The sequence below is a fragment of the Citrobacter sp. ANG330 genome (assembly GCF_047467925.1).
Taxonomy (GTDB): Bacteria; Pseudomonadota; Gammaproteobacteria; order Enterobacterales; family Enterobacteriaceae; genus Citrobacter_A; species Citrobacter_A amalonaticus_G.
Genome location: NZ_JASJUI010000006.1, coordinates 115,344 through 173,014, shown reverse-complemented (window position 1 = coordinate 173,014; position 57,671 = coordinate 115,344). Strand labels below are relative to the sequence as shown.

52 protein-coding genes and 1 other RNA gene (1 of these 53 only partly in view) are annotated in these 57,671 nt (G+C 53.0%); 20 read left to right on the top strand and 33 right to left on the bottom strand.

What is annotated here, in order from left to right; all coding sequences use genetic code 11:
* Window positions 1-196 precede the first annotated feature (196 nt).
* Genes nagA through kbaZ form a run of 6 tightly spaced genes read right to left on the bottom strand, consistent with a single transcriptional unit; the run spans window position 197 to window position 5,224 of the window.
* Window positions 197-1,330 (bottom strand): N-acetylglucosamine-6-phosphate deacetylase, encoded by a 1,134-nt coding sequence (gene nagA / locus QNN88_RS15030; protein WP_414240926.1) that lies wholly within the window; start codon window positions 1,328-1,330, stop codon window positions 197-199.
* A complete protein-coding gene (gene agaF / locus QNN88_RS15025) occupies window positions 1,327-1,761 on the bottom strand; it encodes a PTS galactosamine/N-acetylgalactosamine transporter subunit IIA (protein ID WP_414240925.1) in 435 nt (144 codons plus the stop codon). Before agaF ends, nagA begins: the two co-directional genes overlap by 4 nt.
* A 16-nt stretch (window positions 1,762-1,777) precedes the next feature.
* Window positions 1,778-2,656, bottom strand: coding sequence for a PTS N-acetylgalactosamine transporter subunit IID (agaE, locus tag QNN88_RS15020; protein ID WP_414240924.1), 879 nt, complete (start codon window positions 2,654-2,656; stop codon window positions 1,778-1,780).
* Complete coding sequence (agaW, locus tag QNN88_RS15015) at window positions 2,646-3,425, bottom strand: PTS N-acetylgalactosamine transporter subunit IIC (RefSeq protein ID WP_061076209.1); 780 nt, start codon at window positions 3,423-3,425, stop codon at window positions 2,646-2,648. The genes agaE and agaW overlap by 11 nt, the downstream gene beginning before the upstream one ends.
* A 10-nt stretch (window positions 3,426-3,435) precedes the next feature.
* Window positions 3,436-3,909 carry a PTS N-acetylgalactosamine transporter subunit IIB gene (gene agaV, locus QNN88_RS15010; RefSeq protein WP_414240923.1) on the bottom strand — a complete coding sequence of 158 codons (474 nt, stop codon included), beginning with the start codon at window positions 3,907-3,909 and terminating at the stop codon, window positions 3,436-3,438.
* A gap of 19 nt (window positions 3,910-3,928) precedes the next feature.
* Window positions 3,929-5,224 (bottom strand): tagatose-bisphosphate aldolase subunit KbaZ, encoded by a 1,296-nt coding sequence (gene kbaZ / locus QNN88_RS15005; RefSeq protein ID WP_414240922.1) that lies wholly within the window; start codon window positions 5,222-5,224, stop codon window positions 3,929-3,931.
* 251 nt (window positions 5,225-5,475) lie between these two features.
* Between kbaZ and QNN88_RS15000 the strand changes: the two genes are divergently transcribed.
* Both QNN88_RS15000 and agaR read left to right on the top strand, forming a co-directional pair.
* Window positions 5,476-6,291 carry a DeoR family transcriptional regulator gene (locus QNN88_RS15000; RefSeq protein WP_414240921.1) on the top strand — a complete coding sequence of 272 codons (816 nt, stop codon included), beginning with the start codon at window positions 5,476-5,478 and terminating at the stop codon, window positions 6,289-6,291.
* A gap of 310 nt (window positions 6,292-6,601) precedes the next feature.
* Window positions 6,602-7,372 carry a transcriptional repressor AgaR gene (agaR, locus tag QNN88_RS14995; protein WP_042998253.1) on the top strand — a complete coding sequence of 257 codons (771 nt, stop codon included), beginning with the start codon at window positions 6,602-6,604 and terminating at the stop codon, window positions 7,370-7,372.
* Window positions 7,373-7,411: 39 nt separating this feature from the next.
* Here agaR and QNN88_RS14990 read toward each other — a convergent pair whose 3' ends face one another.
* From QNN88_RS14990 to garD, 7 genes are all read right to left on the bottom strand, one after another.
* Window positions 7,412-8,332 (bottom strand): ROK family protein, encoded by a 921-nt coding sequence (locus QNN88_RS14990; protein WP_414240920.1) that lies wholly within the window; start codon window positions 8,330-8,332, stop codon window positions 7,412-7,414.
* An 18-nt stretch (window positions 8,333-8,350) separates the two neighbouring features.
* Window positions 8,351-9,607: a Gfo/Idh/MocA family protein gene (locus QNN88_RS14985; RefSeq protein ID WP_414240919.1), complete on the bottom strand. Its 1,257-nt coding sequence runs from the start codon at window positions 9,605-9,607 to the stop codon at window positions 8,351-8,353.
* A 105-nt stretch (window positions 9,608-9,712) separates the two neighbouring features.
* Entirely contained in the window at window positions 9,713-10,825 is a 1,113-nt protein-coding gene (locus QNN88_RS14980; RefSeq protein ID WP_414240918.1) for an ABC transporter ATP-binding protein, read from the bottom strand.
* Window positions 10,826-10,836: 11 nt separating this feature from the next.
* Window positions 10,837-11,661 carry a carbohydrate ABC transporter permease gene (locus QNN88_RS14975; RefSeq protein WP_414240917.1) on the bottom strand — a complete coding sequence of 275 codons (825 nt, stop codon included), beginning with the start codon at window positions 11,659-11,661 and terminating at the stop codon, window positions 10,837-10,839.
* Window positions 11,662-11,671: 10 nt separating this feature from the next.
* Entirely contained in the window at window positions 11,672-12,616 is a 945-nt protein-coding gene (locus QNN88_RS14970; RefSeq protein WP_414240916.1) for a carbohydrate ABC transporter permease, read from the bottom strand.
* An 80-nt stretch (window positions 12,617-12,696) separates the two neighbouring features.
* Window positions 12,697-13,956: an ABC transporter substrate-binding protein gene (locus QNN88_RS14965; protein WP_414240915.1), complete on the bottom strand. Its 1,260-nt coding sequence runs from the start codon at window positions 13,954-13,956 to the stop codon at window positions 12,697-12,699.
* Window positions 13,957-14,312: 356 nt separating this feature from the next.
* Window positions 14,313-15,884 carry a galactarate dehydratase gene (gene garD, locus QNN88_RS14960; RefSeq protein WP_414240914.1) on the bottom strand — a complete coding sequence of 524 codons (1,572 nt, stop codon included), beginning with the start codon at window positions 15,882-15,884 and terminating at the stop codon, window positions 14,313-14,315.
* Window positions 15,885-16,265: 381 nt separating this feature from the next.
* On the opposite strand from garD, the gene garP reads away from it, so the two are divergent.
* The 13 genes from garP (at window position 16,266) to QNN88_RS14895 (ending at window position 33,503) form a co-directional block, all read left to right on the top strand.
* Complete coding sequence (gene garP / locus QNN88_RS14955) at window positions 16,266-17,600, top strand: galactarate/glucarate/glycerate transporter GarP (RefSeq protein ID WP_058587539.1); 1,335 nt, start codon at window positions 16,266-16,268, stop codon at window positions 17,598-17,600.
* 28 nt (window positions 17,601-17,628) lie between these two features.
* On the top strand, window positions 17,629-18,399 hold the full coding sequence (gene garL, locus QNN88_RS14950; RefSeq protein ID WP_414240913.1) for a 2-dehydro-3-deoxyglucarate aldolase: 771 nt from the start codon (window positions 17,629-17,631) through the stop codon (window positions 18,397-18,399).
* Window positions 18,400-18,428: 29 nt separating this feature from the next.
* Window positions 18,429-19,319 carry a 2-hydroxy-3-oxopropionate reductase gene (gene garR, locus QNN88_RS14945; protein WP_090050689.1) on the top strand — a complete coding sequence of 297 codons (891 nt, stop codon included), beginning with the start codon at window positions 18,429-18,431 and terminating at the stop codon, window positions 19,317-19,319.
* A gap of 106 nt (window positions 19,320-19,425) precedes the next feature.
* A complete protein-coding gene (garK, locus tag QNN88_RS14940; RefSeq protein ID WP_414240912.1) occupies window positions 19,426-20,571 on the top strand; it encodes a glycerate 2-kinase in 1,146 nt (381 codons plus the stop codon).
* A gap of 32 nt (window positions 20,572-20,603) precedes the next feature.
* An RNA gene (rnpB, locus tag QNN88_RS14935) (RNase P RNA component class A) lies at window positions 20,604-20,980 on the top strand.
* Window positions 20,981-21,869: 889 nt separating this feature from the next.
* Entirely contained in the window at window positions 21,870-22,808 is a 939-nt protein-coding gene (gene tdcA / locus QNN88_RS14930; protein WP_414241031.1) for a transcriptional regulator TdcA, read from the top strand.
* A 101-nt stretch (window positions 22,809-22,909) separates the two neighbouring features.
* Complete coding sequence (gene tdcB / locus QNN88_RS14925) at window positions 22,910-23,899, top strand: bifunctional threonine ammonia-lyase/L-serine ammonia-lyase TdcB (protein ID WP_414240911.1); 990 nt, start codon at window positions 22,910-22,912, stop codon at window positions 23,897-23,899.
* 34 nt (window positions 23,900-23,933) lie between these two features.
* Window positions 23,934-25,265, top strand: a complete 1,332-nt coding sequence (gene tdcC / locus QNN88_RS14920) for a threonine/serine transporter TdcC (protein WP_414240910.1) — start codon at window positions 23,934-23,936, stop codon at window positions 25,263-25,265.
* Window positions 25,266-25,296: 31 nt separating this feature from the next.
* On the top strand, window positions 25,297-26,505 hold the full coding sequence (tdcD, locus tag QNN88_RS14915) for a propionate kinase (RefSeq protein WP_414240909.1): 1,209 nt from the start codon (window positions 25,297-25,299) through the stop codon (window positions 26,503-26,505).
* A gap of 33 nt (window positions 26,506-26,538) precedes the next feature.
* Entirely contained in the window at window positions 26,539-28,833 is a 2,295-nt protein-coding gene (gene tdcE, locus QNN88_RS14910) for a 2-ketobutyrate formate-lyase/pyruvate formate-lyase (RefSeq protein WP_414240908.1), read from the top strand.
* A gap of 85 nt (window positions 28,834-28,918) precedes the next feature.
* Complete coding sequence (gene tdcG / locus QNN88_RS14905) at window positions 28,919-30,283, top strand: L-serine ammonia-lyase (RefSeq protein WP_414241030.1); 1,365 nt, start codon at window positions 28,919-28,921, stop codon at window positions 30,281-30,283.
* A gap of 553 nt (window positions 30,284-30,836) precedes the next feature.
* On the top strand, window positions 30,837-32,168 hold the full coding sequence (locus tag QNN88_RS14900; protein ID WP_414240907.1) for a hypothetical protein: 1,332 nt from the start codon (window positions 30,837-30,839) through the stop codon (window positions 32,166-32,168).
* 21 nt (window positions 32,169-32,189) lie between these two features.
* Complete coding sequence (locus QNN88_RS14895) at window positions 32,190-33,503, top strand: serine dehydratase subunit alpha family protein (protein WP_414240906.1); 1,314 nt, start codon at window positions 32,190-32,192, stop codon at window positions 33,501-33,503.
* A gap of 125 nt (window positions 33,504-33,628) precedes the next feature.
* Here QNN88_RS14895 and QNN88_RS14890 read toward each other — a convergent pair whose 3' ends face one another.
* Complete coding sequence (locus QNN88_RS14890) at window positions 33,629-33,790, bottom strand: hypothetical protein (RefSeq protein ID WP_414240905.1); 162 nt, start codon at window positions 33,788-33,790, stop codon at window positions 33,629-33,631.
* Between the two features lie 19 nt (window positions 33,791-33,809).
* Window positions 33,810-34,511, bottom strand: a complete 702-nt coding sequence (locus QNN88_RS14885) for a pirin family protein (RefSeq protein ID WP_414240904.1) — start codon at window positions 34,509-34,511, stop codon at window positions 33,810-33,812.
* 104 nt (window positions 34,512-34,615) lie between these two features.
* Here QNN88_RS14885 and yhaJ point away from each other — a divergent pair, with 104 nt between their 5' ends.
* Entirely contained in the window at window positions 34,616-35,512 is an 897-nt protein-coding gene (gene yhaJ, locus QNN88_RS14880) for a DNA-binding transcriptional regulator YhaJ (RefSeq protein ID WP_414240903.1), read from the top strand.
* 50 nt (window positions 35,513-35,562) lie between these two features.
* On the opposite strand, the gene QNN88_RS14875 is transcribed toward yhaJ, so the two are convergent.
* The 12 genes from QNN88_RS14875 to exuT all read right to left on the bottom strand — a co-directional run bounded on the left by QNN88_RS14875 (window position 35,563) and on the right by exuT (window position 43,563).
* Complete coding sequence (locus QNN88_RS14875; protein ID WP_414240902.1) at window positions 35,563-35,922, bottom strand: DUF805 domain-containing protein; 360 nt, start codon at window positions 35,920-35,922, stop codon at window positions 35,563-35,565.
* 224 nt (window positions 35,923-36,146) lie between these two features.
* Window positions 36,147-36,512, bottom strand: a complete 366-nt coding sequence (locus QNN88_RS14870; RefSeq protein ID WP_044255823.1) for a DUF805 domain-containing protein — start codon at window positions 36,510-36,512, stop codon at window positions 36,147-36,149.
* Window positions 36,513-36,635: 123 nt separating this feature from the next.
* A complete protein-coding gene (locus QNN88_RS14865) occupies window positions 36,636-37,625 on the bottom strand; it encodes a glutathione S-transferase family protein (RefSeq protein ID WP_414240901.1) in 990 nt (329 codons plus the stop codon).
* Between the two features lie 70 nt (window positions 37,626-37,695).
* Window positions 37,696-38,088: a DoxX family protein gene (locus QNN88_RS14860; protein WP_040073926.1), complete on the bottom strand. Its 393-nt coding sequence runs from the start codon at window positions 38,086-38,088 to the stop codon at window positions 37,696-37,698.
* Between the two features lie 326 nt (window positions 38,089-38,414).
* Window positions 38,415-38,708, bottom strand: a complete 294-nt coding sequence (locus tag QNN88_RS14855) for a YqjK-like family protein (RefSeq protein WP_414240900.1) — start codon at window positions 38,706-38,708, stop codon at window positions 38,415-38,417.
* Window positions 38,698-39,102: a phage holin family protein gene (locus QNN88_RS14850; protein ID WP_414241029.1), complete on the bottom strand. Its 405-nt coding sequence runs from the start codon at window positions 39,100-39,102 to the stop codon at window positions 38,698-38,700. The genes QNN88_RS14855 and QNN88_RS14850 overlap by 11 nt, the downstream gene beginning before the upstream one ends.
* Window positions 39,103-39,104: 2 nt before the next feature.
* Window positions 39,105-39,410, bottom strand: a complete 306-nt coding sequence (locus QNN88_RS14845; protein WP_042325238.1) for a DUF883 family protein — start codon at window positions 39,408-39,410, stop codon at window positions 39,105-39,107.
* A 33-nt stretch (window positions 39,411-39,443) separates the two neighbouring features.
* Entirely contained in the window at window positions 39,444-39,812 is a 369-nt protein-coding gene (locus tag QNN88_RS14840) for a DUF1090 domain-containing protein (RefSeq protein WP_414241028.1), read from the bottom strand.
* Between the two features lie 147 nt (window positions 39,813-39,959).
* Window positions 39,960-40,343 carry an EnvZ/OmpR regulon moderator MzrA gene (gene mzrA, locus QNN88_RS14835; protein WP_414240899.1) on the bottom strand — a complete coding sequence of 128 codons (384 nt, stop codon included), beginning with the start codon at window positions 40,341-40,343 and terminating at the stop codon, window positions 39,960-39,962.
* Window positions 40,344-40,346: 3 nt separating this feature from the next.
* The gene (yqjA, locus tag QNN88_RS14830; RefSeq protein ID WP_042325244.1) at window positions 40,347-41,009 is read right to left on the bottom strand and encodes a DedA family general envelope maintenance protein YqjA; all 663 of its coding nucleotides are present in this window, start codon (window positions 41,007-41,009) and stop codon (window positions 40,347-40,349) included.
* A 338-nt stretch (window positions 41,010-41,347) separates the two neighbouring features.
* A complete protein-coding gene (exuR, locus tag QNN88_RS14825; RefSeq protein ID WP_414240898.1) occupies window positions 41,348-42,124 on the bottom strand; it encodes a transcriptional regulator ExuR in 777 nt (258 codons plus the stop codon).
* A gap of 137 nt (window positions 42,125-42,261) precedes the next feature.
* On the bottom strand, window positions 42,262-43,563 hold the full coding sequence (exuT, locus tag QNN88_RS14820) for a hexuronate transporter ExuT (RefSeq protein ID WP_414240897.1): 1,302 nt from the start codon (window positions 43,561-43,563) through the stop codon (window positions 42,262-42,264).
* Window positions 43,564-44,034: 471 nt separating this feature from the next.
* Between exuT and uxaC the strand changes: the two genes are divergently transcribed.
* From uxaC to QNN88_RS14805, 3 genes are all read left to right on the top strand, one after another.
* Window positions 44,035-45,447 (top strand): glucuronate isomerase, encoded by a 1,413-nt coding sequence (gene uxaC, locus QNN88_RS14815; protein ID WP_414240896.1) that lies wholly within the window; start codon window positions 44,035-44,037, stop codon window positions 45,445-45,447.
* A gap of 14 nt (window positions 45,448-45,461) precedes the next feature.
* On the top strand, window positions 45,462-46,949 hold the full coding sequence (locus tag QNN88_RS14810; protein ID WP_414240895.1) for a UxaA family hydrolase: 1,488 nt from the start codon (window positions 45,462-45,464) through the stop codon (window positions 46,947-46,949).
* Window positions 46,950-47,047: 98 nt separating this feature from the next.
* Complete coding sequence (locus QNN88_RS14805) at window positions 47,048-47,602, top strand: YgjV family protein (RefSeq protein ID WP_414241027.1); 555 nt, start codon at window positions 47,048-47,050, stop codon at window positions 47,600-47,602.
* Window positions 47,603-47,618: 16 nt separating this feature from the next.
* Here QNN88_RS14805 and sstT read toward each other — a convergent pair whose 3' ends face one another.
* The 4 genes from sstT to QNN88_RS14785 all read right to left on the bottom strand — a co-directional run bounded on the left by sstT (window position 47,619) and on the right by QNN88_RS14785 (window position 51,925).
* Window positions 47,619-48,863, bottom strand: a complete 1,245-nt coding sequence (sstT, locus tag QNN88_RS14800; RefSeq protein WP_414240894.1) for a serine/threonine transporter SstT — start codon at window positions 48,861-48,863, stop codon at window positions 47,619-47,621.
* A gap of 253 nt (window positions 48,864-49,116) precedes the next feature.
* Window positions 49,117-50,082, bottom strand: a complete 966-nt coding sequence (locus QNN88_RS14795) for a TerC family protein (protein WP_414240893.1) — start codon at window positions 50,080-50,082, stop codon at window positions 49,117-49,119.
* A gap of 271 nt (window positions 50,083-50,353) precedes the next feature.
* On the bottom strand, window positions 50,354-51,352 hold the full coding sequence (locus tag QNN88_RS14790) for a Gfo/Idh/MocA family protein (RefSeq protein WP_414240892.1): 999 nt from the start codon (window positions 51,350-51,352) through the stop codon (window positions 50,354-50,356).
* Window positions 51,353-51,421: 69 nt separating this feature from the next.
* Window positions 51,422-51,925: a M48 family metallopeptidase gene (locus QNN88_RS14785; RefSeq protein WP_414240891.1), complete on the bottom strand. Its 504-nt coding sequence runs from the start codon at window positions 51,923-51,925 to the stop codon at window positions 51,422-51,424.
* A gap of 83 nt (window positions 51,926-52,008) precedes the next feature.
* On the opposite strand from QNN88_RS14785, the gene rlmG reads away from it, so the two are divergent.
* Complete coding sequence (gene rlmG / locus QNN88_RS14780; RefSeq protein ID WP_414240890.1) at window positions 52,009-53,145, top strand: 23S rRNA (guanine(1835)-N(2))-methyltransferase RlmG; 1,137 nt, start codon at window positions 52,009-52,011, stop codon at window positions 53,143-53,145.
* A gap of 149 nt (window positions 53,146-53,294) precedes the next feature.
* Here the strand turns inward: rlmG and QNN88_RS14775 are convergent, their stop codons facing one another.
* Window positions 53,295-55,313 carry an FAD-dependent oxidoreductase gene (locus tag QNN88_RS14775; RefSeq protein WP_414240889.1) on the bottom strand — a complete coding sequence of 673 codons (2,019 nt, stop codon included), beginning with the start codon at window positions 55,311-55,313 and terminating at the stop codon, window positions 53,295-53,297.
* A gap of 176 nt (window positions 55,314-55,489) precedes the next feature.
* A protein-coding gene (gene ygjK, locus QNN88_RS14770) for an alpha-glucosidase (RefSeq protein ID WP_414240888.1) crosses the window boundary here: on the bottom strand, window positions 55,490-57,671 show its 3' portion. 170 nt of this gene lie beyond the right edge of the window; only the last 2,182 of its 2,352 coding nucleotides appear in the window; the start codon falls outside the window, past its right edge; the stop codon is at window positions 55,490-55,492.

The window sequence follows — 57,671 nt, the reverse complement described above, 5'->3', positions numbered from 1 at the left end:
AATCTATAGGAAAGAAATCGAAAGTTCAATGATGCAAAATGAAATAAAACGAAAAGTGTGATCGATTGTACGGAGAGCGTTTTTATCTTATTGATCTGTAATCACTCTCTCTGAACGTTCTGGGATGAGGGTTTTCTTAAGCGAAAGGAAAAGAAAGGCCTTACGACTCATGATCGAAGGCCAGGGAGAAAAAAGGTCAAATGGGGAAGCGCTGACCCTGAATCCAGATCTGTTGTAAATGCAATCCGCCGTCGAGAGCGATCATGCTGGCGCGTTTACCCACGGCTAACGATCCTGAATGGCTGTCGATCCCCAGCAGTCGCGCCGGATGGAGCGAGGCCATATGGATCGCGTCCTCAGGGGCGATTCCGGTCAGTTCAACCATATTGCGCACGGCCGCATCGACCGACAGCGTGCTGCCTGCGAGGCCACCCGATGCGGTTCGCACAATTCCGCCGTGCATGTCGACCTTTTCACCACAAAGCGTGTAGCTTCCGTCAGGCATACCGGCGGCCTGCATCGCATCGGTGATCAGCACCAGCCTCTCTTTGGCACAGCAGCAACAGAGCTTCATGGCGGCCGGATGGACGTGGTGCCCGTCGGCGATGAGCTCCAGCCAAGCGCGTGGATCGGTGAGTCCCGCACCGACCATTCCTGGCTCCCGGTGATGGAGTCCGGTCATGCCGTTGTAGCAGTGTACAAGTCCGTTCGCGCCGGCATCAAAGGCGGCCTGGGTTTGTGCCCAGCTTGCCGCGCTATGTCCCAGCATTACCCGCACACCCTGCTGCCTGAGGTGGCGAATCGCCTGTAAGGCACCCGGTTTTTCCGGTGCCAGCGCCACCACCCGCAGGGTCTGTCGCGAAATGGCGATCAGCTCATCGAGTTCCGTGAGGTCCAGTTCACGAAACAGCTCCGGAGGATGGGCGCCTTTATTCTGCGGCGTGAAGTAGGGGCCTTCCAGATAACTACCGAGCACCTGTGCGCCAGGCCCGCCGGATAAACTGCGTTGAGCGATGCGCTCCAGCGCACGTTGAATCGTCTTCAGCGGCGCGGTGACGGTGGTGGGGAGCCAACTGGCAACCCCTTCACGCGCTTTGTGCATCGCCAGCTTGTCGAGTGCGTCCGGTTCATCGTCCATTACATCGACCCCCGCGCCACCGTGGACGTGGGTGTCAATATAAGCGGGACACAGTAGCTCGGCGTCGCGTACGGTGATGCCCGCAGCAATCGGCTCGATGGCCGTGATGATGCCTTCTTCAACGCGCAGCTGGTGATCGTCCAGCCAGCCCTGCTCGGTGAGCAGACGTCTGGCGCGCAAAACCTGCGTCATATTCCTTCCTCGATCGGGTGCTCCTCACGGCAGCGTCCCAGTTCATCGACCAGGCTGGTCAGGCCGCGGTGCCCACACTCCAGCGCCTGAACACGAAATGCTTCGCTGCTGAGTCCTTCGCGATCCAGCACCATCTCCAGCAGCAGTTGCAGGTTAGTACCCGTGATCACTTCCCGGCCGGGTTTCAGCATCGCCAGCGTAGAGGCGACGCGAAACGGCGTGCCGCCGAGCAGGTCGGTCAGGAAAACGATATCTTCCTCGCCGTCCAGTTGTTCAATCGCCTGCTCAAGCTGTGAGGTGAGCAGTGCGGTGGTGGAGGTTTCCGGAAAATCGATGGCGACAAACTGCGACTGCTCGCCGAGGATCTGTTTCATCGCTTTTTCCATACCGCTGGCAAACCCACCGTGCCCCGTCAAAATAATACCTAACATCGAAGACCTCTTTGCTTTACAGGAAGTGACAGAACTTGCCGACAACACCCAGTACCACGGTGATACCGATAAGGCGCAGCGGACTCCAGCCGCGACGGACCAACCAGAACATCGTCAGGGTATAGACCAGCGGTAAAAAAGCGGGCATCAGTTTGTCGATAACGTCTGTCTGGAGCTTGACGACCGCATCACCCGCCTTGATTTCGAGCGTAGTGTTCAGACGCACATAGGTCGCCACGAGCGCGCCAATGACCGTCATCCCGACGATAGACGCCGCGTGACCCACTTTCTTCGTATTGGCCTTGATGAGCGGAATGGCGGCAACCCCCATACGATAAGCATAGTGCGCCAGGCCAAAACGCAGACCCAGATGGACCACGTTAAACAACACAATAAAGACCACTGCGCCGAGGATGGAACCCTGCAAGGCCAGACTTGCCCCGATGCCGCCGCAAATAGGCAACAGCGTCAGCCAGAACATCGCATCGCCAATCCCGCCGAGCGGCGCGCCAACGGCAATTTTGGTGCTCTGAATACTGTTAACATCCTGCTTTGAGCGCTCCATCGCCAGAATGATGCCAATGACAAATGTCACCAGGAAAGGGTGAGTATTGAAGAAACCCATGTGGCCTTTCATGGCGCGCGCCAGGTCGCGTTTGTTGGTGTGGATCTTTTTCAGCGCAGGCAGCAGCCCGTATAGCCACCCGGAAGCCTGCATACGTTCATAGTTAAATGACGCCTGCAATAGCATGGAACGCCAGGCCACCCGGTTGATATCTTTTTTAGTCAGCTCTGCGCCAATATTTTGATCTTCATAGATGTTTTCGTTTACGCCGGAAAGCAGCGTTTCTTCGCTGTCGGAAACAGTCGGAAGAGTTTGTTGATTAGATGCCATCTTCGAATTCCTCTTTCTGGGCCGCAGGTTGGGTCGGTTCGGGAGATTTACGCAGCAGGTCGATCAGCGCCATGGCCAGTGCCGCAGCGGCAATCGCCAGTACCGGCAGCTTGAGCCAGGCGGCTCCCACGAAGCCGATGATAAAGTAAGGGATATAGACGTTTTTCATCATGATTTTCAGCAGTACGGCAAAGCCGATGGCTGGCATGATGCCGCCCGCGACGCCGAGTCCGTCAATCAGCCGTTCCGGCAGAACATCAATGGCCGTTTTCGCGTGCTCTGCGCCGAAGTAAATCGGCAGGAATGCACACAGAAAATAGAAAATCCCCAGAGCCAGTAACGCCAGATAGTTGACCCGTTCAATGCCTGCGGTGTCGGCATTTGCCGCCATGCGATCGCAGCGGGACATCACCCCGGACATCACGGAGAACAGGAACGTAATCCCCATCTGGACTGCCACGGCAAACGGCACGGCGACGCCCACGGCGACATCCGGTTTCACCCCTGTTGTAATGGCGAACGTCGTACCCACGATGGTGCCGATAATGACGTTTGGCGGTTGTGCACCCGCCAGCGGCGCGAGTCCCATCCACACCAGTTCCAGCGTACCGCCGGTTAAAATACCGGTGTGCAGATCGCCCAGAATCAGGCCGACCAGCGGCCCAAGCACCACCGGGCGGTGCATGTGTGTTAATCCGTTGAACATATCCAGGCCGGCAATAAAGGCGAGGATACCTAATGCAAAAGCCTGTAACAGACTGATTTCCATGGTGAAGGCCTCAGATGAGTTTAAAGAGATCCTGCGCGGGTTCTGTTGGAACGCCCTGAACAAAGCATTCCACCCCGGCGGCTTTCAGGCCGTTAAACGCCGTAATATCGGTCGAGTCGACAGAGACCGTTTTGGCAACCTGCTGTTTACCATTGGCGTAGTGCATATTGCCGACGTTGATGCGTGTAACAGGAACCCCACCTTCGACCAGCCTGAGGAAATCAGCGGGGGACTTGCAGACCAGCAAAATTTTCTGTCGGTCGGCAGCGCGGTGAATGTTGTCGATCACTTTTTGCAGCGACCAGAAACGCACGGCGATCCCTTCTGCCAGCACCATCTCCATCAGGTTCTGTTGCACAGTATCTTCCGCCACCTCATCGTTGGCGACCAGGACCAGATTTGCCCCCGCAAACCCGACCCACTGCACCCCGACCTGGCCATGAATAAGCCTTTCGTCGATACGGCTGAGTACAATATTTGGCATAGCGTGTTCCTCTTTTTTGTTATCCGTTTTGGGACGTTACGCCCTGGCAGGCGGCATGGTACTGCTGCAGTATGTCCTGAATATGGTTGATGATGAGTTCTCGCGGTGTGGCATTGAGATCTCCCTCGCGCACTTTCACGTACTGTAACGGCAGATACTGGCTAATGAGCGGCAGGGGAATCGGCTCATCCGCCAGATTGCGCACCAGCCGTGCAAACGCCTCATCAATCTGGCTGTCTGGCCAGTAGTAACGCACACGATCGGAATAGCTGTAGCCGCGTGCCAGACGACGGGTATTGCCATCGCCGTGGTAGTGACTCTGCCAGTATTCCGGACGATCGAGCATGACGCTCTCAAGGACATGACGCAGGTCGGAGCAGGCTTTTGCCGGAAGCAACTCTTCTTCGATGGCGGCCAGCGAGAACAGCGCTTCGCGCAGGGCGAAGGTTAACGCCGGGCCGACTTTCAGGATGGCAAAATGATCTTTTACTAACTGGCGCAGTGACTGCGGCGTCTGGTAGTCCGTGGAGTGCGCCTCAAAAACCAGCGTGTCATACGCTTCCACCATCTTGCTTAACGCGACGGCTTTTTGTGGCTGATAATCAATGATGTGAGTATGGTCAAACTCAACGCCGGGTTGCACGACCAGCGCGATGATACGGGGCCAGATGGCATTGAGCCCCTGCTTTTCAAAGGCGTGACGATGAGCTTCCAGCGTCGCACGCGCGGCCTCAGGCGTGGTTACCGCCAGCTCGGTCAGCGTCTCATGGGCTCCGCCCGGTACCGGCACTTCAGTGCCAATCACATAAACCAGATCAGACTCGCCAAAATGAGCAATGCAGGTCTCTTCGGCGATCTTCGCCAGACGTGCGGCACGTTCCGCGACGATGTCATCGGTCAATGGCACCGGATCGCCCTGGCAGGACATGCTGCAATCAAGGTGGATTTTTTTGAATCCGGCGGCGACATAGCTTCTGATCAGTTCGTCGGCATTGGCCATTGCCGGTTTTGCGGCCAGGTTTTGCCAACGGTTGGGGCCGAGGTGGTCACCCCCCAGAATCAGCTGCTCCTGAGGGAAATTAAGCGAGTCGGCCAGATGGCAGACAAAATGGCGAAAATCGGCTGGGGTCATGCCCGTGTAACCGCCAAATTGGTCAACCTGATTTGAGGTTGCTTCAATCAGCAGCGGCGAGTGATTTGCCTGCGCGTAACGTATTGCGGATTCCAGTACCAGCGGATGCGCGGAACAAACGGCGTAAATTCCGTTTGCCTTGCCGCGTTTATGCTGTTCCACCATTTCAGTCAGATGTTTCACTTTCCTCTCCAGGTCAGGTAACTGCGACGTTTAATCTTTCGTTTTGTTTCACTTAATCCTGCATCATGGTCTTATAAAAATAAAACGAAAGATAATAGTTTTCCGATCTGTTTCACAAAAGAAACATAATGAAAGCATTGTGAGGGAGTTTTCGCCCCTTCGCTCGGCTTTTTTCGGCTTGCATTCTGATAAAAGAAAGGCGTTAATAGGTGAAACGAAATGAAACGAAAGAATCTGACAAAGGATTTCTTATGAGCAATACCGATGCTTCTGGAGACAAGCGGGTGTCAGGCACCAGCGAACGGCGTGAGCAGATTATCCAGCGGTTACGGCAGCAGGGAAGCGTACAGGTCAACGATCTTTCGGGATTATTTGGCGTTTCCACGGTAACGATCCGTAACGATCTGGCGTTCCTGGAAAAGCAGGGGATCGCCGTTCGCGCTTACGGTGGTGCACTGATTTGCGACAGTAATACGCCAGGCGCGGAGCCTTCCGTCGAAGATAAAAGCTCACTGAACACGGCGGTGAAACGCAGTATCGCCAAAGCCGCCGTGGAGTTGATCAAACCGGGTCACCGCGTGATCCTGGACTCTGGCACCACGACGTATGAAATTGCGCGTCTGATGCGCCAACATACTGACGTGATTGCGATGACCAACGGAATGAACGTCGCCAATGCCTTACTGGAAGCAGAGGGCGTGGAATTGTTGATGACCGGTGGACATTTGCGTCGTCAGTCGCAGTCGTTTTACGGCGACCAGGCCGAGCAGTCTTTGCAGAATTATCACTTCGATATGCTGTTTCTGGGCGTCGACGCCATTGATTTAGAGCGGGGCGTCAGCACTCATAACGAAGACGAAGCCCGGCTGAATCGTCGGATGTGTGAAGTGGCGGAACGGATTATCGTGGTCACTGACTCCAGTAAATTTAACCGCTCGAGCCTGCATAAAATTATTGATACCCAGCGTATTCACACCATCATCGTCGATGAAGGCATTCCTGAAGAGAGCCTGAAAGAGTTTCATCGCAGTGGCGTTGAGGTCATTATCGTCCAGGCTGCGTCGTGAAAATCACAAAAATGTGATGTCCTTCAATTAAGCAAAAAGAAAAATGTCAGCGGGTTTTTGTCGAACCCGCTTTCGTTTTTGCACTGATTTTTCGTCTCATTCTCCCGCTCACCTGTCCTGCACGCTTTTCGATCTTTCGCATTTTTCATTTTCGGTTTAGATAAAACGAAAGAAAAACAGGCTTTTTTGCCAAAATCCGTGCTGCGGACGTGTTCACAAATTCGCCTTAAGTCTTCTGATTTAATATATTAAAAAGAAAACGAAAGCGATAAATCGCTAAAACATAACAATATGCAATGGAGCAAAAGCAATGCTGGATAACCTAAGACGTCGCGAGCAAATAATCGATCTGTTATGCGATCAAGGTAGTGTTCGTGTCGAACCCCTGAGTGTGCATTTCGGCGTCTCAAGCGTCACGATCCGCAATGACTTACGTTATCTCGAGCAGAAAGGCTGCGTCATGCGTTCTTATGGCGGAGCCGTATTAAATCAACACTTTGCCCTCGATCGCCCCTTACAGGACAAAGACCGGCTGAACCGCGATGTGAAATCGCGGATTGCTGAAAAAGCGGCCAGTTTTGTGAAAGATGGCGACACGCTGATTCTCGATTCTGGCTCGACCACCACGCTTATTCCTCCGTTGCTTAAAAGTCGTCGCGATCTGGTGGTGATGACCAATGCGCTGAACATTGCCTGGGAACTCGCCAATTTTGAACGGGTGGATGTCATGATATTAGGGGGAAATGTCAGGCAAAGCGTTTACTCGCTGTATGGTCCTTCGGCGGAACATCAGCTCAGACAGTATCGGTTTGATAAGCTCTTTTTGGGCGTTGATGGATTTTGTCTGGAAGCCGGGATCACCACACCGCATCCGGGGGAAGCGCACCTTAACCAGGTGATGTGTCAGGTGGCGCAGGAGGTGACGGTCGTCGCGGATTCCAGCAAGTTCGGCCGCAAAAGTTTTTGCATGATCAGTGAAATCAGCGGTATTGACCGGGTGATTACCGACAGTGGTATTCCGGAGCATTATCATCAGGCGCTCAGCCAGATGGGCGTGGATGTCGTTATCGTGGATGAATAAGAGAGAACGCCGGCAAAAACGCGTTTTGCCGGCGATCGTTTAGTGCATCAGCGCATCCTGTTCGACCAGCAGCAGGGCGGCGCCGCGTACGCCGCTGGATGCGCCATGCACGGCCGGGAAGACATTCGCAGGGGCCAGCCCCGGGAAGAGATAGCGCGACATGGCGCCTGGCAGTAAGGTGTAAATTTCCTCAATGTTGGAGACGCCGCCGCCCAGAACAAAGGCGTCGACATCCAGAATGAGCTGCAACTGCGCCAGCGTACAGCCCAGCATATCAATCCACGCCTCAACCGTGGCGACGGCGCTGGCATTACCATGACGGTAGTTTTCCAGCAGCGTCTCCATTTTGAGCTGTTCCCCGCAGAAGTGCTTATGCAGCCAGAGTAAACCGGGGCCGGACTGGTAGCGCTCCAGACAGCCCTGTAAGCCGCAGCCGCACGTGATCTCCGGCAGGTTATAACGGCGCATAAAGGTGGCGGGCAGCGGTAAATGCCCAAACTCGCTGGCCATCCGGTTACGCCCACGATAAAGTTGCCCGTCGATCACCAGTCCTCCGCCCATGCCGGTGCCAATAATGGCGCCAAAGATTCGCGAGAACTGACGGGCCTGCTGGGTATGCGCCTCCGACAGCGCGAAGCAGCAGCAGTCATTGTCCAGGGCCACCGAGCGGTTGAGTCGGTGCGCCAGATCGTCCATCACCTGTCGTCCGGTCAGGCAGGGGACGTTCGACGACAGCAGCTTTCCGGTATGTCTGTCCATCAACCCGGGCATGCCAATGCCGATTTTGCCCTGCATTCCCGTTGCCCAGTCGGCGGTATCGATGAGCGAGGTAAAAGTCGAGAGAAAGAGTTCGTAATCCTGCACCGGCGTGGCTACGCGCTTGCGCCAGCAAACCTGCATTTCCTTATCAAAGGCGACAATTTCAGTTTTTGTGCCGCCAATATCAACACCGTAAAACATGCCACATCTCCTCGAATTTCACAGTGTAACCAGACAGTTTTCCTTGCGAGCGCGCTCTGCGGCAAAGACCATTAAGTGACTTTCCAGTGATTCATCCGGGCCGGAGAGAATCATACTTTGATCGCCCGCCATCACGGCGTGAATAAAGCGATCCATCAGATAGTAATCCCCGCCGCCATGGCCTCCCATCTGGGTCTGCGTGCCTGCGGCGATCTCGTCGATCGTGTAGAGCGTCTCGCTGTCCGTCAGAAAATCAAACACCCGGATCTGCTCGCCATTGCCCTCGAGATAGCCTTTCGTACCGAAAAGACGCGTCTTTCGATCTTCCATACGCGTAAAGGCAGTCATGGTGAACGTCACGGTTTGCTGATGCGCGAAACGCAAGTTAACCACCTGGTGATCCACTACATCGTTATCACAGCGATAAACGCAGCGGCCATACGGACCTTCGCGCAGCGCCTGACGGACATTTTCCTCGGTGGGATCCGCTGTCAGCACGCGACGGAAATGAGGTGTGCATTTGTGATCCTTACCGAGATAAATTTTGCAGGCTGACCAGGGGCAGGTCGCCTCAATCTGGCAATCCAGACAGCGGTCGGCGGCACCCTCCGGCTGGTTCTCCTTCACGAAATGACTCAGGTTGCCAAATGAGGTCACATCCTGACAGTGGTCGCCCATGATGTAGCGGATCCAGTCCATATCGTGGCAGGATTTCTGTAACAGCATAAACGACGATTCCGCTTCGTTACGCCAGTTGCCGCGAACGAAAGAGTGCGCCTGGTGCCAGTAACCTACCGGCTCGAGATGCTGCATGCTGACGATATCGCCAATCACTCCGCTGTCGAGCAGGGACTTAAGTTTTTGCGTATAGCGTGTGTAGCGCAAAACGTGGGCGACACCCAATAAGACGTTGTTACGCTTCACCGCAGCGATGATGGTGCGGCAATCTTCCGGCGTGGGAGCGATCGGTTTTTCCAGCAAAATATGATAGCCGAGGTCGGCAAACGCGACGGCAGGCTCTTTGTGCATCGTATCCTGAGTACAAATCAGTACAACGTCTGCCATTCGTGGGCGGGCTGCCGCCTCTTTCCAGTCGCGAAAGATGTTTTCCTGCTCAATTTGATGCTGAGCGACAAATTGTTGGCGATACGCCTCTCTGGGTTCCGCTACGCCGACCACCTGCATGCGGTCCGGATGCTCAAGCGCGTAGCGAGAATAGATTTCGCCGCGCGCGCCTGCGCCCACCACTAACACGGTCACTTTCTTTGCACACATATAAGCCTCTCATTTTGCCCTCGCCTGCGTTCGCGTTGTTCTGCGCTGTGGGGCATTAAAAAAACAAACTGGAATTTCTTGCACCTGCTGATGACGTTCGCAACATCAGGCAGCGGCTAAATTTTCTTCATTCTGCTTATCGAATAAAAAAGCGGCATCAAGATTGAATTTCACCCTGATCGATTCGCCAGGTAGCGGACTCCAGTCCGGTGACGAATTGACTCGCAGAATCATTTGCTGCGCGCCGATATCGAAATGCAGGAGATCTTCATTGCCCATTCTTTCCACGTTGGTGATCCGGGCGTCGAAAGCCGCAGGATCGTTGTGCTGCGCCAACTGAATCGCCTCCGGGCGAATACCAAACCAGACGCTGTCGTGCGGATAATCCGTCAGTTGGGAGGCCAGTCGTGCGGTTAAGGGTAAGGTCAGCGCGTCATCCAGACGTAGTCCATGCGTGTGCGAGTCGAGCGCCAGAAGATGGATATTCATTGCCGGGTTACCAATGAAACCCGCCACGAATTTATTCTTTGGCTGATGGTAGATATTGCCCGGTGTGTCGACCTGCATGATCCGTCCACCGTTGAGCACGCAAATGCGGTCACCCATGGTCATCGCTTCAATCTGATCGTGTGTGACATACACCATTGTCGCGTTCACGCCTTCGTGACGCAGTTGGCGGTGAAGTTCCGTCAGGCGCACGCGCATTGACACGCGTAGTTTGGCGTCGAGATTGGACAACGGCTCATCAAACAAAAACACCTCAGGCTTACGCACAATGGCTCTGCCGACGGCAACGCGCTGGCACTGCCCCCCTGAAAGTTGACCCGGTTTTTTGTCGAGTAACGTTTCGATTTCCAGTTTTCGCGCGGCTTCCCGCACGCGAACATCTATCTCCTGCTTGTCCATTTTGCCTTGCAGGCTGAAGGCCATATTTTTGTAGATCGTCATGTGGGGATAGAGGGCGTAGTTTTGAAAAACCATCGCCACGCCACGTTCTTTTGGCAGCAGGTCGTTAACGCACCGTTCGCCAATGGAAATATGACCATGAGTAATCTCTTCCAGACCGGCGATCATGCGCAGTAACGTTGATTTGGCGCAGCCGGAGGGCCCGACAAAAACCATAAATTCGCCATCGTGAATTTCAAGGTCAACGCCATGAATCGCCTGAAAGCCATTCGGATAGATTTTGCCTACTGACTGTAATTGAATGCCTGACATAACAATGCCCCTTATCCTTTAATTCCGGCACCGGCGATGCCACGAATGAAATAGCGCTGGAAGAAAATATAAAGTAACAACATGGGGATAATCGCGAGCAACGCCCCCGCCATGAGCATGGGATATTCCACCCCGGCGCGACCTGAGAGCGAGGCCAGGCCCACCGGCAGCGTCATTTTGTCCATTGAGGTATTGACGATGAGCGGCCACATTAAGTTATTCCAGCTCCACAACCCGTTAATAATGACGCAGGCGATAAGCCCGGGTTTAATCAGCGGCAGCATGATTTTGAAAAAGATCGTTAAATGGTTATAGCCATCCATAATGGCCGCCTCTTCCAGCTCTTTCGGTACGGACAGAAAAAACTGACGCAATAAAAAGGCGCTGTAAATACTGAATAATCCCGGCAGCACCAGACCTGGAATTGAGTTCAGCAGACCTATTTTCTCGATCGTTAAAAACTGCGGGATCAAAAAGATCTGTCCGGGAACCATCAGAATCGAAATGCAGAGCATAAAGAGGAGATCGCGCCCTTTAAAACGCAGGCGCGAGAAACCATACGCCGCCATCGCGGCAATCAGCGTCTGTAAGATGACGATAATCAGCGTGGAAACGATCGAGTTAAAATAAAAACTACCAAACGGCATCTCATGCAAGATTTTATCGTACGCCTGAAACCCTGGATTGGCAGGCAGCAGGATCGGCGGAAAGGCAATACTTTCCGCCTGAGTTTTAAACGAGGTGATGATCATCCAGAGAAAGGGAACCACCGTGACCAGCGTCGCCAGGATCATCAGGCCATAAATCAGCCATTTTTCACGTTTTGTCATGAACATAGTGGTTGCCTTACTGTGCTTTAAGCCGTTTGCCTATCCATATCTGCAGCAGGGTCAGTACCATCGTGATAACGAAAATCACCACGGCAATCGCTGAGGCGTACCCTTTTTCATGGTAGATAAAGGCGTATTTATAAAAGAGATAAGCGATGGTCATGGTCTGATCGTCCACCATGGAAGAACTGCCAAACAGCAGATACACCACATCAAATATTTGCAGCGTTTCGATAAACGAGATCACCAGAACGAAGAACAGCGTCGGGATCATTAGCGGCAGGGTAATTGACCAGAAGCCGCGTAGTTTACTGATGCCATCCAGGGACATGGCTTCATAAATCTGCTTCGGGATCCCCTGCAAACCGGCGAGCAAAATGATCATCTTCAGAGCGATAGCCGACCAGATAATGACCAGTGAGGCGCTCAGACGGACAATATCCGGATCGGATAACCAACCAATGGCGGGAATATCGAAATAAGCCAGGATCTGATTGAGCAAACCAAAATTACGGTTCATCAACCACTGCCAGACCATCGCAATGGCGGCAGGCATCGTAACGGCCGGAAGAAATAACAGCGTACGAAATAGCCACTGACCGCGAATCGCCTGGTTTAAACCCATCGCCAGCAGTAAAGAGAGGATCGTGATCACCGGCACACAAATAAAAACATAGGCCAGCGTGTTAACTATCGCCGAACGGAATTCATCATCGCTGAATAAATTAATGTAATTATCCAGACTGATAGTCGTCCAGATCTGAAACTCGCCCAGATCGGTAAAACTGTAAAATACGTTCTGAAAGAACGGCGTAAAGTAAAAAATAACTAATCCTGCCAACAGCGGCAGAATCATTATCCACCCCCAGAAACGTTCTTCTTTTTCCAGTCGTGTCAGGGCTTTTTTATTGGGTTCCCTGGCCGATAACGGCGGGGATGCCGCTTCATCTGAATAGCTCATACAGACTCCGGGATGCTCACTTTACAAACAATAAATGGGTTAACGCAGGAGAGGTGAGAGGGAGCAAAGCTCCCTCACTATTATTTCTGCATTTCACGCTCAACGCGTTTGGCGACACCCGGCATAACCTGTTGCGGATCATTTCCCATCCAGACTTTTTTCAGCCCGTCGTTGAGAATGCTATTCCATTTCGCGGTATTTGAACCGGCGGTGGGATATTGGTGAGAAAACGCCAGTGAATCGATATAGGCGGAAACATCAACACTCTTAAAGCCATCCGCCCATGCTTTGGCGACTTTCTGATTAGCCGGAATCACCACTTTGCCCGCTGCCAGCGTTTGCTGCGCATGTTCTGAACTCATGAATTCAATGAACTTCCAGGCGGCCTCTTTATGCTGGCTTTTGGCAGACATGGCGAATGCCAGGCTATGAGAGACGCCAGCCTGTTCTGCCATTTTGGGCATCGGAACTACCCCGACATGATCGTTAATCAGTTCGTTCTGTGAGAACGGCAGCGCCCACCACGAGCCCGCGTAGATCATCGCCACCCGATTGGACTGGAAGACATCGGCAGCTTTCATTTCGCCTGGCGGCTGGAGCAGTCCTGCCTTCAGCATGCCCTGAACGTCGCGATACATGGCGATCGCGTTGTTGCTGGCAACGTCCGTTTTACCCTCTGGCAGGATAATCTGAGTGCCGGCCTGGAGCAGCAGGTTAAAGTAGCTGTCCTGACCGCTGCCGAGATCCATCGCCAACGGATAAGAATGCTGATCCAGATTTTTACGTAACTGTTCCGATTTCTGTTTTAAATCGTCCCATGTCCAGTTTTTATCGGGATAGGTTACGCCAGCCTGATCAAACATTTTTTTGTTATACCACACGGCAATCGCGTCGATATCACGTGGAATAGCGTATTGTTGAGACTGGTACTGATAAGCATCGACAGAGCTTTTCACGAAATCATCAAGATTTGGTGATGAATTATCTTTTAAATAAGGGGTCAGTGGTTCCAGCATGCCGTTTTTAACGTACTGTTGAAAATTCGGCATATTCATCCAGAATACATCCGGCGCCACATTACCCCCGACAGCAGAACTGAGCTTTATGAAATATTGATCGTAGGGTGTTAGTTCAATTTCAACTTTCACACCGGGGTTATTTTTTTCAAACTCATTAACCAGTTGCTGTTCGCCGGGAAGTTGATTTCGATCCCATAGCGTGTAGCGTAATTTAACGGGCTTATCTGTTGTCTGGCCTTCTGCACTGGTAACAGCCGGTGCGGCCAGTAAACAGGAAAAAAGGCATGCCAGGGCAACATTATTTTTATTCAAGGTATACATAACTTCCCTCTTTATTCGGGTCAGAATGTCGGTGAGGTAAATTACAGAAGCCATTGAATCTTCTGTGTAACAAAGGGGAAAGTCAAAGAGGGAAAAATGAGCGAATTATCGCATTAAAACAACCTGGCTTTTCGGTAGGTTTCTCTTTTATCAAAACGAAAAGAGGGCGAAAAGGGAGGCTTCAGGCATTGTTTTTTCTTTCAACGGGTTAGGATTTTTCTACCGACGAAAAGCGAAAAATGGCGGGCGAAAAATTAACCTTCAAAACTGCGAGCACTATCACCTTATCTTTCGCGGACAGGAAAGAAAAACGGGGAGTGTTCCCCCGTTTTCCCGGTTGCTTTCGTTTCGAAAGATCAGGTCACTGGCGCCGGGTTAAAGACGGCCAGCTGATTGTGCAGTCCCCATTGATCGGAGAACGTTTTCTTACGGCCGCTGGCGACATCGAGAATAAACTCGAACAGCTTCTGACCGACTTCCTCAATGGTCTCTTCGCCGGTGGCGATAGTACCTGCGTTGATATCCATTAAATCGTACCAGCGATTTGCCAGCTCGGTTCGCGTCGCCATCTTAATCACCGGCACGGCCATCAGGCCATACGGCGTGCCGCGACCGGTGGTGAACACCTGGACGGTGATCCCGGACGCGACCTGCTGTGTGCCGCAGACAAAATCGCTGGCGGGCGTTGCGGCATAAATCAGACCGCGTTTGGTCGGGCGCTGGCCCGGAGAGAGCACTTCGACAATCGCGCTTTTACCGGATTTCGCAATTGAGCCCAGCGCTTTTTCCACCACATTCGCCAGTCCCCCTTTTTTGTTACCCGGAGAGGGGTTCGCGCTACGATCGGTTTTCCCCATATCGAGATAGTTGTCGTACCAGGCCATCTCTTCCAGCAGACGTTTACCCACCTCTTCGTTGATGGTACGCGGCGTCAGCAGATGAATCGCATCACGCACTTCAGTGACTTCGGAGAACATCACCGTGGCGCCGCAGCGTACCAGCAGATCAGAGGCGTAGCCCACCGCCGGGTTCGCCGTCACGCCGGAAAACGCATCGCTGCCGCCGCACTGCATGCCGACGACCAGTTCAGACGCCGGGCAGGTTTCGCGCTGGCGCAGATTCAGCTTAGCCAGATGGCGCTCAGCGACCTGCAGGATATCATCGACCATAGAACGAAAGCCTACATGCTTCTCGTCCTGAAGGCTGACGATGCTGGCGCTGTCGACCGGAATACTTTGCACATCGTCGGTACCTTCCAGCAAACGCTCCGGCTGCAGTTTTTCACAGCCCAGGCCAATGACCATCACTTCGCCGCCAAAGTTTGGATTCAGCGAGATGTTATGGATGGTACGAATCGGCACCACGGCTGCCGGCGCGTTAATTGCCACGCCGCAACCGTACAGGTGGTTAAGTCCGACCACTCCATCGACGTTCGGGTATTTGGGCAGCAGATCGCGCTCAATGATTTTGACGACATAATCCACTACGCCCGCCACGCAGTGCACGCTGGTGGTGATGCCGAGCAGATTCTTGGTGCCTACGCTGCCATCGGCGTTGCGGTAGCCTTCAAAGGTATAGCCTTCCAGCGGCGGCAGGGGCTCCGGGACTTTGGTCGCCAGTGGCAGCGTGTTCAATGGCGGCGCTTTCGGCAGCTCAACCATGGATTCATCAATCCAGCTTCCGCGCGGAATGTCGCGCATGGCGTAGCCGATCACTTCACCGTAACGTACGATTTCGCCATGAACCGGAATATCCACCAGCGCGACTTTATGTCCCTGTGGAATATGTTCAATCAGCTCCAGTCCATCCGGGAATCGCGTCCCGGCTTTCAAACCATTGTCATTAACAATGATCGCCACATTATCTGTTTCATGGGCCTTTATATAAAATGCGCTCGGCGATTCTTGTCTGATTTCGATGTTGGCCATTGTCCAGTATTCTCCAGCCGGGTGATATTAATATAGAGAGATTCTGCAAATCTGATTATTAAAATAAGGAAAAGCTGTCGTGAAATAAGGATGTCAGGAGTTCAAAAATAAGAATGTGATCCAGATCACTCGTTATGGTGAAAGCCCGGCTATCAGGGGTGGTAAAGCGTAAATCTGTGCATCAGCGCCCAGCGTTATGGGCATTTGCTCAAGATATTATTTGCAATTAACGTTGTTAATGAGCATCTGCACAATGCGTAATGCTTTCTGCCTGATTATACTGAATTACGAACTGAGTCTCTGCATTTATTAATAAGCGATAGCGTCTGTCATCAATAAATAATAATAAAAATGTCTGGTTAAGTGCCTGAGGTAAATAAAATGATTCTGGATACCGTGGTAGAAAAAAAGAAAGGTACGCATACCCGCTATTTAATTCTGCTGATAATTTTTATTGTCACAGCGGTTAACTACGCGGACCGGGCGACGCTATCCATTGCCGGTACCGAAGTTGCTAAAGAGTTGCAGTTGAGCGCTGTGTCAATGGGCTACATCTTCTCTGCCTTTGGCTGGGCCTATCTGCTGATGCAAATCCCCGGCGGCTGGCTGCTCGATAAGTTTGGTTCGAAAAAAGTTTACACTTACAGCCTGTTCTTCTGGTCGCTGTTCACCTTCCTGCAAGGCTTCGTGGATATGTTCCCGCTGGCCTGGGCAGGGGTTTCCATGTTCTTTATGCGCTTTATGTTGGGTTTCTCGGAAGCGCCTTCGTTCCCGGCAAACGCCCGTATTGTCGCGGCCTGGTTCCCGACTAAAGAGCGTGGAACCGCGTCGGCAATCTTTAACTCTGCTCAGTATTTTTCACTGGCGCTGTTCTCGCCGCTGCTGGGCTGGTTGACCTTTGCCTGGGGCTGGGAGCACGTCTTCACTGTGATGGGCGTGATAGGGTTTGTCCTGACGGCGCTATGGGTCAAACTGATTCATAACCCCACCGATCACCCACGGATGTCCGCAGAAGAGTTGAAGTTCATCTCTGAAAACGGTGCGGTCGTGGATATGGACCACAAGAAACCGGGCAGCGCAGTGGCAAGTGGTCCAAAACTGCATTACATCAAACAGTTATTGACCAACCGCATGATGCTTGGCGTGTTCTTCGGACAGTATTTCATCAACACGATCACCTGGTTCTTCCTGACCTGGTTTCCGATTTACCTGGTTCAGGAAAAAGGAATGTCGATCCTGAAAGTGGGGCTGGTGGCTTCGATTCCGGCGCTGTGTGGTTTCGCTGGCGGCGTACTGGGCGGTGTGTTCTCGGATTATCTGATTAAGCGCGGTTTTTCAATCACCGTTGCGCGTAAGCTGCCGATTGTGCTGGGAATGCTGCTGGCCTCCACCATCATTCTGTGCAACTACACCGACAACACCGCGCTGGTGGTGACGCTGATGGCGCTGGCCTTCTTTGGAAAAGGATTTGGCGCACTGGGCTGGCCGGTGATTTCGGACACCGCGCCGAAAGAGATTGTGGGCCTGTGCGGCGGGGTATTTAACGTCTTTGGCAATGTGGCATCTATCGTAACGCCACTGGTTATCGGTTACCTGGTAAGTGAACTGCATTCCTTCAACGCCGCGCTGGTATTCGTTGGCTGTTCCGCGCTGATGGCAATGGTGTGCTACCTGTTTATTGTCGGTGACATTAAACGTATGGAATTGCAGAAATAATTAACGGTTAAGTGACAAGGTAAAAGTGATGAATAACGACATCTTCCCGAACAAATTCAAAGCAGCACTGGCTACGCATCAGATTCAGATTGGCTGCTGGTCAGCGCTGGCAAGCCCCATCAGTACCGAAGTCTTAGGACTGGCGGGCTTCGACTGGCTGGTGTTGGATGGCGAGCATGCGCCAAATGATGTCTCCACCTTTATTCCGCAACTGATGGCGCTGAAAGGCAGTTCCAGCGCGCCGGTTGTGCGTGTACCGACCAATGAACCGGTGATTATCAAGCGCCTGCTGGATATCGGTTTTTACAACTTCCTGATCCCGTTTGTGGAAACAGAAGAAGAGGCGGTGAACGCCGTGGCGTCGACGCGTTATCCGCCAGAAGGGATCCGTGGCGTGTCCGTATCGCATCGCGCCAACATGTTTGGCACCGTCCCGGATTACTTCGCGCAGTCCAACAAAAACATCACCATCATTGTGCAGATTGAGAGCCAGCAGGGCGTGGATAACGTCGACGCTATCGCCGCCACCGAAGGCGTCGACGGTATTTTCGTTGGTCCAAGCGATTTGGCTGCGGCGTTAGGCCACCTCGGCAATGCGTCTCATCCGGAAGTTCAGAAAGCCATTCAGCACATCTTTGCCCGTGCGAAAGCGAACGGCAAACCGAGCGGCATACTGGCACCAGTTGACGCCGACGCACGTCGCTATCTGGAATGGGGGGCTACGTTTGTTGCCGTCGGCAGCGACCTGGGCGTGTTCCGCTCCGCCACACAGAAACTGGCTGATTCCTTTAAGAAATAACCACCACCGAAACAAGAGAGATAATTGATATGACGATGAAAGTTGGTTTTATTGGCCTGGGTATCATGGGTAAACCAATGAGTAAAAACCTCCTGAAAGCAGGTTACTCGCTGGTGGTTTCTGACCGTAATCCTGACGCGATCGCTGACGTTATCGCGGCAGGTGCAGAAACCGCGTCTAACGCCAAAGCGATTGCTGAGCAGTGTGATGTGATCATCACCATGCTACCGAACTCTCCGCACGTGAAAGAGGTTGCGCTGGGCGAAGGCGGCATTATCGAAGGGGCGAAACCGGGGACGGTGCTGATCGATATGAGCTCCATCGCACCGCTGGCGAGCCGTGAAATCAGCGACGCGCTCAAAGCCAAAGGCATCGACATGCTGGACGCGCCGGTGAGCGGCGGTGAGCCAAAGGCAATCGATGGCACGTTGTCGGTGATGGTTGGCGGCGACAAGGCGATTTTCGATAAATACTATGATCTGCTGAAAGCGATGGCGGGATCCGTTGTTCATACCGGTGATATCGGGGCGGGTAACGTTACCAAACTGGCGAACCAGGTGATCGTGGCGCTGAACATTGCCGCGATGTCTGAAGCGCTGACCCTGGCAACCAAAGCCGGCGTAAACCCGGATCTGGTTTATCAGGCGATCCGGGGTGGTCTGGCGGGCAGCACCGTACTGGATGCGAAAGCGCCGATGGTGATGGATCGTAACTTCAAGCCGGGTTTCCGTATCGATCTGCACATTAAAGATCTGGCAAACGCGCTGGATACGTCTCATGGTGTTGGCGCTCAGCTTCCGCTGACCGCGGCTGTTATGGAGATGATGCAGGCGCTGCGTGCTGACGGCCTGGGAACTGCCGACCATAGCGCGCTGGCATGCTACTACGAAAAACTGGCGAAAGTGGAAGTCACTCGCTAATGACGTCGTGCCCGGTGGCGCTACGCTTACCGGGCCTACACAGTAGGCCGGATAAGTGAAACGTCATCCGGCGTTGTACAGCGTTGTGCAGTAACAGGCGATCATCATGAAAATCGTAATTGCCCCAGACTCTTATAAAGAAAGCCTTTCTGCTACTGAGGTAGCTCAGGCGATAGAAAAAGGATTTCGGGAAATTTTCCCCGATGCGCAGTATGTTTCCGTTCCGGTCGCCGATGGGGGCGAGGGGACGGTTGAAGCTATGATTGCCGCCACGCACGGTTCTGCACATTCCGCTCTGGTGACCGGACCGCTGGGTGAAAAAGTGAATGCCAGCTGGGGCATGTCAGGCGACGGAAAGACCGCGTTTATAGAAATGGCGGCCGCCAGCGGACTGGCGCTGGTTCCCCCCGAAAAACGTAACCCCCTGATTACCACTTCGCGTGGCACCGGGGAGCTTATTTTGCAGGCGCTGGACAGTGGAGCAAGCAATATTATTATCGGCATTGGCGGAAGCGCGACCAATGACGGCGGTGCCGGGATGGTTCAGGCGTTGGGCGCGAAGCTGTGTGATGCCAACGGAACTGAAATTGGCTACGGCGGCGGTAGCCTGAACACTCTCAACACCATTGATGTGTCTGGTCTGGATCCGCGCATTAAACAGTGTGCTATTCGCGTTGCTTGTGATGTGACCAATACGCTGGTGGGCGAACAGGGAGCTTCGCGGATCTTTGGCCCACAAAAAGGGGCGACGGAACCGCTGATCCTCGAACTGGACCGCAATCTGGCTCACTACGCGGATATGATTAAAAAATCACTGGGTATGGACGTGAGAAACGTGCCTGGCGCAGGTGCGGCCGGTGGCATGGGCGCGGCGCTTATGGCCTTTCTCGGCGCAGAGCTGAAAAGCGGAATTGAGATCGTCACCCAGGCGCTCAATCTGGAAGAACATATTCACGACTGTACGCTGGTGGTCACTGGTGAAGGACGCATCGACAGCCAGAGTATTCACGGCAAAGTGCCGGTCGGCGTGGCGAGTGTCGCGAAAAAATATCACAAGCCGGTGATTGGCATCGCGGGCAGTCTGACGCGGGATGTCGGCGTGGTTCATCAATATGGAATCGATGCTGTGTTCAGCGTGTTAACCAGTATTGGCACGCTGGAAGAGGCCTTTCGTGGCGCTTTTGACAACATTTACCGGGCATCGCGAAACATTGCGGCGACGCTGGCGGTGGGAATGCGCAGTGCGGGGTGACAAGGGCACGCAAACCCTCTATACTTCGCGCCGAAGCTGACCAGACAGTCGCCGCTTCGTCGTCGTCCCTTTCGGGGGAGACGGGCGGAGGGGAGGAAAGTCCGGGCTCCATAGGGCAGGGTGCCAGGTAACGCCTGGGGGGGAAACCCACGACCAGTGCAACAGAGAGCAAACCGCCGATGGCCCGCGTAAGCGGGATCAGGTAAGGGTGAAAGGGTGCGGTAAGAGCGCACCGCGCGGCTGGTAACAGTCCGTGGCACGGTAAACTCCACCCGGAGCAAGGCCAAATAGGGGTTCATAAGGTACGGCCCGTACTGAACCCGGGTAGGCTGCTTGAGCCAGTGAGCGATTGCTGGCCTAGATGAATGACTGTCCACGACAGAACCCGGCTTATCGGTCAGCTTCACCACTTTAAGAACCCCGCCACCAGGCGGGGTTTTTGCTTTTATAGATGATGTAGATGAATGACTGTCCACGACGCTATACCTGAAAGAAAGCGGCTTATCGGTCAGCTTCACCACTTTCACGTAAAAACCCGCTTCGGCGGGGTTTTTGCTTTTATAGACTGCAAAAACATACAGGCGGCTACAACGCTGTTGCCTGATTGCGCTTCGCTTATCAGGCCTACGAACTGAATCTTGTAGGCCGGATAAGATGCGTAGCATCGCCATCCGGCAGCGTTTTGAAACCCTCTCCCGGTAAGATTTTTCTTGTTATGTGACAACCAACACAAAACGCTGTCTGTAGTGAATCTGGCGAGAGAAACGAAAAGCAATCGATCGCCTTCACAATATTACACGCTATAGAAATGGCAAAACACAGTGTTAATATATTGTTGTGAATGATAATTGTTTGTGTGTGTATATTTAATTAATGATAAATTCAATGTTTCTTTACAAACAAATAAAGCAAAAAAACGTGATGTATAACATTATTTAACCCAATTTATGGTTTAAATATAATTAAATTTGATGAATTGCGAATTAAATTTAATGAATAATTTGACCGTTAATTGCACGATAATTGCTTGAAATATCGTCATTCCTCATTTTTAAACGTGACAGAAAAATAACCTGTGTTATCGCCATAAAATATTGTTATCCCCCCCTATTTTTTTGACAAAAATCAGACTAAAGTGACATTGAATTTACATAATCATTTGATTTTAAAGTATTTATTTATTTTATAATAACCACTTGAAATATAGGTGAAGGCAATTTGTGAGTGGTCGCACATATCCTTCTTCTCGTAATTTGTTACACTTCAGGCCGTCAACAATGTTATTAACGCAGGTCGATATGAATACGTTTGCTCTCCCAAAAACACAGCAGTTGGTGGTCTTTCAGGAAGTAATCAGAAGCGGTTCTATCGGTTCTGCGGCAAAAGAATTAGGCTTAACTCAACCCGCTGTCAGTAAAATTATTAACGATATTGAAGCATATTTCGGCGTTGAGTTGGTGGTCCGTAAAAATACTGGCGTTACCTTAACCCATGCCGGGCAGGTTTTGCTCTCCTGGTCCGAATCCATCACCCGTGAGATGAAGAACATGGTGAATGAGATGAACAGCATGACCGACAATACGGTGGTTGATATCTCATTCGGGTTTCCTTCGCTGATTGGTTTTACCTTTATGTCGGATATGATCCAGAAGTTCAAAGAGGTTTATCCAAAATCGCAAGTCTCTATGTATGAGGCGCAACTCTCCTCATTCCTGCCGGCTATCCGCGACGGGCGACTGGACTTCGCGATTGGTACGCTCAGCAATGAAATGAAATTGCAGGATCTGCATGTTGAGCCGCTCTTTGAGTCAGAGTTCGTGCTGGTGGCGAATAAGTCCCGAACATGCACCGGCACCACCACGCTGGAATCGTTGCAGAACGAACAGTGGGTGTTGCCACAAACGAATATGGGCTACTACAGCGAACTCCTCACCACCCTGCAACGAAATGGCATCAGCATTGAAAACATCGTTAAAACCGACTCCGTTGTGACCATTTACAATCTTGTTCTCAATGCTGATTTTCTGACAGTGATCCCGTGCGATATGGCCGCACCTTTTGGTTCAAATCAATTTATTACGCTTCCGGTGAAAGAATCGTTACCTATCGCGCGCTATGCCGCCATATGGTCAAAAAATTATCGTATTAAAAAAGCCGCATCGGTTTTGGTTGAATTAGCTAAAGAGTATTCATCTTATAAGAGTTGTAGGCGAAAGCAATTAATAGAAATTAACTAGTCGATTAAATTTAATTTAATCACCTATTCATACCAGCGTTCTTAATATATCAAACGTTGGTTATGGCTATCTATTACTTTACTATCAGGTAAGAGGTTACAATGCACATTACTTACGATCTCCCGGTTGCCATTGAAGATATCCTCGAAGCAAAAAAACGACTGGCGGGGAAAATATATAAAACAGGTATGCCTCGCTCAAACTATTTTAGTGAGCAGTGCAAAGGGGAAATATTCCTTAAATTTGAAAATATGCAGCGTACGGGCTCATTTAAAATTCGTGGCGCATTTAACAAACTCAGTTCATTGACAGATGCAGAAAAACGTAAAGGGGTTGTTGCGTGTTCAGCGGGCAACCACGCTCAAGGCGTTTCCCTCTCCTGCGCGATGCTGGGCATTGATGGCAAAGTGGTGATGCCAAAAGGCGCACCGAAGTCGAAAGTGGCTGCGACCTGTGACTACTCTGCGGAAGTGATACTGCACGGTGACAACTTTAACGACACCATCGCCAAGGTGAGTGAGATTGTCGAAATGGAAGGGCGTATTTTTATTCCACCTTATGACGATCCGAAAGTGATTGCCGGCCAGGGCACCATCGGTCTGGAGATTATGGAAGATCTGTATGATGTGGATAACGTGATTGTTCCTATTGGCGGCGGCGGTTTAATCGCCGGTATTGCTATTGCCATTAAATCTATTAACCCGACCATTAAAGTGATTGGCGTGCAATCTGAAAACGTACACGGCATGGCGGCGTCTTATCAGGCTGGAGAAATAACCACGCACCGAACGACCGGCACCCTGGCGGATGGTTGCGATGTTTCCCGCCCGGGTAATTTAACTTATGAAATTGTGCGTGAATTAGTGGACGACATTGTCCTTGTCAGCGAAGACGAAATTCGTAACAGCATGATTGCTTTAATTCAACGCAATAAAGTGGTGACAGAAGGTGCAGGCGCGCTGGCATGTGCTGCTTTATTAAGCGGGAAATTAGATGCCTATATCCAGAACAGAAAAACGGTCAGCATTATTTCTGGCGGCAATATCGACCTTTCTCGTGTATCGCAAATTACGGGTTTAGCAGACGCGTAAATCCGGCTATTAATCTTTTCGTTGAGGATAGGATATGAGTACTACTGACAGCATTGTATCCAGCCAGACAAAACAGTCGTCCTGGCGTAAATCAGACACCACCTGGACACTGGGTTTATTTGGTACTGCCATCGGCGCCGGGGTGTTGTTCTTCCCCATCCGCGCCGGGTTTGGCGGCTTAATCCCCATTCTTCTGATGTTGGTACTAGCGTACCCCATCGCTTTTTACTGCCACCGCGCGCTGGCGCGTCTGTGTCTGTCCGGGTCAAACCCGTCTGGCAACATCACGGAAACGGTTGAAGAGCACTTTGGTAAGACGGGCGGCGTGGTCATCACGTTCCTCTATTTCTTTGCGATTTGTCCGCTGCTGTGGATTTATGGCGTCACCATTACCAACACGTTCATGACGTTCTGGGAAAACCAGTTGCAGATGCCGGCGCTGAACCGCGGTTTTGTGGCGCTGTTCCTGCTGTTGCTGATGGCGTTCGTTATCTGGTTTGGTAAGGATCTGATGGTTAAAGTGATGAGCTACCTGGTATGGCCGTTCATTGCCAGCCTGGTGCTGATCTCCCTGTCGCTGATCCCTTACTGGAACTCAGCGGTTATCGATCAGGTGGATCTCAGTAATATTGCGCTGACCGGTCACGATGGCATCCTGGTCACCGTGTGGCTGGGCATCTCCATCATGGTGTTCTCATTTAACTTCTCGCCGATCGTTTCGTCCTTCGTGGTTTCTAAACGCGAAGAATACGAGAAAGATTTTGGCCGTGAATACACCGAGCAGAAATGTTCGCAGATAATCTCTCGCGCCAGCATGCTGATGGTCGCTGTGGTCATGTTCTTCGCCTTTAGCTGCCTGTTCACGCTCTCTCCGGCAAACATGGCAGATGCTAAAGCGCAGAACATTCCGGTGCTGTCTTATCTGGCAAACCACTTCGCTTCCCTGTCCGGAACGAAGTCGACTTTCGCCACCGTGCTGGAATATGGCGCCTCGATTATTGCGCTGGTTGCCATCTTCAAATCCTTCTTCGGTCATTACCTGGGAACGCTTGAAGGGCTGAACGGTCTGGTGCTGAAGTTCGGTTATAAAGGTGACAAAACCAAAGTCTCGATGGGCAAACTTAACACCATCAGCATGATCTTCATCATGGGGTCCACCTGGATTGTGGCTTACGCCAACCCGAACATTCTGGACCTGATTGAAGCGATGGGCGCGCCGATTATTGCCTCACTGCTGTGCCTGCTGCCGATGTATGCCATTCGTAAGGCACCGTCACTGGCGAAATACCGTGGTCGTCTGGATAACGTCTTTGTCACTGTTATCGGTCTGCTGACCATTCTGAACATTGTATACAAACTGTTTTAATCCTTAAGCTCAGGATGAGCGGAGTAGTGAAATGAATGAGTTTCCGATAGTTCTGGTGATTAATTGTGGATCGTCTTCAATTAAGTTTTCAGTACTGGATGCAAATAACTGCGACGTATTAATGGCGGGTATTGCAGATGGTATTAACTCGGAAAATGCGTTCTTATCGGTAAATGGAGGTGAGCCAGTGACGCTGGCTCACCACAGCTACGAAGGCGCATTAAAGGCGATTGCATTTGAACTGGAAAAACGCAATTTAAACGACAGCGTGGCCTTAATTGGCCACCGTATCGCCCACGGCGGAAATATCTTTACCGAATCCGCGATTATTACTGATGAGGTTATCGACAATATTCGCCGTGTTTCACCACTGGCACCATTACATAATTACGCGAACCTGAGCGGCATTGAATCCGCACAGCATCTGTTCCCTGGCGTCACGCAGGTGGCGGTGTTTGATACCAGCTTCCACCAGACAATGTCGCCTGAGGCGTATCTGTATGGTCTGCCGTGGAAGTATTTCGAAGAACTGGGCGTGCGGCGCTACGGCTTCCACGGGACGTCACACCGCTACGTCTCTCAGCGTGCTCATGAGCTGCTCGACTTGTCGGAACAGGACTCCGGTCTGGTGATTGCCCATCTAGGTAATGGCGCATCAATTTGTGCCGTCCGTAATGGCTGCAGCGTTGACACCTCAATGGGAATGACGCCGCTGGAAGGGCTGATGATGGGCACGCGCAGTGGCGACGTCGACTTCGGTGCGATGGCGTGGGTGGCCAGTGAAACAAACCAGACCCTGAGCGATCTGGAGCGGGTCGTGAATAAAGAGTCCGGTCTGCTCGGGATTTCGGGCCTGTCGTCTGACCTGCGGGTGCTGGAAAAAGCCTGGCATGAAGGACACGAGCGCGCACAGCTGGCGATTAAAACCTTTGTTCACCGTATTGCCCGTCATATTGCCGGACATGCCGCTTCGTTACACCGTCTGGACGGCATTATTTTCACCGGCGGTATTGGTGAGAACTCGGTATTAATTCGTCGTCTGGTGGTTGAGCATCTGGCGGTATTGGGGGTGAATATCGACAGTGAAAGAAATAACCTGTCGAATTCTCATGGCGAGCGCATTATTTCCACCCCTGCTGCCCGGGTTATTTGCGCCGTAATACCGACGAACGAAGAAAAAATGATTGCGCTCGATGCGATTCAATTAGGCCGCATTAACGCAGCCGTAGAATACGCCTAATTTATTTGTAGTTCTGTAGAGAGATTATTTTTCATGAAGGTAGATATCGATACCAGCGATATGCTGTATGCCGAAGCATGGCTTGGCTTTAAAGGTACGGACTGGAAAGAAGAAATAAATGTCCGGGATTTTATTCAGCACAACTACACGCCTTATGAGGGAGATGAATCTTTCCTGGCGGAGGCGACGCCTGCAACGACCGCATTATGGGAAAAGGTGATGGCGGGCATTCGTATCGAAAACGCGACCCATGCGCCGGTCGATTTCGATACCAATATTGCGACCACCATTACTGCGCATGATGCGGGTTATATCGAGCAGGAACTGGAGAAGATCGTCGGTCTGCAAACGGATAAGCCGCTGAAGCGTGCGCTGCATCCGTTTGGCGGCGTTAACATGATCAAAAGCTCGTTCGATGCTTATGGTCGTGAAATGGATCCGAACTTCGAATACCTGTTCACCGAGCTGCGTAAAACCCACAACCAGGGTGTTTTTGACGCCTATTCGCCGGACATGTTGCGCTGTCGTAAGTCCGGCGTCCTGACCGGTTTACCGGATGGTTACGGTCGTGGACGCATCATCGGCGATTATCGCCGTGTGGCGCTGTACGGTATCCGCTACCTGGTACGTGAGCGTGAACTGCAGTTTGCCGATCTCCAGTCGAATCTGGAATGGGGACAAAGTCTGGAAGCCACGATTCGTCTGCGTGAAGAGCTGGCGGAGCACCGTCGCGCGCTGCTGCAAATGCAGGAGATGGCGGCGAAATATGGCTGCGATATCTCGCGTCCAGCGCGTAACGCGCAGGAGGCGGTACAGTGGGTCTACTTTGCCTATCTGGCGGCGGTGAAATCGCAAAACGGCGGTGCGATGTCGCTGGGCCGCACCGCATCGTTCCTGGATATCTACATTGAGCGCGACTTCAACGCCGGGATCCTGACAGAGCAACAGGCACAGGAGCTGATCGATCACTTCATCATGAAGATCCGGATGGTGCGTTTCCTGCGTACGCCGGAGTTTGACACGCTGTTCTCCGGCGATCCGATCTGGGCGACCGAAGTGATCGGCGGGATGGGGTTGGATGGTCGCACGCTGGTCACCAAAAACTCCTTCCGTTACCTGCATACGCTGCACACGATGGGACCGGCTCCAGAGCCTAACCTCACCGTGCTGTGGTCAGAAGCGTTGCCGATTGCATTTAAAAAGTATGCTGCTCAGGTCTCAATCGTTACCTCGTCGCTGCAATACGAAAATGACGATTTGATGCGTACCGACTTTAACAGCGACGACTACGCGATTGCCTGTTGCGTGAGCCCGATGATAATCGGTAAGCAGATGCAGTTCTTTGGCGCGCGCGCCAACCTCGCCAAAACGCTGCTTTACGCCATCAACGGCGGGGTGGATGAGAAACTGAAAATCCAGGTGGGGCCGAAAACCGCGCCATTGCTGGACGACGTGCTGGACTACGACACGGTGATGGACAGCCTGGACCACTTTATGGACTGGCTGGCGGTGCAGTACATCAGCGCGCTGAACATCATCCACTACATGCACGATAAGTACAGCTACGAAGCATCGCTGATGGCGCTGCACGATCGCGACGTCTATCGCACGATGGCGTGCGGGATTGCCGGGCTGTCGGTGGCGGCGGATTCGCTCTCTGCTATCAAGTACGCGACGGTGAAACCGGTTCGCGACCATAACGGACTGGCGGTCGATTTCGTGATTGAGGGGGAATACCCGCAGTACGGCAATAACGACGAGCGTGTGGACAGCATCGCCTGCGATCTGGTTGAGCGCTTTATGAAGAAAATTAAGGTGTTGCCGACCTACCGGAACGCAGTACCGACGCAGTCGATTCTGACCATCACTTCTAACGTAGTGTATGGACAGAAAACCGGGAATACCCCGGATGGACGCCGCGCCGGAACGCCGTTCGCACCGGGTGCGAACCCGATGCACGGTCGTGACCGTAAAGGCGCTGTCGCCTCGCTGACCTCCGTGGCGAAACTGCCATTCACCTACGCGAAGGACGGGATTTCGTACACCTTCTCGATTGTGCCTGCAGCACTCGGCAAAGAGGATCCGGTGCGGAAAACCAACCTGGTCGGGCTGCTGGATGGTTACTTCCACCATGAGGCGCATGTGGAAGGCGGTCAGCATCTGAACGTTAACGTAATGAACAAGGAGATGTTACTGGATGCCATTGAACATCCGGAAAACTATCCGAACCTGACGATCCGCGTCTCCGGCTACGCCGTGCGTTTCAACGCGCTCACCCGTGAGCAGCAGCAGGACGTCATTTCGCGTACTTTCACCCAGGCGATGTAACGTTATCGGGGCGGTCTGCAGATCGCCCCGAGTCATTATGCGTATGAAAACCTGGTCTCCACTGAACGAGTCCGAGGGTGTAGAAATGATTAGCGCATTCGATATTTTCAAACCTGGCATTGGTCCTTCCAGTTCACATACCGTAGGGCCGATGAATGCAGGAAAACGGTTTATCGATCAACTGGTCAGCAGTGGAAGCTTATCGCGCACGACGCGCATATCGGTTGATCTGTATGGTTCGTTGTCGCTGACCGGAAAAGGCCACGCGACTGATACCGCTATTATGATGGGGCTGGCCGGAAGCAGCCCACAAAGTGTCAATATTGACGCCATCCCCGCGTTTATTGGCGAAGTGACCCGAACCGGTCGCTTACCGGTCGCTGAAGGTACTCACGTCGTTGATTTCCCGGTCGCCGACAGCATTCTCTTCCATGAAGAAACGCTGCCACGACATGAGAACGGCATGCGGATCACCGCCTGGGAAAACCAGGAGACGCTGCTGTGTAAAACCTACTACTCGATTGGCGGCGGGTTTATCGTGGACGAAGAGCGCTTTGGTCAGGCGCATGACGTGGAAGCGCCGGTCCCCTATGATTTTCATTCCGCCAGCGAATTGCTGAAACTGTGCGAACGCAATGGGCTTTCGGTCTCCGGGCTGATGATGCAAAACGAACTGGCGCTGCGCAGCAAGGCGGAGATTGATGCCGGATTCGCGCAGATTTGGGAAGTGATGCATGCCGGTATTGAACGTGGGATGAATACTGAGGGTGTTTTACCCGGCCCGCTGAATGTACCGCGCCGTGCGGTGGCATTACGCCGCTTGCTGGTCTCCAGCGACAACCTCTCCAGCGACCCGATGAACGTCATCGACTGGATTAACATGTTCGCTCTCGCCGTCAGTGAAGAAAATGCTGCAGGCGGGCGTGTGGTGACGGCACCGACTAACGGCGCATGCGGCATTATTCCAGCTGTGCTGGCCTATTACGATAAATTCCGTCGTCCGGTGAATGCCAATTCCATTGCCCGCTATCTGTTAGCGGCGGGGGCTATCGGAGCACTGTACAAAATGAATGCGTCAATTTCCGGGGCGGAAGTTGGCTGTCAGGGGGAAATCGGTGTGGCCAGTTCCATGGCGGCGGCGGGATTAACCGAGCTGCTCGGCGGGAGTCCGGCACAAGTTTGCATCGCCGCGGAAATTGCGATGGAGCATAACCTCGGCCTGACCTGCGATCCGGTAGCCGGGCAAGTGCAGATTCCGTGTATTGAACGCAATGCGATTAACGCAGTAAAAGCGGTCAATGCTGCGCGTATGGCGTTGCGGCGAACCTCCGAACCCCGTGTCTCACTGGATAAAGTGATTGAGACCATGTACGAAACGGGTAAAGACATGAACGATAAGTACCGCGAAACGTCGCGCGGCGGTCTGGCGATTAAAGTGGTGTGTAATTAGCGAACGCCAGAAAGCTTGCCGGATGACGGCAGTCGCCTTATCCGGCCTACAGGTTCATCGTTCACAGGCTCGATAAGCTTGCGCCATCGGGCATGTGGTCGTTTTGCCGGATGACGGCAGTCGCCTTATCCGGCCTGGATGTTCATCGTTCACAGGCCCGATAAGCTTGCACCACCGGGCATTTGGTTGTTTTGCCGGATGACGGCAGTCGCCTTATCCGGCCTACAGGTTCATCGTTCACAGTTCGTAGGCCCGATAAGCTTGCGCCATCGGGCATTTCATTCATTGTCAGCCATCTAAAAGCACACTTCGGTGTGCTTTTTTGTTGTGATCGCCTTCAAAAAGAAAATTTAAATCCACTTAAGTGTTTAAAAAGAGAAAATATTTATTAACTTTTAGAAAATACAGGGGTTTGTTTGTAAAGTTTTTCTCTGCTTCCAGGGGTATGCTTTTCCCATTCTAACGACTCGCCTGCACTTCCCCGTACCGCGTATCGCCTTGATGCGGCACGACAAAAAATAAAAATGTACCCTACAAAATGAGCGAGAATTTTATGGAAACGGCAACGAACAGCAGCGTAGTGCTCGACGCCAGCGCCCCGGCGCGCCGGGCGGGAATGACAGAAAGCGAATGGCGGGAAGCGATTAAATTCGACAGCATCGACACCGGCTGGGTCATCATGAGTATTGGGATGGCGATTGGCGCAGGGATCGTTTTTCTCCCGGTGCAGGTCGGTTTGATGGGACTGTGGGTCTTTTTGCTCTCATCGATTATCGGTTATCCCGCGATGTATCTGTTCCAGCGTCTGTTTATTAATACGCTGGCGGAGTCCCCGGAATGCAAAGATTATCCCAGCGTCATCAGCGGGTATCTGGGGAAAAACTGGGGCATCCTGTTAGGCGCACTGTACTTTGTGATGCTGGTTATCTGGATGTTCGTCTATTCCACCGCGATCACCAACGACAGCGCCTCTTACCTGCACACTTTTGGCGTAACCGAGGGACTGCTTTCCGACAGCCCGTTTTATGGCCTGCTGCTGATCTGCATCCTGGTCGCCATCTCATCACGCGGCGAAAAGCTGTTGTTCAAAATCTCGACCGGCATGGTGCTGACTAAACTGCTGGTTGTGGCGGCGCTGGGCGTGTCGATGGTTGGCATGTGGCACCTGTACAATATTGGCGCGTTGCCACCGATGGCGTTGCTGGTGAAGAATGCGATTATCACACTGCCGTTTACCCTGACCTCGATCCTGTTTATCCAGACCCTGAGTCCGATGGTGATCTCCTACCGTTCCCGTGAGAAATCCGTTGAGGTGGCGCGCCACAAAGCGCTGCGCGCCATGAATATTGCCTTCGGCATTTTATTTGTCACCGTCTTCTTCTACGCCGTCTCCTTTACGCTGGCGATGGGGCACGACGAAGCAGTAAAAGCTTACGAGCAGAATATTTCTGCCCTGGCGATTGCCGCTCAGTTTATTAGCGGCGCGGGTGCGGGGTGGGTGAAAGTGGTCAGCGTGATCCTCAATATTTTTGCGGTAATGACGGCGTTTTTCGGGGTTTACCTGGGCTTTCGCGAAGCGACGCAAGGGATCGTGATGAATATCCTGCGCCGTAAGATGCCTGCTGAGAAGATCAACGAAACGCTGGTGCAGCGCGGCATCATGCTGTTCGCCATCTTACTGGCATGGAGCGCCATCGTGCTCAACGCGCCGGTACTGAGTTTTACATCCATCTGTAGTCCAATTTTCGGCATGGTGGGATGTCTGATCCCCGCCTGGCTGGTCTACAAAGTTCCGGCGCTGCACAAATACAAAGGGGCGTCGCTGTATCTGATTATCGTCACCGGTTTGTTGCTGTGCGTATCTCCGTTCCTGGCATTTTCCTGATATATCCTGAAGGTTGTTGTTATGTTTGAGACTAAAGAAAATCCGTTGTGGCAGCGTTTCATCCTCGCCGTTCAGGAGGAGGTGAAACCCGCGCTTGGCTGTACGGAGCCCATTTCGCTGGCGCTGGCGGCGGCGGTTGCGGCCTCTGAATTAAACGGCGCGGTTGAGCGTATCGATGCCTGGGTCTCGCCCAATCTGATGAAAAACGGACTGGGGGTAACGGTGCCGGGAACCGGTATGGTTGGACTGCCCATCGCCGCTGCGCTGGGGGCGCTGGGCGGGAATGCAAATGCCGGACTGGAGGTGCTGAAAGATGCCTCTGCCCAGGCGATTGCCGATGCGAAAACTATGCTGAAAGCCGGTAAGGTGTCAGTGATGTTGCAGCAACCCTGTGATGACATTCTGTTTTCCCGGGCAAAGGTCTATAGCCGTGACGGCTGGGCGTGCGTCACGATTGTTGGCGGTCATACCCATATCGTGCGTATCGAAACGCATACCGGCGTCAAATTTGCGCAGGAAGCGGGGACGAATGGTGAGGAACACGAGTCGCCGCTGGCGGTGTTGTCTAAGACCTCTCTGGAGGAGATCCTGGCGTTTGTGAATGCGGTTCCGTTTGAGGATATTCGCTTTATTCTTGATGCAGCCCGACTCAACGGCGCGCTGTCACAAGAGGGGCTACGCGGAACCTGGGGACTGCATATCGGTGCGACGCTGCAAAAGCAGTGCGCGCGTGGTCTGCTGGCTAACGATCTTTCGACGACGATCCTGATCCGGACCAGCGCGGCCTCAGATGCGCGCATGGGCGGTGCGACGTTGCCTGCCATGAGTAACTCCGGTTCCGGCAATCAGGGGATCACCGCCACGGTGCCCGTGATGGTTGTCGCGGAGCACTTTGGCGCAGATGAAGAAAAACTGGCGCGCGCACTGATGCTTTCCCATCTGAGCGCTATCTATATTCATCATCAACTTCCGCGGTTGTCGGCGCTATGCGCGGCAACAACGGCGGCAATGGGCGCGGCGGCGGGGATGGCCTGGCTGGTGGACGAAGGGCGCTATCGCACGATTTCGATGGCGATCAGCAGCATGATTGGCGATGTAAGCGGAATGATTTGCGATGGCGCATCGAACAGCTGTGCGATGAAAGTCTCTACCAGCGCATCGGCGGCGTGGAAGGCTGTCCTGATGGCGCTGGACGAGACTGCCGTGACGGGAAACGAAGGGATTGTGGCGCACGATGTCGAACAGTCCATATCCAACCTGTGCGCCCTGGCGTGTCATTCCATGCAGCAAACGGATAAGCAAATTATCGAGATCATGGCGCGTAAAGCGCATTAACCGGATGTCTGATTGCCCGATGGCGCTTCGCTTATCGGGCCTACAGAAACCACGCTTACAGCGCCGATGGTAAAAAATGGATGTAGGCCGGACAAGGCGCTTGCGCCGTCATCCGGCAACGGGGATCAGGCGGCGGCTTCTTCCTCGGCCAGCCGAACTTCGGCGTCAGCCACAATCGCTTCCAGCTCGGTCAGCATCGCCTCGTAGTCAAATGCACGGGGCGCGGCGTCGGTTTCTGCCGTTGTCACTTTTACTGTCGGGGCCTGTTTTTTCGCTTTCTTACTCATATACAACTCCCGTTACCCATTACACTGGCAAATCTATCAGCAAAGCACGCAAAGGCGTATCGGCAACGAGCGTTATGTTAGCTTCATCACGAATAAAAGCGCCATCACCACAGGTCAGCGCTTCACGCGCTTCATCGCGGGTAATGGCGTGAAAGGTACCGTGAATCGACTGCAAATAGGCGCGCGGGCCGTGAAGCTGAAAACTCAGCGATTCGCCCTGATTCAGCTCGATATGGTGCACCCACGCCTGCTGGCGCAACTGCAGGCTGCCGTTCTCACCATTGGGTGAGGCGATCAACTGCTGTTCGGCCTTCGCCAGTTTTATCTTTTGCACCAGAGCATTCTCGCGCTCAGGACAGGCATCGAGCCATAGCTGCATACGCGTTAGCGGTTTGTCTTTGCTGACGTTATGCTCGCTGTAGCTGATACCCGGCTGGGCGGCGAGCAACAACACTTCACCCGCCTGGGCCTGTACATGGTTGCCTTCACTGTCACGATACTCAGCAACGCCCTCGAGAATCAGATTAAGTACGTCCACTTTCGGCCAGGTGCGCGGCTGGAAGGACGCGCCAGGCGCCAGCACTTCCTGGTTGAGCACGCGCAGCGATGCATAGCCCAGCAATGTTGGGTCGAAATAGTGTCCAAAGGAGAAGGTGTAACGGGCCTGCAGCCATCCGTAGTCTGCTTGTCCGCATTGTTTGGCTGTTCGGGTAGTAATCATAGTTCTTGACCTCTCTTTACTTCCTTTTATGTTAAGGGGCTGGACGCTGCATTGTTAGCCAGATATTCTGCCCGGTATGTTCAAATTTCCTGAATGAGAACGATATGGCCAAAGAAAGGGCGTTAACGCTTGAGGCATTACGCGTAATGGACGCGATAGATCGCCGTGGTAGCTTTGCTGCAGCGGCAGATGAGCTAGGACGCGTGCCGTCTGCACTCAGCTACACCATGCAGAAGCTGGAAGAGGAACTGGATGTCGTGCTGTTTGACCGTTCCGGACACCGCACAAAATTCACCAACGTTGGGCGTATGCTGCTGGAAAGAGGGCGCGTCCTGCTGGAGGCGGCAGATAAGCTCACCACCGATGCCGAAGCGCTGGCGCGTGGGTGGGAAACACATCTGACCATTGTGACCGAGGCGCTGGTGCCGACACCGGCCTTTTTCCCGCTGATCGACAAACTGGCTGTTAAAGCGAACACGCAGCTTTCAGTGATCACCGAGGTGCTGGCGGGGGCGTGGGAACGGCTCGAACAAGGTCGGGCGGATATCGTCGTTGCCCCGGATATGCACTTTCGTTCGTCATCTGAAATCAACTCCCGCAAGCTGTATACCCTGATGAACGTCTATGTCGCCGCGCCGGATCACCCGATTCATCAGGAGCCGGAACCGTTATCAGAAGTGACGCGGGTGAAATATCGCGGTGTCGCGGTTGCGGATACCGCGCGTGAACGGCCGGTATTAACAGTGCAACTGCTGGATAAACAAGCGCGCCTCACCGTCAGCACCATCGAAGATAAGCGTCAGGCATTACTGGCAGGATTAGGGGTGGCGACGATGCCTTATCCGTTGGTGGAAAAGGATATTGCCGAAGGTCGTCTGCGCGTGGTCAGCCCGGAATCGACCAGCGAGATTGATATTATTATGGCCTGGCGGCGAGACAGTATGGGAGAAGCAAAGGCCTGGTGCCTGCGTGAAATACCGAAACTCTTTATGAAAAAATAACGCGTTACAGGTGACTGATATCGGGGCAAAAAGATTGCCCCGAAACAGGATTAATTGATCTCGTTTTGCTTGGGATCGGCACCGAAACGGTTAGCACCGGCAGTTCCGTTCTGACACAGGAATATGATAATAACGACCGTTCCGATAATCGGAATCAGGCTGAGCAGCACCCACCAGCCGGAGCGATCGGTATCGTGTAAACGACGGATTGCCACCGCAATGCTCGGCAGCAGAACACCAAGGCTATAAATGATTGATATATAGGGTGTTTCCATGCCAATTACAGACTGAATTACATTCAGGACTGCGCAGATGATCATGTTGATTAACACAAACATCCAGTACTCTTTTCGACGTGCACGACCGCTGAAGCCGGTATAATTCTTTATTACACTCAAATACCAATTCATATAACATCCTTATTAATTAAAAAAGATGCCGAAATATATCATGGTATTTTATGAAGGTCATTTGCATTCTTACCATTTAAGAAAATTTAAGAGGAATATATCTATTATTAATAGTTTTAAATAATATGTTTTGATTCTGAATTAATGTCCGGGCACGAACCAGAACAATAGTTTACCGTTAATAAAAGGATCAAGGCAGCGGGTAACGCTGCCTTTTCACTTTCTCAGGGGAGAGATTTCGGGTCGGGTCCGAAGCGGTTTTCGCCGGGCGTGCCATCCTGACAGTTAAAAATGAGGATCACCAGCCAGCCGATGACGGGGATCAGTAACAATAACAGCCACCAGGCCGATCGATCGGTGTCGTGCAGACGTCTAAACTGTACGGCCCACCAGGGCAAAAAGACGAGGATCCCGTAAATCGTTGTCAGAATGCCCTCTCCTCCGGCACGCTGCCAGCCCAGAAGTTTATCCAGTACGCCGAGAACGAATGTCAGAATGACGTTGACCAGAATAAACATCCAGTACTCTTTCCGCCGGGCGCGTCCGCCGAAGCCGATATAATTTCTTAAAACCTTTAAGTACCAATCCATTTTTACCTCAATCGTGTGTCAATCACTTGTTTTTAAAGCAATCAAAGAAAGAATAGTTGCGAATGATGAGGCGGTAAATATTTGAAGGGTAAATTGAGCAGGCACCCTGAAGGGTGCCTGAGTTCACTCGGCGAAACGGCTGTCACGTCCGTGAGGTTCGTTAAGGTCCTGCCACGGGCCAATGGAGATAATACCCGTCGGGTTAATGGTCTTATGACTGCGGAAATAGTGGTGGCGAATATGGTCAAAATTGACCGTTTCCGCAATGCCTGGCATCTGATAAATATCACGCAGAAAACCATACAAGTTCAGATAATCGCTGATACGGTGTTTATCGCATTTGAAATGTGTGACGTAGACCGGATCAAAGCGGATTAGCGTTGTCCACAAGCGAATATCTGCTTCTGTCAGCCGATTGCCCGTCAGATAGCGATGCTGACCGAGGATCTGCTCCAGCCGGGCAAGATGGGTAAAGACATTCTCAACGGCGTCATCATAGGCTTGCTGGCTGGTCGCAAAACCGGCCTTGTAAACGCCATTGTTGACGTTGTCATAAATCCAGCCGTTCAGCTCGTCGATTTTATCGCGCAGTTCAGCGGGATAATAGTCGCCGGCTTTTGCGCCCAGTGCATCAAATGCTGTATTGAACATGCGAATAATTTCAGCGGATTCATTGCTGACAATCGTATGATTTTTTTTATCCCACAGCACCGGTACGGTGACGCGACCGCTATAGTGGGGATCGGCGTGCAGGTAAAGCTGATACAGAAATTCGTGCTGATATAAAGTATCGCCGGTGGCCGCCGGGAAATCATCGTCAAAGGTCCAGCCGTTTTCCAGCATGAGTGGATTCACGACCGAGACGGAGATAAATGGTTCCAGTCCCTTAAGCTTACGCAGGATTAACGTACGGTGCGCCCACGGACAGGCGAGTGAAATATACAGGTGATAGCGGTCTTTTTCCGCAGCAAAACCGCCTTCGCCGGAAGGACCTGGCGCGCCATCCGCCGTGAGCCAGTTGCGGAATGCCGATACAGAACGTTGAAATTTACCCCCGGTAGATTTGGTGTCATACCAGGTGTCATGCCAGACGCCGTCGATCAGTTGTCCCATGATTTCTTTCCCTCAGATAGCAAAAACGAGGAGAAGATCCCCTCGTTCTTTTTCATTCATTATAGAGTGCTTACCATTTTTTGTTCAGCACACGGTCGATACTGAAAGCGCCCGGACCCGTGATACCCAGCAGCAGGAAGCCGCCAGCGATGGTCAGGTTTTTCATGAACATCAGGGAGTTCACGCCTTCTGCAAAGTTGCTGTGGAAGATAAACGCGGTCAGCAACGTGAAGCCTGCGGTAAACAGCGCAGTGGTACGCGTCAGGAAACCGAACAGAATCGCCAGACCGCCGCCAAATTCAAGCAAAATGGTCAGTGGCAGCAGGAATCCCGGAACGCCCATCGCTTCCATATATTGTTGGGTGCCCGCGTAACCGGTGATTTTTCCCCAACCTGCGGTAATAAACAGGATTGGCATCAGGATACGCGCTACCAGTACACCAACATCTTCTAATTTTTTCATTCTTCTCTCCAGGAAACCACTCAGGCTATACATCTTGTTTTTTGTCGCAATTTCGCGGTGTTCCGCGTCATTGCTGTCGATGGAGAGAATCATAATCTTGAAGAATGAGAATTGTTAGCAAGGAAAACTGTCAATATTTTTCAAAAAAATTGATTTTGTCGTGAGGCGATAGTGACGATCGGATAAGCGAAGCGCTCCGGTACAGTTGCCGGATGGCGGCTACGCCTTATCCGGCCTACATAGTGAATGTCAAAGTCGGTTAAGCGAAGCGCCATCAGGCGAAGTAGGAAGAGGTCGAGTGCGTAGGCCTGATAAGCGAAGCGCCATCAGGCTACTGTTGAGCGTAGCGTCTTTTTAGCCAGTCTCCAGACGCTCCACACGCCAAAACCCCGCCGGGCCCAACGTACGAGCATGTTGGGGTGGCGAATGGTCCAGACGGCCATCACACTGCTGCCGACCAGCGCCCAGGAGCGCAAACTCAATAGCGTGTTCCAGCCTCGATCATAAGCGCCCGTGGCTTCCAGCCAGTCACGACGACTGGCTGAAAGATCCAGCCGTTGCTGTTGGATCTCACGAAGCAGTCGGGCCTTACGTTGTTCACGTTCGACTTTACCGCTCACGACTCTCCTCCTCGAGCAATTCCCGGTCATTCGCCAGTTCATGGCGGGTATGGCGTAACAATGTAGAGCGCCGCGCTTTTCGCAGCGTCCATATTCCGCCAATCAGCGCCAGCGCCAGCAGCACGACCGTGGTGGCGATCATCGCATTGAGCCGGTACTGCGGATCGATAGCCCAGATGATTAACACCATCAGGCTCATCAATCCAAATGCCGCGAAGAGCATGGTCAGTCCCAGCATCAGCAGAAGCTGAAAAAGGTTCGCCTTTTCTTCTTCAAGCTCAACCACCGCCAGACGCAGACGGGTTTCCACCATCTCAACGAGAAGAGTGACAATCCGCTGCCCGATACCCAGAACGCTTTTCCCGGGCCCTTGTGCGTGATGAGGATCCGCCATCATTAACGACGCGACAACAGAACGCCAAGCACGACGCCTACTGCCGCGCCAATCCCGACGCCGGTCCACGGATTTTCGCGAACATAGTCGTCAGCACGTGCAGCGGCTTCACGGGTCTGTTTGGCAATGGCATCACCCGTTTCACCGAGGCGATAGCGGCTCTCTTTCAGCGCACGCTCGGCTTTGCTGCGGATCTTACTCAACTCTTCTTTCGATTTATCACCAGAGGAGTTCAACACCTCTTCCAGCGTATCGGCCAGGGATTTCAACTCAGCGCGCAGATGTTCTGATGTGTTTTCTTTCGACATAGTTTTCTCCAGGTGAGTAAGTGGTACTGATACTTAGTAGTCGCGAGACTCAAGCTCTTTCAGTTCTGCCTGAGCTTCAGCCAGTTTACGCTCGCGTTTGGCAATTTTGTCCGCATCGCCTTTTTGCTTCGCTTCGGCGAGATCGCGCTGACGTTCGGCGATCTCTTCCTTCTGCTCAGCAATTTTTTCCTGATGATCGGCACGCAGCTTGCTGTCAGTACAGTGGGCCCTGACTTCGCTGAGTGCTTTTTTCAGCCCATTGATACGATTCTGGTTATTGTGCTTCTCGGCGTAGCTGATTTCCCGTTGAATGTCCTGCTCTTTTTCCTGACAGAGGGTGTTGGCGTAGCTACCAGCACTAAGAGCGAAAAGGGAGATAGCGAAAGCAATGCGGTATTTCATTCTTGAACCTTCCATTGTGACTCGTTCCCATGAATTCAGGAACGATGATCCAGTGATATGCGACGGGGCAACCCCATCGCCTCATTAATCATAGACATTAATCGTAGAAATCACCAAAGTGGGTGATATGATTCGGATTCCTGGAGATTACCCTATCCGATGTGGGGTATCGCGTAAACGTGACAACCACTGTACGGCCTGGTTGCTGTTATCCTGTTGGGCGATGATGTAGCCGTGCGGCAGCGTTTTATCAAGCACCGCTTTGGCGGCGGCACTCTGGGCGCTGGAATCGAAAGTGATGAGCAAAGTGTCATTCTTCGGTGTAATGCTTTTAAAACGAATGCCATTAGCGTCGAGGTGATGCCAGATCGAGAAACCGTCCGGCATGCTGGCGCCCTGATGGACCGCACGGATCGCCAGCGTGGATTCTTGCTGACGCACCGCTGACCAGACCAACAACATGGCGCTTAATGCCACCAGAAAGGCCGTGCTCCAGCCCAGTTGTTTAAGCGTGATGTGTGGTTTCGGCATTCCTTACCCTCGATTCCCGTATTTCTTTTTCCACAGGACGACCAGTGAGCCGCCCAGGCCAAAAACCAGCAGCACGACGGGTAACAGCATCAGGCACGACATCAGTTGATCTTCATACTTCAGAAATACCGGTGTTTTCCCCAGCAGATAACCCAGGCTGGTTAAAATCAGCACCCACAGCAAGCCACTCATCCAGTTGAAAAATTGAAAGCGGGCATTGTTCAGGCCGGATAAACCCGCGATGGTCGGCAGCAAGGTACGAACAAACGCGATAAAACGGCCAATAAGCAGGGCGGAAAGACCATGTTTATGGAACAGATGGTGGGCGCGTTGGTGATAGTGGGCGGGCAGGTGCGATAACCAGTTTTGTACGATGCGGGTATTGCCCAGCCATCGACCCTGAATATAGCTCAGCCAGCAACCGAGGCTTGCCGCCACGGTCAGCAACAGAATGGTTTGCGGAAAGCCCATTGCGCCTTTGGCAATCAAAACGCCCACTAAAACCAGCAAACTGTCACCGGGCAAAAAGGCAGCGGGTAGCAACCCGTTTTCCAGAAACAGAATCATAAATAAAACGAAGTACAGCATGCCAATCATGGAAGGATTGGCCAGTGTTTCAAAATCCTGCGCCCACAGGGCATGCAGTAATTGAGTCAAAAGTTCCATTCAGTATTCCAGGTCGAATTGGTTAACGTCACGCCGGGTTTAACAGTTTGCTACGCCGCATCATTGTTAATGTTTTGCATGGTGTGCGGACGGCGCAAAGCCGCGGCCTGAACTATTCCCTGTTAAAAGTTATGAAGTAAGCAAGCACTAACAAACATAAATTCGAATTGCATCTAATTGTAACAAAGGTCAACGTAGTCCGTTATAGAAATTACACGTCCGTGAAGGGTGATTTTGCTGATCGCAGGGGAGGGTGGCGAGAGGATTTACACAGGCTGACACTTTATACCTTTCGCTTACTGACAGGCGCTGTGCCGCGCCTGTTGAATCAATAACGTTTATTTTGTCGCGTTAGTCGCCGTATCAAGATGAACGACCGGATTTTCAGCAAACAGGTAACGGTCGGCATTAAATTCAAAATCATCGCTTGTTTCATTAAACAGCATGATTTTCGTATTTTCGAGATGCTGCCACATCGCCAGTTTTGCCGCATGCGGGTCTTTGCGGATCAGCGCCTTAAGGATTTGATCGTGGTCGTCGCACCAGTTATCTACGGTACGCGAATCGATGTGTTCATGCAGTTTCTTCCAGTACGGGTTGTGGCTACGCTGCGTCCACATTTTTTCCACGATAGCGGCCAGCGCAGAGTTCTGTGTCGCTAACGCTACCTGAATATGGAATTGCAGATCCCATTCGGAATCGCGGAAACATTTCTCGTTGCGCGCCTGTTCCTGGATAGCCATCAGTTTCATGATGTCCTGCTTGGTGACCTGCGTTGCCGCAAATTCCGCAATATTGCTTTCGATAAGCTGGCGCGCCTGGAGCAATTCAAAAGGGCCGTAGTTAGCGAATTCCAGTGATTCGTTAGTGGCCTGCTGGTGACGCGGTTGACTGGAAATCACATGAATTCCGGAACCTTTACGGACTTCAACATACCCTTCGACTTCCAGCATGATGATGGCTTCACGAACCACGGTGCGGCTGACATTTTTTTCATCGGCAATAAAACGTTCTGCAGGCAATTTGTCGCCTACCAGATAAACGCCCTGTTCGATGCGCTCTTTTAAGTCAGCAGCAAGTTGTTGATATAAACGTCGTGGTTCAGTGATTTCCATATGCACTCCAGGCATGATACGGCAGACTGTATTTGTTATACCACTTTCGCGAGGTTGGCTCTATACGCAGAAACGAAAAAGCCGCCTGCGAGTGCCTGCAGACGGCCTGATTTGCTTATGTCTTATCCACCGTCAGGCTAACTCTGCTCCGCCGGTTTATCGAACTGCGGGCCGGAATCGACGTCACTGGCTGGTTTGTTTTGCAGCACCGTCCAGATAACCAGCGCACCGAGCAGATCAAATACCGCCAGTACCGCAAACAGCGGGCTGAAGCCGATGGTGTCAGCCAGCGCGCCGACGACCAGGGCAAACAATGTGCTTGCCAGCCAGGCGGACATGCCGGTCAGACCGTTCGCCGTTGCCACCTCGTTACGACCGAAGACGTCAGAAGAGAGCGTAATCAGCGCGCCGGAGAGGGCCTGGTGAGCGAAGCCGCCTATACACAGCAGCATGATGGCGATGTACGGGCTGGTGAACAGACCGATCATCCCCGGGCCAATCATCAGCACGGCACCCAGCGTAACGACCATTTTACGGGAAACGATCAGGTTGACGCCAAACCAGCGCTGGAACAGCGGCGGCAGGTAACCGCCCACGATGCAACCCAGGTCTGCGAACAGCATCGGCATCCAGGCGAACATCGCAATTTCTTTCAGGTTAAAGCCATAAACTTTGAACATGAACAGCGGGATCCAGGCGTTGAATGTCCCCCAGGCCGGTTCTGCCAGGAAACGTGGCAGGGCGATACCCCAGAACTGGCGGTTACGCAGGATCTGCACAAGAGACATTTTCTTTTTGGTGCTGTTTTTGTGCTGCGCTTCCTGACCATTAATAATGTAGTCGCGCTCTTCGTCCGTCAGTTTTTTCTGGTCACGCGGGTGTTTATAGAAGATAAGCCAGGACATGGCCCAGATGAAGCTCAGGGCGCCAGAGATGATGAAGGCCATCTGCCAGCTGTGCATCACGATCGCCCAGACAACCAGCGGCGGGGCAATCATCGCACCAATAGAGGAACCGACGTTAAAGTAGCCGACCGCAATGGAGCGCTCTTTCGCCGGGAACCATTCGGAACTGGCTTTCAGACCCGCCGGAATCATCGCCGCTTCAGCCGCACCGACCGCACCACGCGCCAGCGCCAGACCACCCCAGCTTCCCGCCAGTGCGGTTGCGCCACAAAAAACGGCCCATAGCACGGCAAACATCGCGTAGCCGACTTTGGTTCCAAGTATGTCCAGCACGTAACCCGCAACAGGTTGCATGACAGTGTAAGCAGCAGAATAGGCTGCGATGATATAGGAGTACTGTTGGGTGGAGATGTGCAACTCTTCCATCAGAGTTGGCGCAGCTGCCGCCACAGTGTTACGCGTCAGGTAACCCAGCACAGTGCCAAGCGTCACCAGTGCAATCATGTACCAACGTAACCCTTTAATTTTACGCATGTAAAACCTCATCGTTTTGTTATTTCCGCAAGGATCGCGGTCATCTTCCTGCCCGTGGCAGAGGATGCTGTTTACGACGGGGTAACCAAAAAAAAGCCGGTACGCCCGAACGTTGCCATAAATTAAATTTGCTAATTCGGTTTCCGTACCGGTCAATCCGATGATGAATCATCGGTAACTTTGCATTCCGTCGGCTTATGTATCGCGACGGCAGAAAGATAACTTGTCATACAACTTTAAAAGGTGAGTGCCATCACAAAAGTATGAATCTTAGCGTGGTTATTATTTCGATTTGATGACGCCAGAGTTGGCGCGGCCTGCGAAGGCGTTTACCTCTTCGAGGGTACACAATTTGTCAGCATTTATTGATCTATCTCACGAAAATTTCTACAGGCTCTGGAAATTGGTGTGATAACTTTGTCAGCATCGCTACATAAGCAATCAGACGTACTCGTTGAGAGGAAGACGATAATGACCCCGTTTATGACTGAAGATTTTCTACTTGATACTGAATTTGCCCGCCGTCTGTATCATGATTATGCGAAAGACCAGCCTATCTTCGATTACCATTGCCATCTGCCGCCACAGCAAATCGCCGAAGACTACCGGTTCAAGAATCTGTATGACATCTGGCTGAAAGGCGACCATTACAAATGGCGCGCGATGCGCACTAACGGTGTCGCTGAGCGCCTGTGTACCGGCGACGCTTCCGACCGTGAGAAGTTTGACGCGTGGGCGGCTACCGTTCCGCATACGATCGGCAACCCGCTATATCACTGGACACACCTTGAATTGCGTCGTCCGTTTGGTGTGACCGGCAAGCTGCTTTCCCCGTCCACCGCCGATGAAATCTGGAACCAATGCAACGAACTGCTGGCGCAGGATAAGTTCTCCGCGCGCGGCATCATGCAGCAGATGAACGTAAAAATGGTCGGTACGACTGACGATCCGATTGATTCGCTGGAACATCACGCCGCGGTCGCAAAAGACAGCAGCTTCACCGTGAAAGTTTTGCCGAGCTGGCGTCCGGATAAAGCCTTTAATATCGAGCAGGCAACCTTTAACGATTACATGGCGAAACTGGGTGAAGTCTCAGACACTGACATCCGTCGCTTTAGCGATCTACAAAGCGCGCTGACGAAACGTCTGGATCACTTCGCGGCGCACGGCTGCAAAGTTTCCGACCACGCGCTGGATGTGGTGCTGTTTGCGGAATCAAACGAAAGCGAACTGGACCGTATTCTGGCACGTCGCCTGGCAGGCGAGACGCTCAGCGAACATGAAGTGGCGCAGTTCAAAACGGCGGTACTGGTATTCCTGGGCGCAGAATATGCGCGTCGCGGTTGGGTACAGCAGTACCACATTGGCGCTCTGCGCAATAACAATCTGCGTCAGTTCAAACTGTTAGGGCCGGATGTAGGCTTTGACTCCATCAACGACCGTCCGATGGCGGAAGAGTTATCAAAACTGCTCAGCAAGCAGAATGAAGAGAATCTGCTGCCGAAAACCATCCTTTATTGCCTGAACCCGCGCGATAACGAGGTGCTGGGCACCATGATCGGCAACTTCCAGGGGGAAGGGATGCCGGGCAAGATGCAGTTCGGTTCCGGCTGGTGGTTCAACGATCAGAAAGACGGCATGGAGCGTCAGATGACGCAACTGGCGCAACTGGGTCTGTTAAGCCGCTTTGTCGGCATGCTGACCGACAGCCGCAGCTTCCTGTCTTATACCCGTCACGAATACTTCCGCCGCATTCTCTGCCAGATGATTGGCCGCTGGGTACAGGCCGGTGAAGCGCCGGCAGATAGTCAACTGCTGGGCGAGATGGTGAAAAATATTTGCTTTAACAATGCGCGTGATTACTTCGCCATTGAACTGAACTAAGGTCCGGGGTTGATATGCAATACATCAAAATCCATGTGCAGGATAACGTTGCGGTCGCGCTGGCTGATTTGGCGCAGGGAACGGAAGTCACTGTCGACAACCACACCGTAACGCTTCGCCAGGATGTTGCTCGCGGACATAAATTCGCGCTGAGTGACATCAAGAAAGGGGCGTACGTGATGAAGTATGGCCAGCCTATCGGCCATGCCTTGACGGACATTGCGGCGGGTGAGCATATTCACGCCCACAATACGCGCACCAATCTGAGCGATTTGGATGAGTATCGCTATCAACCCGATTTTCAGGATCTACCTGCGCAACCTGCGGATCGCGACGTGCAGATTTATCGTCGCGCTAATGGGGACGTCGGGGTACGAAACGAACTCTGGATCCTGCCGACCGTTGGCTGCGTCAACGGGATTGCGCGCCAGATCCAGAACCGTTTCCTGAAAGAGACGAATGATGCGGAAGGCACCGATGGTGTCTTCCTGTTCAGCCACACCTACGGCTGTTCACAGCTTGGCGACGATCACATCAATACCCGCACTATGCTGCAAAACATGGTACATCATCCGAACGCTGGCGCTGTGCTGGTGATTGGCCTGGGGTGTGAGAACAATCAGGTCGATGCCTTCCGTGAAACGCTGGGCGACTTCGACCCTGAGCGCGTGCATTTTATGATTTGTCAGCATCAGGACGATGAAGTAGAAGCCGGGCTTGAGCATCTCCATCAGCTTTACGAGGTGATGCGTCATGACAAGCGCGAGCCCGGTAAACTGAGCGAGCTAAAGTTTGGTCTGGAGTGTGGCGGTTCTGACGGGCTTTCCGGGATCACCGCCAACCCGATGCTGGGGCGTTTCTCTGACTATATGATAGCCAACGGCGGCACCACTGTACTGACCGAAGTGCCGGAGATGTTTGGTGCGGAGCAACTGCTGATGAGTCACTGTCGCGACGAAGAGACCTTCGGCAAGCTGGTGACCATGGTGAATGACTTCAAACAGTATTTTATCGCCCACAATCAGCCGATTTACGAGAACCCTTCACCGGGTAACAAAGCCGGCGGGATCACCACGCTGGAAGATAAGTCATTGGGTTGTACGCAGAAAGCGGGTTCCAGTCAGGTGGTTGACGTGCTGCGCTACGGCGAACGTCTGAAAACCCACGGTCTGAATCTGCTGAGCGCGCCGGGAAATGATGCGGTTGCCACCAGTGCGCTGGCGGGGGCCGGTTGTCATATGGTGTTGTTCAGCACCGGTCGTGGCACGCCATACGGTGGGTTTGTGCCAACGGTAAAAATCGCCACCAACAGCGAACTGGCGGCGAAGAAAAAGCACTGGATCGACTTTGATGCGGGCCAGTTGATCCACGGTAAAGCGATGCCGCAACTGCTGAATGAGTTCATTGATACCATCGTCGATTTCGCCAACGGTAAGCAGACCTGCAACGAACGCAATGATTTCCGCGAGCTGGCTATCTTTAAAAGCGGGGTCACGTTGTAAAAAGTGCCGAATGACGGCGAAACGCCTTATCCGGCCTACGCAGCCAGGCCGGATAAGCGCAGCGCCATCAGGCATTGTTAATGGAGTTGATGTCGTTTATGACCGCGTATTGGCTGGCTCAGGGCGTTGGTGTGCTCGCGTTTTTGATTGGCATTACTACGTTTTTCAACCGCGACGAGCGTCGCTTCCGACTCCAGCTTGCCGTCTATAGCGCCACAATCGGCGTACACTTCTTTCTGATGGGGGCCTGGCCCGCCGGGATGAGCGCGGAACTCAATACCGTGCGTACCCTGGTGTCGATGCGCACCCGTAAACTGTGGGTGATGGCGCTGTTCATTATCCTCACGCTGGTACTTGGGCTGGCGAAACTCCAGCATGCGATGGAAATTCTGCCCATCATCGGCACGCTCGCCAGTACCTGGGCGCTGTTCCGCTGTAAAGGATTAACGGTGCGCTGCGTGATGTGGTGTGCGACTGCCTGTTGGGTGGTACACAACTTCTGGCTGGGATCGATCGGCGGTACGCTGATTGAAGGCAGTTTTCTGGTGATGAACGGGCTGAACATTATTCGTTTCTGGCGTATGAAACGCCGGGGAATCGATCCATTCAAAATTGAGAATGCGGTACAGAAAGAAAACCCTTCCGCCAGGTGACGGAAGGGTTTAAAGCTTAGCTACGCAGCGCGTTATTCGCCAGGCGTTCATCTTCAGCCTGACAGGCCGCCGCGGTAAACAGAACGTCAGTTGACGAGTTCAGCGCGGTTTCACAGGAATCCTGCAGCACGCCGATGATAAAGCCAACGGCAACCACCTGCATGGCGATATCGTTCGGGATACCAAACATATTACAGGCGAGCGGGATCAGCAGCAGCGAGCCACCTGCAACACCGGATGCGCCGCAGGCACACAGCGAGGCGACCACGCTCAGCAGCAGCGCTGTCGGCAGATCCACCGGAACGCCCAGCGTATGCACTGCCGCCAGCGTCAACACGGTAATGGTGATCGCCGCGCCCGCCATATTGATGGTGGCACCCAGCGGAATCGAAACGGAATAGGTATCGCGATCCAGATTCAGTTTTTCACACAGCGCCATGTTCACCGGGATATTCGCTGCAGAGCTGCGGGTGAAAAAGGCATAAACACCACTTTCACGCAGGCAGGCAAAGACCAACGGATACGGGTTGCGACGGATTTTCCAGAACACCAGCAGCGGGTTGATCACCAGCGCGACTAATGCCATACAACCGACCAGCACAACCAGCAGTTGCGCGTAACCCCACAGCGTAGAGAAGCCGGTGGTGGCGAGGGTCGACGCGACAAGACCAAAAATACCAATCGGAGCAAAGCGGATCACCAGTTTCACCATAAAGGTGACGGCATTCGACATGTCATTGACCAGGTTTTTAGTGGTGTCATTGCCGTGACGCAGGGCAAAGCCGAGACCCACCGCCCAGACCAGAATGCCGATATAGTTGGCATTCAGCAGCGCATCAATAGGATTAGAGACCATGCTCATCAGCAAACCGCGCAGCACTTCCACGATACCTGACGGCGGCACGATATCATGCGAACTGGTGGCCAGATGCAGCGTGGAAGGGAAGGCGAAGCTGAAGACTACCGCGGCGAGCGCCGCAGAAAACGTCCCCAACAGATAGAGAACCAGAATCGGGCGAATGCTGGTTTTCTGCCCGTGCTGATGGTTGGCGATCGACGCCATTACCAGCATCAGAACCAGAACGGGGGCGACGGCTTTTAACGCGCCGACGAACAGTGTGCCGAGCAAGCCAACGGCTTCAGCCGCCGGTTTGGAAATCCATGCCAGTAAAATCCCCAGTACGAGACCTACCAATATTTGTTTTACCAGGCTTCCTTGAGCCAAACGCTGCAGCAGCCCCGATGAACGTTGCGTAGTCATTTCTTGATCCTTACAGTGTGTTGTTGCTCATCCTTCGCGCGTTCTGTGGACGCCTCTTTCCGGATGTAACAAAGTGTTTGCCTGGTTGAGTATAAGGAAAGATGACGCTTCGGGAAGCGAAATATGCTGGATTTCATGCTGTGGTCATGTTTTGTAACCTAGCATTAACAATGTTGTGACATGTTCTACAAAACGCAGATGCCAAAGTATCTATTGGCCGGGGACGCGCTAGCGCCGCCCGGCACAAGAGGCGTTATGCCTGCTGTTTCTTATCGTGCTGGTGGTTAACCCAGGCGTTAATCAACAACGTGACGACCAGGATGCCAAACACCACGCCCAGCGAAATCGCAATGGGGATATGGTAGAAGTCCACGATCAGCATCTTGATGCCGATAAATACCAGGATCACCGCCAGACCGTATTTCAGCATTGAGAAGCGCTCTGCCACTCCCGATAGCAGGAAGTACATGGCACGCAGGCCCAGGATCGCGAACAGGTTCGAGGTCAGTACAATGAACGGATCGGTGGTAACAGCGAAGATGGCGGGAATACTGTCGACCGCGAAAATCACGTCGCTCAGTTCCACCAGAATCAGCACCAGCAGCAGTGGCGTGGCATACAGCAGACCCTTTTTACGCACGAAGAAGTGTTCGTTCTCAATGGTATCCGTCATGCGCAGGTGCCCGCGCAGCCAGCGCACCAGCGGCTTATCGCCAATACCGGCGTCATCTTCTTTCGCCAGCGCCATTTTTACCCCGGTAAACAGCAGGAAAGCGCCAAACACGTACAGCATCCATTCGAACTGCGTAATCAGCCAGGTACCGGCAAAAATCATTATCGTACGCAGTACAATGGCACCCAGCACGCCGTAGACCAGCACCCGGCGTTGCAGGGCAGGCGGTACGGAAAAGTAACTGAACAGCATCAGCCAGACAAAAACGTTATCAACGGCGAGGGATTTTTCGATCAGATAGCCGGTGAGGAACGCCAGCGCCTGAGGATCGGCGACGGCGCGGCCTTCGGTTTGAACCAGATACCACCAGAAGGCGGCGTTAAACAGTAATGAGAGCGTGACCCAGACCAGGGACCAGGCAGCCGCTTGCTTCATGGTCATTGTATGTACGCCACGACGCCCCTGTAAAAAGAGGTCGATAGCCAGCATAATCACCACAACGACTGCGAATCCGCCCCATAACAACGGTGTGCCGACAGTATTCATCTTCATTCCTTACACATAAAAAAACGGCCAACGTCGGAAGACGTCAGCCGCTGCTTTTTTATGCATAGACCTCGCCTTCCGGCAAGGTCTCACTTACAACAAAAAAAGAATGCGTTACCGCATTCCTTTGTCGTTGCCCGGTGACCGGATATGGTTTTTCACACATCGTAATGACGATCGACCGACAATGAAGTTACTCCCCTTTGCAGGTAACAAAATATGACAGGCCACGCATTCCGTCAATGGCCCATAACATCTGTTTTACAATGTTTTACGCAGTCGCTGCGCGGGTAACATCGTCTGCCGGAAAGACGACGCCGGTCTGGCGACGAATTTCGGTCAGCAGTTTTGCCGTAATGCGACTGTTCGACAGCCCAGGGTGATTCACTTCATTGGCGTCCACCAGCTCTGCAAACGCCTCTGCCTCATACAGCATAGTATTGATGTGCTGTGGTTGAGTAAGGTCCTGCGTTTTCCCGCCGCGCGGAACAAAGCAGACTTTCTGGCATTCGGAGATTTTTTCGATCACCAGCGATCCGGCTTCGCCCTGAATTTCACTGTCGACAACGGAATCACTCACTTTGGAATGCTGAAGGGTGACGCTGAAATCACCGTAGTTCATCACCACCACGCCGTGGGCATCGACGCCGCTTTCCAGCAGACTGGCAGAGGCCTGTACGCTGTGCGGTTCACCCCACAGCGCCACGGCAGAGGCCAGGCAGTAGAAACCGATATCCATGATCGAGCCGTTGGAGAAGGCCGGGTTAAAGGTATTTGGGTTTTCGCCATCGAGATAGCGTTGATAACGTGAAGAGTACTGGCAATAGTTGAGGAATGCTTTGCGCATTTTACCGACTTTTGGCAGCGACTGCTGTAACAGCAGGAAGTTAGGCAGACTGGCGGTTTTAAACGCTTCGTAGAGTACCACCTGGTTTTCCCGCGCACAGGCGATGGCGGCTTCGACTTCGGCCAGATTCGACGCCAGTGGCTTTTCGCAGATCACATGCTTTTTATGGCTGAGGAACAATTGTGTTTGCGGAAAATGCAGCGAGTTCGGGCTGGCAATGTACACGGCGTCAATCGCATCGCTTTGCGCCATCGCCTCAAGCGAGGTAAACAGATGCTCGACGACGTAGTCATTGGCGAAGGTTTGCGCCTGTTCGAGGCTGCGGGAATAGACTGCGGTTAACTTATATTTGCCGGTCTCATGGGCGGCATCCACAAACTGACGGGTGATCCAGTTTGTGCCAATCACTGCGAAACGTATCATAAACGCCTTCAGGCTCCATAAAGGGATTCTGACGTCAATTTAGCACGCCTTTATGACAAAGCCAGTGCGCTACTGCGCAGTTTCCTTTAACGATAATTGTGTAAGCCACAGACGTGTATCAAATTCCAGCTGGTGATAGTGCGGTTCCATGTGACAGCAAAGCTGATAAAACGCCTTGTTGTGTTCCTTTTCCTTCAGATGTGCCAGTTCGTGGACGACGATCATGCGCAAAAAGGGTTCCGGCGCGTTGCGAAACACGGTGGCGACGCGGATCTCGGCTTTCGCTTTCAGTTTACCGCCCTGTATGCGAGAGACTGCTGTATGCAGGCCAAGCGCATTCTTCAGCACGTGGATCTTATTGTCATACATCACTTTATTGATCGGCGGAGCGTTACGCAGGAACTGGCTTTTCAGATCCTGAGTGTATTGCCAGAGCGCTTTATCCGTCGCGAAATCATGGGTTCCCGGATAGCGCTTTTCCAGCACCGCGCCCAGCCGCTTCTCGGCAATCAGCGTGCGCACCTGAGAAAGCAGGTTCTCCGGGTAGCCCTGGAGGTAAGTTAATTGGCTCATCGTCACCCATGCAAATCATAAAAAGTGTATACTCACGCACCCTTTTACGGGATACGCCGAAATTTTACCATTCAGGAGGGCCGATGAGCCACACAGACAACGGTTTCCGTTCACTGACACTAAAACGTTTCCCGGAAACGGACGACGTTAACCCACTGCTGGCGTGGGAAGCAGCCGATGAATACCTGCTGCAACAGTTGGACGACACGGAGATTCGCGGCCCGGTGCTGATCCTGAATGATACCTTCGGCGCGCTGAGCTGTGCGCTGGCGGAGCAGTCGCCGTACAGCATTGGCGATTCGTATTTAAGCGAACTGGCAACGCGGGAAAACTTGCGCCATAACGACATCGCGGAGTCCAGCGTTAAATTTCTCGACAGCACGGCGGAGTATCCGCAGGCGCCCGGCGTGGTGCTGATCAAAGTGCCAAAAACACTGGCGCTGCTTGAGCAACAGCTGCGCGCGTTACGAAAAGTGGTGAACCCGCAAACCCGTATCATTGCTGGCGCGAAGGCGCGGGATATCCATAACTCCACGCTGGAGCTGTTTGAGAAAGTGCTCGGTCCAACGACCACCACGCTGGCGTGGAAAAAGGCGCGTCTCATCAACTGTACCTTCAGCGAACCCGCGCTGGCCGATGCACCGGAAACGCTGAGCTGGAAACTGGAAGGCACCGACTGGACCATTCATAACCATGCCAACGTCTTTTCCCGTACCGGGCTGGATATTGGCGCGCGCTTCTTTATGCAGCACCTGCCAGAAAACCTGGAAGGGGAGATTGTCGATCTCGGCTGTGGAAACGGGGTAATTGGTCTGACGCTGCTGGAAAAAAATCCGCTGGCGAGCGTGGTCTTTGTCGATGAATCCCCAATGGCGGTAGCTTCCAGCCGTCTGAATGTGGAAACTAACCTGCCTGAAGCTATCGATCGCTGTGAGTTTATGATTAACAACGCGCTGTCCGGAGTGGAGCCTTTTCGCTTTAACGCCGTACTGTGCAACCCGCCGTTCCATCAGAAGCATGCGCTGACGGATAATATCGCCTGGGAAATGTTCCACCACGCCCGTCGCTGCCTGAAGATCAACGGTGAGCTGTATATCGTCGCCAACCGTCACCTCGACTATTTCCACAAGCTGAAGAAGATCTTCGGCAACTGCGCCACCGTCGCCACCAACAATAAGTTTGTGGTGCTCAAAGCGGTGAAATTGGGACGCCGTCGCTAACGTTTTGCCGGATGACGGTCTGGGTGTTGGGAGGCTATTCCGTAGGCCGGATAAGGCGCAGCCGTCATCCGGCATTACTGCCTGATGGCGCTACGCTTATCAGGCCTGGATATTGGGAAGCTATCCTTTAGGCCGCGCCATCAGGCAAATTAAATGTCCAGCGCCAGACGGGTGCCCTGGGCAATGGCCCGACGAGCATCCAGCTCCATCGCCACATCACAGCCGCCGATGAAATGTACGATTTTTCCTGCTTCGCGTAACGGCTCTGCCAGTTCGCGTCGCGGTTCTTGCCCGGCGCAGATAATGACGTTATCGACATCGAGTGTTTGCGCTTCGCCGCCGATCAGCACGTGCAGACCCGCATCGTCGATCTTCTGATAGCTCACCGCCGGGATCATTTTCACACCGCGGGAAAGCAGCGTGGCGCGGTGGATCCAACCGGTAGTTTTTCCCAGTCCCTCGCCGGGTTTGCTGGCCTTACGCTGGAGCATCACAATCTGACGCGGACTGCGTGCCAGATGCGACCCTTCCGGACGTAATCCGCCGGCCTGTTGCAGGCTGGTGTCGATACCCCATTCCACACAGAAATCGGCAATGTTCTGGCTGGTGGGTTCTCCGGGTTGGCTCAGGTACATTGCGGTATCAAAGCCGATACCGCCACAACCGACAATCGCCACCCGATTCCCTACCGGGGCTTTGTCGCGCAGGACATCGAGATAGGTTAATACTTTCGCATGATCGGTGCCCTCGATCGGCGGTCTGCGCGGTTCGATCCCGCTGGCGAGGATCACCTCGTCGAATGCCAACAGATCCTCTGCCACCACATAATGATTGAGTTTCAGCGTCACGCCGGTGACGTCGAGCATCCGACGGTAATAGCGGAGCGTTTCATAGAACTCCTCTTTACCGGGGATCTGTTTGGCGATATTGAACTGCCCGCCGATCTCGCCTAACGCATCAAAGAGGGTGACGTGATGTCCCCGCGCAGCAGCATTGATGGCAAAGGCAAGGCCCGCCGGACCCGCGCCGATGACGGCCAGATTTTTCAGCGCAGTAGCGGGAACGATGGGCATTTTGGTTTCATGACAGGCGCGGGGATTGACCAGGCACGAGGTGACTTTGCCCGCGAAGATCTGATCCAGACACGCCTGATTGCAGCCTATACAGGTGTTAATTTCATCGGCACGCCCTGATTGCGCTTTCGATAACAGTTCAGCATCGGCGAGGAATGGCCGCGCCATCGACACCATATCAGCGTCACCGCGAGTCAGAATCTCATCGGCAACCTGCGGATCGTTAATACGGTTAGTGGTGATCAGCGGCAGCGAAACGTGACCTTTCAGTTTACGCGTCACCCAACTGAAGGCGCCGCGAGGCACCGGCGTGGCGATAGTGGGAATGCGCGCCTCGTGCCAGCCGATACCCGTGTTGATAAGGGTGGCACCTGCGGCTTCGATGGCCTGCGCTAACTGGACGGTTTCGCTAAAGGTGCCGCCATTCTCCACCAGATCGAGCATCGACAGGCGATAGATAATAATAAAGTCGTTACCGACCCGCTGACGTACCGCACGTACGACTTCAACCGCAAAACGCATACGCCTGGCATAGTCGCCCCCCCACTCATCGTCGCGCTGATTGGTGCGCAGGGTGAGAAATTCATTAATCAGATAACCTTCCGACCCCATGACTTCAACGCCGTCATAGCCCGCTTCGCGTGCCAGTTGGGCACAGTGTGCGAAGTCTTCTATCAGTTGCAGAATTTCTTCGTGGCTGAGCGCATGCGGGGTAAAACGGTTTATCGGAGCCTGAATCGCGGAAGGCGCCACCAGTTGTGGCTGATAGCTGTAGCGCCCGGTATGCAGGATCTGTAGCGCTATTTTTCCGCCTTCACGATGAACCGCATCGGTGATGATGCGGTGATGTGGCACCTGATGGGCGTCATTGAGCGTCGCACCGCCTTCCATCGTGACGCCAGACGGTGTCGGGGCAATGCCCCCCGTGACAATCAGTGCGACACCGTGCCGGGCACGCTCGGCATAGAAAGCGGCCAGGCGTTCAGTCCCGTCAGGACGCTCTTCCAGCCCGGTGTGCATTGAACCCATCAGCACGCGGTTTTTAAGCTGAGTAAAACCAAGATCAAGCGGGGCGAACAACGACGGATAGCGCATAAGAGTGTCCAGTATGTAAAATTATTGTTATGTGGTCGGATGAGTGTCTAATTTAGCCGTCGGCAGGGAAAAGGGAAAAGGGGAGTGCGATGATTGTGATGGGATTCAAAAAACGTCGCCGGACAGTTGTGCTCGGCCGGGTAAGGCGAAGCCATTACCCGGCACTGTTCACCTCATTACGGTTTCTTAAAAAAGCCGTTGTACAACATGTACAGATGCGCCGCGCTCCAGGAGAAATTCGGTGCTCCCTGTTGCGCGCCAGTCAGCGGGTTATAGTTCTCCTGAATCGGGCCGTCGGCGGTTAACCCTTTCGCGTGTTTAAAGAACGTGTCTGCCAGCGTCAGCGCTTCGTCACGGTAACCGTAGCGCTCCATACCTTTTAAACCGAACCAGAATTGATCCACCCAGACGCGACCGCGCCAGTAGATATCCGCGCCAAACGCCGGGTTGGTCAGAGCCGCCGTGCCCAGCGGGACAAAAGTATTGAACTCTTTCGGGTCCAGCATTACCTTCACGACGTCATCAGCATGGGACTGCGTCGCCGCCCCGTTAAACAGCGGCGACCAGCCTTCCGGTCCCTTTCCTCGCTCAACGATAGGTTTCCCGGCACAGCCGTTGGGCAAGGGGGTGTCCTCAATACGCACGTCATAGAAGTAGCCGCTGGTGGAGTCAAACATGCAGGTGTTGATGTAATCCGCCAGCTTTTGCGCTAACTCACGGTAACGTTGCGCCTCTTCTTCTTTTCCGAGGATCGAGGCCATTTCCGCCAGGTAGTGGTTGTCGCTATACATATAGCTGGCCTGATCGACCGATTCCTGTAACAGGGAATAGCCGAGCAGTGTGCCGTCCTGACTGCGGTTTTCCGCGAACTTCACTACCCAGTCGCTACGCTTCCCGCCGTTGGCGACGTATTTATCCAGTTGAGCGTTGTCGATAAAGCCGAACACCGCCGCGTCGTCACGACCAGATTCCCACGATGCGGCGACCTGCGCCGGGATCTCCATGCTGTCGTACTCACCTTTCTCAACCAGTTGCGTATAGTTTTTCAGGCCGGAGAGCGTCTCTTCTTTGTCACCGTGCTTAACGGTAAACAGCATTTCGCCGCTGTCGGTGTTATGAGCTTTATCGCGGGTTGCGCCATACTCCGGCACGCCGTTGCCGTTATGATCGCGGTTGCGTAGCCACCAGTTATGGTAAGCCACCAGCTTCGGATACATCTCTTCAAGCCAGGCCTTATCTTTGGTGACATTGTAGACTTCCATCACCGACCACGCCGCCAGGCTCGGCTTGGTGTTACGTTCGTTCCAGTTGCCGCCATCGCCGCCACGTTCAGGGCTGAGGTTCCAGGCGATCAGATCGGGAACAAAACCCGCGTCCTGCGGCCTCACCTTATCGCTGGGTTGGATCTGCCAGGAAAAGACGGCGCGGATATTCTCTTTGGCGATTTCCGGGTTGAAGTGCGCCATGGCGAAGGCCTGTTTCCAGGTATCCCACGGCCAGGTCTGATTCCCGGAGAACCAGCGACCGGTCACTGACGGCGTGACGGTATTGAATTTCACTGCGCCGCCTGGCGAGCGCCAGTTGCCATTCAGGGTCTCTATCGCTTTCACTGCGACCCGCGTCTGTTCCGGGGTAGCATGTGGATTAGTTAACCCTTTTTGCAGATAGCCCTCCCAGCGCTTTTGTGACGCGGTAAGGAAATGCGCCGGGCGCGCCAGAATATCGCGGATCTGCATCTGCTCTTTCGTCACTTCCCCGGCGGTCAGCAGATGAGAATAGGTGGTGTAAATCGTGGTGGAACCGGTAATGTGCGCCTTACTGATAAAGCGGTATCCGTCGATTTTCGTCTGAACGGGCAGAGATTTGTGCACCTGATATTCCGACTCGCCGCTGGTTAACAGATCCCACGTTGAGCGCACTTTGCCGAAGGTCATCTTCAGACCGTCGCGGGTGGCGATCATCTTGCGTTGATAATCGGGAAAGGCTGCATCAATCGTTTTATCAGAAGTAGGCTTACCCTCTTTGGCTTCCAGTTTCTCCAGCAGTTCACCGTCCCACACCAGATCCAGCGGCTGGCTGCTGGTGATTTTCGTCTCCAGCAGAGAGGTGCGCGGTGTGGCGAAGCGTAACGTCATCTCCACCTGTACTTCTTTGGACGACAGTTTCTGCACCAGTGCGCCGGGAATGCTGTACGCTTCAAGGGTGAAATCGACTTTCTTGCCATGCTGCCAGACCGTCAGGCGGTCGAAGTTGGCCGCCATAAAGTTGATGTACTCTTCCGTTAGCAACGCGACGCCTGGAAAGCCGCCCATAGAAGCAGGACCGTCCGGGAGTAAATGGCCGTGCCAGGCGCCGAGA

Excerpts from the sequence above, each read along its gene's own strand:
- QNN88_RS14970 (WP_414240916.1), bottom strand. The coding sequence starts at position 12,616 with ATGAGCTATTCAGATGAAGCGGCATCCCCGCCGTTATCGGCCAGGGAA.
- tdcC (WP_414240910.1), top strand. The coding sequence starts at position 23,934 with ATGAGTACTACTGACAGCATTGTATCCAGCCAGACAAAACAGTCGTCC.
- QNN88_RS14795 (WP_414240893.1), bottom strand. The coding sequence starts at position 50,082 with ATGAATACTGTCGGCACACCGTTGTTATGGGGCGGATTCGCAGTCGTT.
- QNN88_RS14985 (WP_414240919.1), bottom strand. The coding sequence starts at position 9,607 with ATGTGTGCAAAGAAAGTGACCGTGTTAGTGGTGGGCGCAGGCGCGCGC.
- tdcA (WP_414241031.1), top strand. The coding sequence starts at position 21,870 with ATGAATACGTTTGCTCTCCCAAAAACACAGCAGTTGGTGGTCTTTCAG.
- uxaC (WP_414240896.1), top strand. The coding sequence starts at position 44,035 with ATGACCCCGTTTATGACTGAAGATTTTCTACTTGATACTGAATTTGCC.
- QNN88_RS14790 (WP_414240892.1), bottom strand. The coding sequence starts at position 51,352 with ATGATACGTTTCGCAGTGATTGGCACAAACTGGATCACCCGTCAGTTT.
- QNN88_RS14870 (WP_044255823.1), bottom strand. The coding sequence starts at position 36,512 with ATGGATTGGTACTTAAAGGTTTTAAGAAATTATATCGGCTTCGGCGGA.
- agaE (WP_414240924.1), bottom strand. The coding sequence starts at position 2,656 with ATGGCATCTAATCAACAAACTCTTCCGACTGTTTCCGACAGCGAAGAA.
- QNN88_RS14810 (WP_414240895.1), top strand. The coding sequence starts at position 45,462 with ATGCAATACATCAAAATCCATGTGCAGGATAACGTTGCGGTCGCGCTG.
- tdcE (WP_414240908.1), top strand. The coding sequence starts at position 26,539 with ATGAAGGTAGATATCGATACCAGCGATATGCTGTATGCCGAAGCATGG.
- agaF (WP_414240925.1), bottom strand. The coding sequence starts at position 1,761 with ATGTTAGGTATTATTTTGACGGGGCACGGTGGGTTTGCCAGCGGTATG.
- QNN88_RS14785 (WP_414240891.1), bottom strand. The coding sequence starts at position 51,925 with ATGAGCCAATTAACTTACCTCCAGGGCTACCCGGAGAACCTGCTTTCT.
- yqjA (WP_042325244.1), bottom strand. The coding sequence starts at position 41,009 with ATGGAACTTTTGACTCAATTACTGCATGCCCTGTGGGCGCAGGATTTT.
- agaR (WP_042998253.1), top strand. The coding sequence starts at position 6,602 with ATGCTGGATAACCTAAGACGTCGCGAGCAAATAATCGATCTGTTATGC.
- QNN88_RS14875 (WP_414240902.1), bottom strand. The coding sequence starts at position 35,922 with ATGAATTGGTATTTGAGTGTAATAAAGAATTATACCGGCTTCAGCGGT.
- QNN88_RS14885 (WP_414240904.1), bottom strand. The coding sequence starts at position 34,511 with ATGATTACTACCCGAACAGCCAAACAATGCGGACAAGCAGACTACGGA.
- agaV (WP_414240923.1), bottom strand. The coding sequence starts at position 3,909 with ATGCCAAATATTGTACTCAGCCGTATCGACGAAAGGCTTATTCATGGC.
- QNN88_RS14965 (WP_414240915.1), bottom strand. The coding sequence starts at position 13,956 with ATGTATACCTTGAATAAAAATAATGTTGCCCTGGCATGCCTTTTTTCC.
- exuT (WP_414240897.1), bottom strand. The coding sequence starts at position 43,563 with ATGCGTAAAATTAAAGGGTTACGTTGGTACATGATTGCACTGGTGACG.
- QNN88_RS14840 (WP_414241028.1), bottom strand. The coding sequence starts at position 39,812 with ATGAAATACCGCATTGCTTTCGCTATCTCCCTTTTCGCTCTTAGTGCT.
- exuR (WP_414240898.1), bottom strand. The coding sequence starts at position 42,124 with ATGGAAATCACTGAACCACGACGTTTATATCAACAACTTGCTGCTGAC.
- QNN88_RS14900 (WP_414240907.1), top strand. The coding sequence starts at position 30,837 with ATGGAAACGGCAACGAACAGCAGCGTAGTGCTCGACGCCAGCGCCCCG.
- sstT (WP_414240894.1), bottom strand. The coding sequence starts at position 48,863 with ATGACTACGCAACGTTCATCGGGGCTGCTGCAGCGTTTGGCTCAAGGA.
- rlmG (WP_414240890.1), top strand. The coding sequence starts at position 52,009 with ATGAGCCACACAGACAACGGTTTCCGTTCACTGACACTAAAACGTTTC.
- QNN88_RS14850 (WP_414241029.1), bottom strand. The coding sequence starts at position 39,102 with ATGGCGGATCCTCATCACGCACAAGGGCCCGGGAAAAGCGTTCTGGGT.
- QNN88_RS14980 (WP_414240918.1), bottom strand. The coding sequence starts at position 10,825 with ATGTCAGGCATTCAATTACAGTCAGTAGGCAAAATCTATCCGAATGGC.
- garK (WP_414240912.1), top strand. The coding sequence starts at position 19,426 with ATGAAAATCGTAATTGCCCCAGACTCTTATAAAGAAAGCCTTTCTGCT.
- QNN88_RS14865 (WP_414240901.1), bottom strand. The coding sequence starts at position 37,625 with ATGGGACAACTGATCGACGGCGTCTGGCATGACACCTGGTATGACACC.
- nagA (WP_414240926.1), bottom strand. The coding sequence starts at position 1,330 with ATGACGCAGGTTTTGCGCGCCAGACGTCTGCTCACCGAGCAGGGCTGG.
- QNN88_RS14860 (WP_040073926.1), bottom strand. The coding sequence starts at position 38,088 with ATGAAAAAATTAGAAGATGTTGGTGTACTGGTAGCGCGTATCCTGATG.
- tdcD (WP_414240909.1), top strand. The coding sequence starts at position 25,297 with ATGAATGAGTTTCCGATAGTTCTGGTGATTAATTGTGGATCGTCTTCA.
- tdcG (WP_414241030.1), top strand. The coding sequence starts at position 28,919 with ATGATTAGCGCATTCGATATTTTCAAACCTGGCATTGGTCCTTCCAGT.
- QNN88_RS14975 (WP_414240917.1), bottom strand. The coding sequence starts at position 11,661 with ATGTTCATGACAAAACGTGAAAAATGGCTGATTTATGGCCTGATGATC.
- garD (WP_414240914.1), bottom strand. The coding sequence starts at position 15,884 with ATGGCCAACATCGAAATCAGACAAGAATCGCCGAGCGCATTTTATATA.
- tdcB (WP_414240911.1), top strand. The coding sequence starts at position 22,910 with ATGCACATTACTTACGATCTCCCGGTTGCCATTGAAGATATCCTCGAA.
- garP (WP_058587539.1), top strand. The coding sequence starts at position 16,266 with ATGATTCTGGATACCGTGGTAGAAAAAAAGAAAGGTACGCATACCCGC.
- yhaJ (WP_414240903.1), top strand. The coding sequence starts at position 34,616 with ATGGCCAAAGAAAGGGCGTTAACGCTTGAGGCATTACGCGTAATGGAC.
- QNN88_RS14890 (WP_414240905.1), bottom strand. The coding sequence starts at position 33,790 with ATGAGTAAGAAAGCGAAAAAACAGGCCCCGACAGTAAAAGTGACAACG.
- QNN88_RS15000 (WP_414240921.1), top strand. The coding sequence starts at position 5,476 with ATGAGCAATACCGATGCTTCTGGAGACAAGCGGGTGTCAGGCACCAGC.
- QNN88_RS14895 (WP_414240906.1), top strand. The coding sequence starts at position 32,190 with ATGTTTGAGACTAAAGAAAATCCGTTGTGGCAGCGTTTCATCCTCGCC.
- garR (WP_090050689.1), top strand. The coding sequence starts at position 18,429 with ATGACGATGAAAGTTGGTTTTATTGGCCTGGGTATCATGGGTAAACCA.
- QNN88_RS14845 (WP_042325238.1), bottom strand. The coding sequence starts at position 39,410 with ATGTCGAAAGAAAACACATCAGAACATCTGCGCGCTGAGTTGAAATCC.
- agaW (WP_061076209.1), bottom strand. The coding sequence starts at position 3,425 with ATGGAAATCAGTCTGTTACAGGCTTTTGCATTAGGTATCCTCGCCTTT.
- garL (WP_414240913.1), top strand. The coding sequence starts at position 17,629 with ATGAATAACGACATCTTCCCGAACAAATTCAAAGCAGCACTGGCTACG.
- mzrA (WP_414240899.1), bottom strand. The coding sequence starts at position 40,343 with ATGCCGAAACCACACATCACGCTTAAACAACTGGGCTGGAGCACGGCC.
- QNN88_RS14805 (WP_414241027.1), top strand. The coding sequence starts at position 47,048 with ATGACCGCGTATTGGCTGGCTCAGGGCGTTGGTGTGCTCGCGTTTTTG.
- QNN88_RS14775 (WP_414240889.1), bottom strand. The coding sequence starts at position 55,313 with ATGCGCTATCCGTCGTTGTTCGCCCCGCTTGATCTTGGTTTTACTCAG.
- QNN88_RS14990 (WP_414240920.1), bottom strand. The coding sequence starts at position 8,332 with ATGTTTTACGGTGTTGATATTGGCGGCACAAAAACTGAAATTGTCGCC.